The 55795-nt window shown below is 63.0% G+C and carries 51 protein-coding genes; 24 read left to right on the top strand and 27 right to left on the bottom strand.

Translation table 11 applies throughout. From position 1 onward, the window contains the following. Positions 1 to 90: 90 nt before the first annotated feature. Positions 91 to 1293, bottom strand: coding sequence for a cytochrome-c peroxidase (locus BQ8794_RS32785; RefSeq protein ID WP_077383844.1), 1203 nt, complete (start codon positions 1291 to 1293; stop codon positions 91 to 93). 13 nt (positions 1294 to 1306) lie between these two features. After that, positions 1307 to 1756: a FixH family protein gene (locus tag BQ8794_RS32780; RefSeq protein WP_077383842.1), complete on the bottom strand. Its 450-nt coding sequence runs from the start codon at positions 1754 to 1756 to the stop codon at positions 1307 to 1309. 209 nt (positions 1757 to 1965) lie between these two features. On the opposite strand from BQ8794_RS32780, the gene BQ8794_RS32775 reads away from it, so the two are divergent. Continuing rightward, positions 1966 to 2886: a sugar kinase gene (locus tag BQ8794_RS32775; protein WP_077383840.1), complete on the top strand. Its 921-nt coding sequence runs from the start codon at positions 1966 to 1968 to the stop codon at positions 2884 to 2886. 39 nt (positions 2887 to 2925) lie between these two features. Here the strand turns inward: BQ8794_RS32775 and BQ8794_RS32770 are convergent, their stop codons facing one another. Next, entirely contained in the window at positions 2926 to 3960 is a 1035-nt protein-coding gene (locus tag BQ8794_RS32770; protein ID WP_077383838.1) for a class I SAM-dependent methyltransferase, read from the bottom strand. A gap of 325 nt (positions 3961 to 4285) precedes the next feature. Between BQ8794_RS32770 and BQ8794_RS32765 the strand changes: the two genes are divergently transcribed. The 3 genes from BQ8794_RS32765 to BQ8794_RS32755 all read left to right on the top strand — a co-directional run bounded on the left by BQ8794_RS32765 (position 4286) and on the right by BQ8794_RS32755 (position 9020). Further along, entirely contained in the window at positions 4286 to 6268 is a 1983-nt protein-coding gene (locus BQ8794_RS32765; protein ID WP_425293610.1) for a putative bifunctional diguanylate cyclase/phosphodiesterase, read from the top strand. A gap of 419 nt (positions 6269 to 6687) precedes the next feature. Continuing rightward, the gene (locus tag BQ8794_RS32760) at positions 6688 to 7812 is read left to right on the top strand and encodes a multicopper oxidase domain-containing protein (protein ID WP_077383834.1); all 1125 of its coding nucleotides are present in this window, start codon (positions 6688 to 6690) and stop codon (positions 7810 to 7812) included. Beyond that, positions 7809 to 9020, top strand: a complete 1212-nt coding sequence (locus BQ8794_RS32755; protein ID WP_077383832.1) for a ZIP family metal transporter — start codon at positions 7809 to 7811, stop codon at positions 9018 to 9020. The genes BQ8794_RS32760 and BQ8794_RS32755 overlap by 4 nt, the downstream gene beginning before the upstream one ends. 69 nt (positions 9021 to 9089) lie before the next feature. Here the strand turns inward: BQ8794_RS32755 and BQ8794_RS32750 are convergent, their stop codons facing one another. Both BQ8794_RS32750 and BQ8794_RS32745 read right to left on the bottom strand, forming a co-directional pair. Further along, entirely contained in the window at positions 9090 to 11240 is a 2151-nt protein-coding gene (locus BQ8794_RS32750; protein WP_077383830.1) for a heavy metal translocating P-type ATPase, read from the bottom strand. 46 nt (positions 11241 to 11286) lie between these two features. After that, positions 11287 to 11769: a methyltransferase family protein gene (locus BQ8794_RS32745; RefSeq protein ID WP_077383875.1), complete on the bottom strand. Its 483-nt coding sequence runs from the start codon at positions 11767 to 11769 to the stop codon at positions 11287 to 11289. Positions 11770 to 11845: 76 nt separating this feature from the next. Between BQ8794_RS32745 and BQ8794_RS32740 the strand changes: the two genes are divergently transcribed. Next, positions 11846 to 12259, top strand: a complete 414-nt coding sequence (locus BQ8794_RS32740; RefSeq protein ID WP_077383828.1) for a MerR family transcriptional regulator — start codon at positions 11846 to 11848, stop codon at positions 12257 to 12259. 306 nt (positions 12260 to 12565) lie between these two features. Here BQ8794_RS32740 and BQ8794_RS32735 read toward each other — a convergent pair whose 3' ends face one another. The 13 genes from BQ8794_RS32735 to BQ8794_RS32675 all read right to left on the bottom strand — a co-directional run bounded on the left by BQ8794_RS32735 (position 12566) and on the right by BQ8794_RS32675 (position 27793). Beyond that, the gene (locus BQ8794_RS32735; RefSeq protein ID WP_077383826.1) at positions 12566 to 13354 is read right to left on the bottom strand and encodes a DUF899 domain-containing protein; all 789 of its coding nucleotides are present in this window, start codon (positions 13352 to 13354) and stop codon (positions 12566 to 12568) included. 459 nt (positions 13355 to 13813) lie between these two features. Next, on the bottom strand, positions 13814 to 15793 hold the full coding sequence (locus BQ8794_RS32730; RefSeq protein WP_077383824.1) for a D-apionate lactonase family protein: 1980 nt from the start codon (positions 15791 to 15793) through the stop codon (positions 13814 to 13816). Then, positions 15790 to 16884 carry an ABC transporter ATP-binding protein gene (locus tag BQ8794_RS32725; protein ID WP_077383822.1) on the bottom strand — a complete coding sequence of 365 codons (1095 nt, stop codon included), beginning with the start codon at positions 16882 to 16884 and terminating at the stop codon, positions 15790 to 15792. The genes BQ8794_RS32730 and BQ8794_RS32725 overlap by 4 nt, the downstream gene beginning before the upstream one ends. Before the next feature lie 11 nt (positions 16885 to 16895). Next, positions 16896 to 17744 (bottom strand): carbohydrate ABC transporter permease, encoded by an 849-nt coding sequence (locus BQ8794_RS32720; protein WP_077383820.1) that lies wholly within the window; start codon positions 17742 to 17744, stop codon positions 16896 to 16898. Next, the gene (locus BQ8794_RS32715; protein WP_077383818.1) at positions 17744 to 18685 is read right to left on the bottom strand and encodes a carbohydrate ABC transporter permease; all 942 of its coding nucleotides are present in this window, start codon (positions 18683 to 18685) and stop codon (positions 17744 to 17746) included. Before BQ8794_RS32715 ends, BQ8794_RS32720 begins: the two co-directional genes overlap by 1 nt. A gap of 111 nt (positions 18686 to 18796) precedes the next feature. Continuing rightward, entirely contained in the window at positions 18797 to 20452 is a 1656-nt protein-coding gene (locus BQ8794_RS32710; RefSeq protein WP_077383815.1) for an extracellular solute-binding protein, read from the bottom strand. 115 nt (positions 20453 to 20567) lie between these two features. Continuing rightward, entirely contained in the window at positions 20568 to 21620 is a 1053-nt protein-coding gene (locus BQ8794_RS32705; RefSeq protein WP_077383813.1) for an NAD(P)-dependent oxidoreductase, read from the bottom strand. Positions 21621 to 21633: 13 nt separating this feature from the next. Beyond that, positions 21634 to 22410 (bottom strand): HpcH/HpaI aldolase family protein, encoded by a 777-nt coding sequence (locus BQ8794_RS32700; RefSeq protein ID WP_077383811.1) that lies wholly within the window; start codon positions 22408 to 22410, stop codon positions 21634 to 21636. Positions 22411 to 22460: 50 nt separating this feature from the next. After that, entirely contained in the window at positions 22461 to 22766 is a 306-nt protein-coding gene (locus BQ8794_RS32695) for a putative quinol monooxygenase (protein WP_077383809.1), read from the bottom strand. After that, a complete protein-coding gene (nanR, locus tag BQ8794_RS32690) occupies positions 22766 to 23473 on the bottom strand; it encodes a transcriptional regulator NanR (RefSeq protein WP_077383807.1) in 708 nt (235 codons plus the stop codon). The genes BQ8794_RS32695 and nanR overlap by 1 nt, the downstream gene beginning before the upstream one ends. A gap of 483 nt (positions 23474 to 23956) precedes the next feature. Then, on the bottom strand, positions 23957 to 24988 hold the full coding sequence (locus BQ8794_RS32685; RefSeq protein WP_077383805.1) for an aldose epimerase family protein: 1032 nt from the start codon (positions 24986 to 24988) through the stop codon (positions 23957 to 23959). 86 nt (positions 24989 to 25074) lie between these two features. After that, complete coding sequence (locus BQ8794_RS32680) at positions 25075 to 26532, bottom strand: NAD-dependent succinate-semialdehyde dehydrogenase (RefSeq protein ID WP_077383803.1); 1458 nt, start codon at positions 26530 to 26532, stop codon at positions 25075 to 25077. A 313-nt stretch (positions 26533 to 26845) separates the two neighbouring features. After that, complete coding sequence (locus BQ8794_RS32675) at positions 26846 to 27793, bottom strand: AEC family transporter (RefSeq protein WP_077383801.1); 948 nt, start codon at positions 27791 to 27793, stop codon at positions 26846 to 26848. Between the two features lie 184 nt (positions 27794 to 27977). Between BQ8794_RS32675 and BQ8794_RS32670 the strand changes: the two genes are divergently transcribed. From BQ8794_RS32670 to BQ8794_RS32645, 6 genes are all read left to right on the top strand, one after another. Further along, positions 27978 to 28526, top strand: coding sequence for a histidine phosphatase family protein (locus BQ8794_RS32670; RefSeq protein ID WP_077383873.1), 549 nt, complete (start codon positions 27978 to 27980; stop codon positions 28524 to 28526). 165 nt (positions 28527 to 28691) lie between these two features. Beyond that, complete coding sequence (locus BQ8794_RS32665; protein WP_023802974.1) at positions 28692 to 28973, top strand: acyl carrier protein; 282 nt, start codon at positions 28692 to 28694, stop codon at positions 28971 to 28973. A gap of 52 nt (positions 28974 to 29025) precedes the next feature. Continuing rightward, the gene (locus BQ8794_RS32660; protein WP_077383799.1) at positions 29026 to 30216 is read left to right on the top strand and encodes a beta-ketoacyl-ACP synthase; all 1191 of its coding nucleotides are present in this window, start codon (positions 29026 to 29028) and stop codon (positions 30214 to 30216) included. A 16-nt stretch (positions 30217 to 30232) separates the two neighbouring features. Further along, positions 30233 to 31504 carry a beta-ketoacyl-ACP synthase gene (locus BQ8794_RS32655; protein WP_077383797.1) on the top strand — a complete coding sequence of 424 codons (1272 nt, stop codon included), beginning with the start codon at positions 30233 to 30235 and terminating at the stop codon, positions 31502 to 31504. Positions 31505 to 31539: 35 nt separating this feature from the next. Further along, the gene (locus BQ8794_RS32650) at positions 31540 to 32568 is read left to right on the top strand and encodes a zinc-binding dehydrogenase (protein ID WP_077383795.1); all 1029 of its coding nucleotides are present in this window, start codon (positions 31540 to 31542) and stop codon (positions 32566 to 32568) included. A gap of 37 nt (positions 32569 to 32605) precedes the next feature. Beyond that, positions 32606 to 33601, top strand: a complete 996-nt coding sequence (locus BQ8794_RS32645) for a lipid A biosynthesis lauroyl acyltransferase (RefSeq protein ID WP_077383794.1) — start codon at positions 32606 to 32608, stop codon at positions 33599 to 33601. A gap of 322 nt (positions 33602 to 33923) precedes the next feature. Here BQ8794_RS32645 and BQ8794_RS32640 read toward each other — a convergent pair whose 3' ends face one another. Next, entirely contained in the window at positions 33924 to 34556 is a 633-nt protein-coding gene (locus BQ8794_RS32640; protein ID WP_077383792.1) for a TetR/AcrR family transcriptional regulator, read from the bottom strand. A 120-nt stretch (positions 34557 to 34676) separates the two neighbouring features. On the opposite strand from BQ8794_RS32640, the gene BQ8794_RS32635 reads away from it, so the two are divergent. Then, positions 34677 to 35267: an SDR family NAD(P)-dependent oxidoreductase gene (locus BQ8794_RS32635; RefSeq protein ID WP_077383871.1), complete on the top strand. Its 591-nt coding sequence runs from the start codon at positions 34677 to 34679 to the stop codon at positions 35265 to 35267. Positions 35268 to 35418: 151 nt separating this feature from the next. On the opposite strand, the gene BQ8794_RS32630 is transcribed toward BQ8794_RS32635, so the two are convergent. Together BQ8794_RS32630 and BQ8794_RS32625 are read right to left on the bottom strand one after the other, a co-directional pair. Further along, complete coding sequence (locus tag BQ8794_RS32630; protein ID WP_077383790.1) at positions 35419 to 35712, bottom strand: DUF1330 domain-containing protein; 294 nt, start codon at positions 35710 to 35712, stop codon at positions 35419 to 35421. Between the two features lie 33 nt (positions 35713 to 35745). Further along, positions 35746 to 36738, bottom strand: coding sequence for a zinc-dependent alcohol dehydrogenase family protein (locus BQ8794_RS32625; RefSeq protein ID WP_077383788.1), 993 nt, complete (start codon positions 36736 to 36738; stop codon positions 35746 to 35748). Between the two features lie 99 nt (positions 36739 to 36837). On the opposite strand from BQ8794_RS32625, the gene BQ8794_RS32620 reads away from it, so the two are divergent. Continuing rightward, on the top strand, positions 36838 to 37803 hold the full coding sequence (locus BQ8794_RS32620; RefSeq protein WP_077383786.1) for an AraC family transcriptional regulator: 966 nt from the start codon (positions 36838 to 36840) through the stop codon (positions 37801 to 37803). Positions 37804 to 37826: 23 nt separating this feature from the next. Here BQ8794_RS32620 and BQ8794_RS32615 read toward each other — a convergent pair whose 3' ends face one another. Then, entirely contained in the window at positions 37827 to 38723 is an 897-nt protein-coding gene (locus BQ8794_RS32615; protein ID WP_077383784.1) for a LysR family transcriptional regulator, read from the bottom strand. 95 nt (positions 38724 to 38818) lie between these two features. Between BQ8794_RS32615 and BQ8794_RS32610 the strand changes: the two genes are divergently transcribed. The 3 genes from BQ8794_RS32610 to BQ8794_RS32600 all read left to right on the top strand — a co-directional run bounded on the left by BQ8794_RS32610 (position 38819) and on the right by BQ8794_RS32600 (position 41009). Beyond that, the gene (locus BQ8794_RS32610; protein ID WP_077383782.1) at positions 38819 to 40006 is read left to right on the top strand and encodes an MFS transporter; all 1188 of its coding nucleotides are present in this window, start codon (positions 38819 to 38821) and stop codon (positions 40004 to 40006) included. A 128-nt stretch (positions 40007 to 40134) separates the two neighbouring features. Then, positions 40135 to 40476, top strand: coding sequence for a lipocalin-like domain-containing protein (locus BQ8794_RS32605; RefSeq protein WP_244555184.1), 342 nt, complete (start codon positions 40135 to 40137; stop codon positions 40474 to 40476). Between the two features lie 335 nt (positions 40477 to 40811). Further along, positions 40812 to 41009, top strand: a complete 198-nt coding sequence (locus BQ8794_RS32600; RefSeq protein ID WP_077383780.1) for a LysR substrate-binding domain-containing protein — start codon at positions 40812 to 40814, stop codon at positions 41007 to 41009. A gap of 138 nt (positions 41010 to 41147) precedes the next feature. Here BQ8794_RS32600 and BQ8794_RS32595 read toward each other — a convergent pair whose 3' ends face one another. From BQ8794_RS32595 to BQ8794_RS32585, 3 genes are all read right to left on the bottom strand, one after another. Then, positions 41148 to 41930, bottom strand: coding sequence for an ATP-binding cassette domain-containing protein (locus BQ8794_RS32595; protein WP_077383778.1), 783 nt, complete (start codon positions 41928 to 41930; stop codon positions 41148 to 41150). Further along, complete coding sequence (locus BQ8794_RS32590) at positions 41923 to 44178, bottom strand: ABC transporter permease (RefSeq protein WP_077383776.1); 2256 nt, start codon at positions 44176 to 44178, stop codon at positions 41923 to 41925. The genes BQ8794_RS32595 and BQ8794_RS32590 overlap by 8 nt, the downstream gene beginning before the upstream one ends. Positions 44179 to 44257: 79 nt before the next feature. Then, a complete protein-coding gene (locus tag BQ8794_RS32585; protein WP_077383774.1) occupies positions 44258 to 45340 on the bottom strand; it encodes a substrate-binding domain-containing protein in 1083 nt (360 codons plus the stop codon). A gap of 246 nt (positions 45341 to 45586) precedes the next feature. On the opposite strand from BQ8794_RS32585, the gene BQ8794_RS32580 reads away from it, so the two are divergent. Both BQ8794_RS32580 and BQ8794_RS32575 read left to right on the top strand, forming a co-directional pair. Continuing rightward, positions 45587 to 46990: a selenium-binding protein SBP56-related protein gene (locus BQ8794_RS32580; RefSeq protein WP_077383772.1), complete on the top strand. Its 1404-nt coding sequence runs from the start codon at positions 45587 to 45589 to the stop codon at positions 46988 to 46990. Between the two features lie 84 nt (positions 46991 to 47074). After that, the gene (locus BQ8794_RS32575) at positions 47075 to 47656 is read left to right on the top strand and encodes a hypothetical protein (protein ID WP_342188989.1); all 582 of its coding nucleotides are present in this window, start codon (positions 47075 to 47077) and stop codon (positions 47654 to 47656) included. Here BQ8794_RS32575 and BQ8794_RS32570 read toward each other — a convergent pair. After that, on the bottom strand, positions 47653 to 48081 hold the full coding sequence (locus BQ8794_RS32570) for a L,D-transpeptidase (protein ID WP_077383767.1): 429 nt from the start codon (positions 48079 to 48081) through the stop codon (positions 47653 to 47655). The genes BQ8794_RS32575 and BQ8794_RS32570 overlap by 4 nt on opposite strands. Before the next feature lie 231 nt (positions 48082 to 48312). On the opposite strand from BQ8794_RS32570, the gene BQ8794_RS32565 reads away from it, so the two are divergent. From BQ8794_RS32565 to BQ8794_RS32540, 5 genes are all read left to right on the top strand, one after another. Next, positions 48313 to 49593 carry an acetylornithine deacetylase/succinyl-diaminopimelate desuccinylase family protein gene (locus BQ8794_RS32565; protein WP_077383765.1) on the top strand — a complete coding sequence of 427 codons (1281 nt, stop codon included), beginning with the start codon at positions 48313 to 48315 and terminating at the stop codon, positions 49591 to 49593. 130 nt (positions 49594 to 49723) lie between these two features. Beyond that, positions 49724 to 51202, top strand: coding sequence for an ABC transporter substrate-binding protein (locus tag BQ8794_RS32560; protein WP_077383763.1), 1479 nt, complete (start codon positions 49724 to 49726; stop codon positions 51200 to 51202). Between the two features lie 328 nt (positions 51203 to 51530). Beyond that, positions 51531 to 52478: an ABC transporter permease gene (locus BQ8794_RS32550; RefSeq protein ID WP_077383761.1), complete on the top strand. Its 948-nt coding sequence runs from the start codon at positions 51531 to 51533 to the stop codon at positions 52476 to 52478. After that, on the top strand, positions 52475 to 53344 hold the full coding sequence (locus BQ8794_RS32545) for an ABC transporter permease (protein ID WP_077383759.1): 870 nt from the start codon (positions 52475 to 52477) through the stop codon (positions 53342 to 53344). Before BQ8794_RS32550 ends, BQ8794_RS32545 begins: the two co-directional genes overlap by 4 nt. Continuing rightward, positions 53341 to 55005 carry an ABC transporter ATP-binding protein gene (locus BQ8794_RS32540; RefSeq protein ID WP_077383758.1) on the top strand — a complete coding sequence of 555 codons (1665 nt, stop codon included), beginning with the start codon at positions 53341 to 53343 and terminating at the stop codon, positions 55003 to 55005. The genes BQ8794_RS32545 and BQ8794_RS32540 overlap by 4 nt, the downstream gene beginning before the upstream one ends. 22 nt (positions 55006 to 55027) lie before the next feature. Here the strand turns inward: BQ8794_RS32540 and BQ8794_RS32535 are convergent, their stop codons facing one another. Next, positions 55028 to 55459, bottom strand: coding sequence for a TerB family tellurite resistance protein (locus BQ8794_RS32535; RefSeq protein WP_077383867.1), 432 nt, complete (start codon positions 55457 to 55459; stop codon positions 55028 to 55030). Positions 55460 to 55507: 48 nt separating this feature from the next. Here BQ8794_RS32535 and BQ8794_RS35905 point away from each other — a divergent pair, with 48 nt between their 5' ends. Beyond that, positions 55508 to 55645 carry a hypothetical protein gene (locus tag BQ8794_RS35905; RefSeq protein WP_167378927.1) on the top strand — a complete coding sequence of 46 codons (138 nt, stop codon included), beginning with the start codon at positions 55508 to 55510 and terminating at the stop codon, positions 55643 to 55645. Positions 55646 to 55795 lie beyond the last annotated feature (150 nt).

Below are 55795 nucleotides of genomic sequence, written 5' to 3'. Positions count from 1 at the left end.
AACTTTCCCCGGACAGCCCTGCACTTGTGGGGGAGATGTCCGGCAGGACAGAGGGGGGCGCGAAGGATCGCTACCGAGCAGCTGGGTCCCTCACTCCGCCAGCGTCTTCAAGAACGCCACCAGCGCCGCGCGCTCGCGGTCCGAAAGCTGCAGCGGGTGGATCTCGGATACACCCTCGACGCTTGCCAGCGCCTTCGAATAATGCGCCACCACCTCCTCGAGCGAGGAAAACTGCCCGGCATGCATGTAGGGCGCACGGGTGGCGGCGCCGCGCAGCGACGGCGTCTTGTAGGCGCGGACGAGTTCCGGCCCGGCCTTGACCATGAAGCGCAGCTCGCCGCAGGCGCTGGCGTCGCCATCGCGAAACGCGCCGAAACAGTTGAACGGATCGGCCTCGACCTGCGCCACCGCGTCTATGCGGCCGCGATCCGGGGGCAGATTCGCCACCGGCGGCACGCCGGTGTTGTGAAAACCGCTGTCGGTAAAACGCGGCCCGCTATGGCACGTCACGCAATTGGCCTTGCCGATGAACAGTTTTAGCCCGAGGATTTCTTCGGGCGACAAGGCGTCGTCGTCTTGCGGCGCCTGTATACCGGTATCCAAAGCGGCGGCGAACCGGTCGAAGCGCGTCTGCGGTGGTGCGATCGATCGCTCGAAGGCGGCGATCGCCTTGCCGATATTGGCGAAGACGTGGTTGACGTCCTCGGCTTGCGCACCGGACATGGCATTCCAGGCAGCCTTCTCGGCATCGCTGCCGAGCGGACTGGCATTGGCCGGCACATTTGAAAGGTCGGGCAGCGGCCCGAAGATGCGCTCGTAGCGCTCGCCGAATCGCGCCTTGATATAATGCGCGTAGGCGGCGCGGTTGCCGGCCTGCTCCAGCGGATTTTCCAGCGGCGCCAGCGCCTGCGCCCAGAGACTGTCGCGCCGCCCGTCCCAGAAGAACCAAACGTAATGCGCAACGCCGGCCAGCGGCATGGTGCGCCGGTTGGTGCGGCCGACACCGACCGCTCGCGGCAGGTCGTCCTGGAACTGCCGGTCGATCTTGTGGCAGGTCGAGCAGGAAACCTTGCCGTCGCCGCTCATCCCGGCGTCGAAAAATAGCGTCGCGCCGAGCGCGGCGGCGGCCGGCACGTCGGCGAAGCGGTTGGTGGTGTCGGCTTTCAGCGGCGGCAGGGCTGACAGCGCCAGCGAGGCGATGGTCTTCTTTTCGGCATCGGAAAACTCAGGCTTGCCGCAGCCGGCAAGCACAGCCATCGCCAGTAGCGCGAAAAGTCGCGAAAAGCGGTTCATCTTGCTCCAGCGCTCAGAGCAACACATTGAAGACCACCGTGTCGGATCCGGCCGCCGCCGAAATGGCGAAATGCAGTTGCCACAATCCGCTCATTGTGAATTTAACACCGCCGATGCGATAGCGGCCATCGCCCAGATAATCGGTCGCATGCGGGCTGGTCGGCAGACCGTGCCTGTGCTGCGGCATGCCGCCGGAAATCGTGATCGCAGCGCCCTCCACCGGGGTGCCGGCATTTGTCTTCAGGGTCAGCAGCCAGGATTGTAGCTCGCCCTGCCTGACAACGCCCCGCTCCGGCTCGAAACTGGCTACAAACAGGCCGTTCGCCGTCTCTTTCGAACGGGCAATCTCGGAGCCGGCGAGCCGAGGCGCTTGCGGCGCGGTCAGGTAGACGGCGGCGAGAATGCCGGCCAGCAAGGCAGCCAGACCAACACCTGCCAGAACGTAGCGCCATAACGATGCCAAACCGGTTCCTCTTCCAGAAATAACGTCTCACTGAGTGGATCGCGTCCCGCCGCGCAGCTGAGAAAACGCTGCCGGCGCAAAAATCCGCTGCCGCCAAGCATGGCGCTGCCGCACGCAAAAAGCTACAGCACCGGGTCTTTGGTTTTGTGCATGTCGTTATCGCAAAACCGCCACGCAAGCTGTGGGCGACTGCACTAGGAGAGAGATACATGACAGGAAACGGCGTCGCCTCGATCGGTGAATGCATGCTCGAGCTTTCAGGCCAAGCCGGGCCGAACTGGCGCATGGGCTTTGCCGGCGACACGTTCAATACGCTGTGGGCGCTGCATGCGCTGAACAGCGACCGGCCGGCGACCTATGTGTCGGCCTTCGGCGACGACCCGTTCTCGCGCGACCAGATCGATTTCTTCGCGCAAAACGGCATCGGCATCGGCGCCAGCCCGATTATACCAGGCGCCCGGCCCGGCCTCTATGCAATCACGCTGACCGGCGCCGAACGCTCCTTCACCTACTGGCGCGGCGATGCGGCCGCGAGGCAGCTTGCCTCCGACACAGCCGCTTTGGCGAAAAGCCTTGAAAATCAATCGCTTATTTACTTTTCCGGAATCACTTTGGCAATTCTGGACGACGCCGCGCGCAAGACACTTTTGGCGGCGGTGGCCAAGGCGCGCGCCGCCGGCTCGCTTGTCGCCTTCGATCCCAATTATCGGCCGCGGCTATGGCGCCGGCGCGAAGAGGCACAGACCGCGATCCTCGATGCGCTGGCAGTCACTGACATCGCGCTGCCGACCTTTCCCGACGAGCAGATGCTGTTCGGCGACGCAGCACCGCAAAAAACCGCGCAACGGCTGGGAAAGCTGGTCGGCGAAGTCGTCGTCAAGAACGGCGAGGAGCCGGCGCTGATCGCCGCAAGCGGGACCCTGCAACCCGTTCCGGCCGTGCATGTCGCCGCCCCGGTCGACACCACCGGCGCCGGCGATTCCTTCAATGGCGCCTATCTCGCAGCCCGGCTTGCCGGCCAGGCCCCGACCGAGGCGGTGCTGCGCGCGCATCGCGTCGCCGCGGCCGTCGTCCAAGTGCGCGGCGCGCTGGCGCCATTCGAGACGTTAAGGGCCGCGTTCGAGGATTAGAACCGGCAACCGCCGACAAGCTTGCAGCCCAGGCGGTCGCTATCCGCGCTTTTCGATGACGCCGTACAGGACGTTGCGGTTCTCGCCAAAGAACACCTGCGCCTCGACGGTGTTGCGGTCGACGCTGGCATTGATGATGTTCCACATATCGGCCTCCGACCGCAGCAGCAACACCCAGTTCATGAACGTCTCCCGGTAGCCGGCGTCGGGGTTGCCCTCTGCGTAGTTCGCGAAGAGGAATGTCCCGTTCGGCTTCAACATCTGCAGGCAGGTCTTCGTGAGCTTCACGGCGACGTTGTGCGCAAGGTAGTCGTAAAGGCCGGAGGCATAGATAAAGTCGAACTTGCCAAGCTTGTGGCCCCTCGTGAGCACGGTTCGCACCGAGCCGTCGATCGCCTCTACCGCAGAGCCCTGAAAGTCGCGCGTGATCAATTCAACGCTCTGAGGATCCTGATCGAGCGCAACCCAACGCTTGAGACGGCCCTCCTGTAAGGCGGCGGAGCGATTGGCCTCCCTTAAATGGCCGGCCGCAATCGCCAGGACCTCGGCTTGCGGTCCATTCCTGGTCGCAATCTCATCGACATATCGGGTCAAAAGATCGCGTCGTTCGCGTGCCGCGACGCACGACGGCACATCCTTGGTATGCCTATAGAGCGCCTTGCCGATCTCCGAGGCGTTTGCCACGCTCTCCGCCACGTGCGGATCACAATAGATGTAGTCGAGCAACTGCGCGTCGCCGGAATAACCTCTGGGCTTGTCGTGGGACCACCGCGTGAGCGGATCCTCAAGAAAGTACTCCAGGACCGGGTGGTTCCGCACCACCGGTATCAATGCTTGCCAAACGTCCGGATGAACCTTGGAACGCATTGCTTCGAGATACGACATCAGACGGCGAATGATCTCCGCGGGGTCCTTTTGCTGCTCGATCTGCTGGTGCGTGGTGTGGAGAATGAGGGCAAGCTCGACGCGAGCGGTTTCGAACGCTTCGCTATGAGGCTCGAGCTTTCTTCGAGGGAGACTGGCGGCGATCATCTCGGCAGTAATCAGACTTTTGCCATCGAGGATGGTTGCCACCGCAGAACTCCATAGTCACATTTAACTAGATATCGTTAGATATTGCGTAAAATTTTATCTTTGCCAAGACACATCCCCGGCATTTTAGCGGTGTCGTTAAATTCGCGCCAACCATGCTGGTTTTTTTGGACGCCTTGCGGGTCGGATTCCCGATACGAGTTAACGCAAACCTATTCGCGCGACTGCATATTGCTTGCGAGGCGCCGCAATCGCTGTCGCGCCTGAGGAGTCGGCCGGCGTGGGGGCAGAAACTAGAAATGAGTTCGGCATACAAAGCCCCGTTCAAATAGGGCTTAGGGTGACGAACGAATATGCGTCATCCGCATTGGCCGATATAGCCCATGCGGAACCGCTTGAGCTGCGCTACGAGCCGCGGTCCGACGAACTCCGCAACCTCTTCCGAGAGGAAGGTCAAGCGAAGCGAAGAATGGACGCCAGGCCAGGGCTTTGGATCGCCGTTGCCATCTATCTGCTGTTTTCGGCAACGGATCTGCTGCTGATTCCGGATGTCGCGCTCTACACGATCATGGCACGCGTCGCGGTCGGAGTGACGGCGCTGTTGACCCTGGAAGCACAACTTCGCCGGGGGGTCGCCACAGAATGGATTGACGTGACTTGCGCCGCGGCCATCATCTTTGGCTATGTCGGTTGGTTGTCCCCAGCGGTTATGAGTGCGGACAAGGAAAGCGTCTCTTATTATATGGTCTTCGGCACCATCTTTATGATGAGCGCAAATCTATTTTTTACGTTTAAATTCAGCCTGTCTATCGTGACTTCAAGTATAATCCTAATAATATTGTATATTGTAAACTACTTTGTGCCTTCCACATTAACATACAAAATGGTCTTTGGAACTTTCTACATTTCATGCTTTACATTTACATCTTACGTAAACTGGAAGCTGAACGAGGAACGTTACAACGTCTTCTTGAACGCCCTCGAAGCCAAAATTCAGCACAAGGAAGCCACCGAGCGCGGACAGGCGCTGTTGAGGCTGTCGAGAACCGATCCGCTTACGGGTCTGGAGAATCGGCGGGCGATTGACGAGAAGCTGCGCGACCACTGGAGCGATTGGCAAAGGCATGGCAGCGGTTTTGTGGCGATCCTCATCGACGTGGACTTCTTCAAAAGGTTCAACGACTACTACGGACATCAGGAAGGCGACCGCTGCCTGATACTTGTTGCCAATGCCCTTGCCGAAATGATCAAGCAGCACAATGGCTCAATCGGCCGCTACGGCGGGGAAGAATTCATCGTCCTGGCTCGCACGGAAAAAAGGGAACAGGTTGCAGGTCTTGCGGAAGCCATTCGAAGCACGGTGGAGAACCTCGCGCTTCCCCACCAGCAGCGCAGGGACGGCACCTCGGTGGTGACGGTGAGCGTTGGCGCTGCCTTCACCAGGCCGCAGACTGGCGCCAAGCTGGAGAAGATCATCCACGAGGCCGATCGTGCGCTATATCTGGCAAAAGCAGGCGGTCGCAATTGTACCTGGCTGTTCGATCCAAACGATCCCCAGAGCAGCGACGAGAGCGAGAATATTGCGGCTTTGCTGAAGATCGCGATCGGCCAGGATCTCGTTTCACTCGTCTATCAGCCCATCCAGAATGTGGTGTCTGGCCGGGTTGAAGCCGTCGAGGCTCTGATGCGCCTCAAAATGCTCGACGGCACATCGGTTCCGCCGAGCCTGTTCATTCCTGTTGCGGAACGAACTGGCGCGGTCCTCGAACTCGGGCGCTGGGCCATAAGGACAGTTTGCACTGAGCTCCTGGCGGACGATCACGTCGGTGTCGCCAGCGTCAACGTCTCTCCAACTCAGCTCAAGACGCCCGGCTTCGCAGCTTCGGTTGCGACGATTTTGAGCGAGACCGGCGTCGCCGGCAGCAGGCTGGCCCTCGAAATCACCGAAGGGCTGGAGATGGAGATGCACTCCGACATTCTGCGCTGCATCAGCGACCTGAAGCTGCTGGGGGTCAGGGTATGGCTTGATGACTTCGGGACGGGCTTCGCGGGCCTCTCATGGCTTCGTCTCATCGATTTCGATACGGTGAAGATCGACCGCTCGTTCCTGCATGACTGCGGCACCCCGAGGGGCAAGGCGATGCTGCAAGACATTATTGCCCTGGTCCGAAATCGCGGCCATAAAATCCTGGTCGAAGGGGTGGAGACCGACGAGCAGATGGCGCTTATCCGCGAATTCGACATCGATAAAATCCAGGGCTTTCACGTCGGCCGTCCTGCTCCCGCCGCGAGTTTCCGCACCAAACCGGCCACCTACAAACGCACATTGTCGATCGTTAAATCGGCATGAACAGCAGCGGAGCGATCTGAGCTCCTGCAAGCCGTCGCCCCGCGCTCCCTCTGCAGATGATCCAGCGGCTGGCCGAGAATCCTGCCGTTTGAAATCGGCCGGCGGGAACGAGCAAGGGCGCAACCGCATCTATTTGGGGAGGGGCCGTCGGCAAATTGATGTGGTGCGAATTTGCTCCTTACAAGGGAACCAACGGGAACAACGACTTCGCATCGCGATTCACATTCATGCTCCTGTTGGCGAAGTCGACCGCTGGCCACGTTGAGCAAAGCACTGAGACGGACCTGGAACGACGCTTCCCCACGAACTGCCGACATTGAATGAGAGGGTCAGCAACGACCGCTAATGGCGAATCGATTGCGAAACAATCAGTTTAATGCTAATGCAAATCATTCTCATTTGCATTTGTGGTGGCGATTATGTCCGAGGTCAGCGCTTGGTTCCGCGAAAAGGTCAGCAGGCGTGGGCTGCTGTGGGGCGGCCTGGCGGCCGGAGGCTCGGCGATAGCGGGAACGGCAGCTGGCCAATCGGTCCATTCCGGCCACGGGGCGGCGTCGGCCGCGGGCGCTGTACCGCCTCCAGCGCATTTGGCCGCCCACGGATCGATGATCACCGTCGGAGACGTGGACAACGAGCGCAACGGCTTCGATCCTTCCCGGATGGTGACGGACTGGGAAACGGGCTCGGTGTCGACGCTTCCCGACGGACGAATCCTTCGGACTTTCGAGATCGAGGCGGTCGACAAGGAAATCGAAATCGCGCCGGGGATCATGTTCCCGGCCTGGACCTACAACGGACGCGTTCCCGGGCCTGCGCTCAGGGCGACCGAAGGCGAGCACCTCCGGATCGTCTTCCGCAACTCCGGCTCGCATCCCCACTCCATGCACTTCCACGGCATCCACGCCGCAAGGATGGACGGCGTCCCCGGTGCAGGATTGATCAGTCCGGGAGAAGAATTCGTCTATGAGTTCGATGCCAGGCCGTTCGGCTGCCATCTCTATCACTGCCACGCGCTGCCCCTGAAGCGGCACATTCACAAAGGCATGTACGGACTGTTCGTCATCGATCCGGATCCGGTCCGCCATGTGGATTTGGCCGACGTCGCCCGTTCCCGCCTGCTCGGCACGCCGGAGAATGCCGAATGGCAGGAATTCGCCATGGTGATGAACGGCTTCGACACCAACTTCGACAACGAGAACGAAGTCTATGCGGTGAATACGGTCGCGCACGCCTACATGAAGCGTCCGATCCGGATCGTCCGCGGCCGCCCCGTCCGCATCTATCTGGCCAATGTAGTCGAGTTCGATCCTATCAACTCATTCCACCTTCACGCCAATTTCTTCGACTATTTCGAACAGGGAACGACGCTCACGCCGACCTTGAGGACGGTCGACCTGATCACTCAGGTGCAGGCGCAGCGCGGCATCCTCGAGTTTACCTACAAGGATCACGAGACCGGGCTCTACATGTTCCACCCGCACCAGTCGGAGTTCACCGAACTCGGCTGGACGGGCATGTTCGACGTGGTGGAGGCGGTCGCATGAACGAGGTCTCGCACATCGCCGCCGCCGACCCGACCGCTCCCGTCGGCTCCGGAAAATCGCGCGCCGCTTTGCTGTGGCTGATCCTGCCGCTGGCCGCCCTCGGCCTGGCGATCGCCTGGCTGCTGGTCTCTGACCCGCTCAGAAACTTCGGGAACGGCGCTCCGCCTGTGGAGAGCCTGACTTTCGAGCGGACGATCCTTTCGTCCGACGGCATCCGCGTCCTCGTCCGCGCCGGCGGCTCGGAGCCGATGACGATCGCCCAGGTCCAGGTTGACGACGCATACTGGCAGTTCACGCAGGAACCCGCAGGACCGCTCGCCCGCGGCGCTACGGCATGGATCCACCTGCCCTTCCCCTGGGTGCTGGGGGAGGCGCATGCCATCAACATCGTCACCAACACCGGAGCGACGTTTGGGCACGAGATCGCGGTCGCCGTGCCTACCCCGACGCGGGATGCAAGGAGCCTCGCCTCCCAGGCGCTGCTAGGCGTGTTTGTCGGCCTTGTTCCAGTCGCCATCGGTATGATGTTTTTTCCAGCGCTGCGCGGAGTCGGCCGCAATGGCATGAATTTCCTGCTCGCCCTGACTGTCGGCCTGCTGGCGTTCCTGTTAGTCGACGCCACAGCTGAAGCTTTCGAACTGGCGGCCGAGTCCGCCGCACTATTCCAGGGACAGGCCATGGTCGTCCTCGCAGCCGCTGCGAGTTTCCTCCTGCTGATGGCGGCCGGCCGCCGGGACGGAGTGCCGACCGGACTTGCGCTCGCCACCTTCATCGCGCTTGGAATCGGCCTGCACAATCTTGGCGAGGGGCTGGCCATCGGCGCTGCGTTCGCGGCAGGCGCGGCCGGATTGGGCACTTTCCTGGTGTTGGGCTTCATGCTGCACAACATTACCGAAGGCATCGGCATTTCCGCGCCGATGCTAAAGAAGCGCCCGCCTCTGTGGACCTTCGTCGGCTTGGCGCTCCTGGCGGGCGGTCCCGCCGTCATCGGACTTTGGATCGGAAGCCTGGCCTATGCGCCGCAGTGGTCGGCGCTGGCTCTCGCGGTCGGAGCGGGAGCCATTCTGCAGGTCATCGTCGAGGTCACTGCGTACCTGATGAGGTCGGACGGGAGAGGCCCTGCGGCGCTTACAGCGCCAGCCACGACGGCGGGATTGGCCGCAGGCGTTTCGTTCATGTATATGACCGCCATGCTCGTCAAAGTCTGATCTGCCGCGGCGACTACCCGCCGCACCCACAGTGAGATAACGCCGGATCTGGTCATTGTGCCTATCCTTTCACTGGCGGCCCCAACTGAGGAGCCGCATTGCGTTCGCCGTCACGAGCACGGTCGCGCCCGTGTCCGCGAGTATGGCGGGCCAGAGGCCAGTGACGCCGATCACCGTCGTCACAAGAAAAACCGCCTTCAGCCCGAGCGCGACCGCGATGTTCTGCTTGATGTTCGCCATCACGGCCCGCGAGAGGGTGACCATACGCGAAACGTCTTCGACACGCCCGTGAAGGATTGCCGCATCCGCGGTCTCCAGCGCGACGTCGGTGCCGCCGCCCATGGCGATGCCAATGTCGGCCGCGGCGAGCGCCGGAGCGTCGTTGATGCCGTCGCCGACCTTTGCGACTTTGAAGCCTTCCTTCTGCAACTCCCAGACGATCCGCTGCTTGTCCTGCGGCAGCAGTTCGGCCCGTGCTTCGACGCCAAGGCCGGCTGCAATGGGTTCAGCCGTCTTCCGGTTGTCCCCGGTCAGCATGACGGTCCGGATGCCCAGGTCCTTGAGGGCGGCCAGTCCGGCCTTCGCGTCTTCCCGCGGCTCGTCCCGCATGGCGACCAGCCCGGCGATGGAACCGCCCGCCAGCAGGACCGAGACCGTCTTTCCCTGGCCGTTCAAATCCTCGATCCGAGCAACCTGTTCCGGTGACAGCGAGGCGCGCTCGGCCGCCGCCTTGGCGGACGCCAGAAATACCGCCACGCCCCCGACATTGCCTTCCACGCCCTCGCCCGAGACTGCCTTCGCCCCGAAGGCCGGAGGGATCGGTGCCTTGTCCGCCTTCGCCTTCTCGAGGATGGCAACGGCAAGCGGATGGTTCGACCCCTGCTCGAGGGCGGCAGCCATCGACAGGACCTCGCGCTCGGTCCGCCCGTAGGCGACCACGTCCGTGACGACAGGCTTGCCTTTCGTCAGGGTGCCGGTCTTGTCGAAGGCGACGGCTGTGATCTTGCCGAAGCCTTCGAGGACGGTTCCGCCCTTCATCAGCATGCCGCGGCGCGCGCCCGCTGACAGTCCCGCAGCGACAGCGGCCGGAGTGGAGATGACCAGCGCACAGGGGCAGCCGATCAGCAGGATGGCTAGGCCCTTGTATGTCCATTCGTTCCATCCGGCACCGAACAGCAGCGGCGGCAGGACGGCCACGAGCGCGCCCACAAGCAAAACGCCCGGCGTGTAGTAGCGGGAGAAGCGGTCAATGAACCTCTCGGTGGGGGCCTTGCTCTCCTGCGCCTCCTCGACCAGCCTGACGACCCGGGCGATGGTGTTGTCCTCGGCCGCCGCCGTCACGCGGACCTTCAGTACGCCGTCCGTGTTGATCGTTCCGGCGAAAACCGCGTCGTTCTCTGACTTCCGCTTGGGCGTGCTCTCCCCCGTGACGGGGGACTCGTCGATCTCGCTCGACCCCTCGACGATCTCCCCGTCCGCCGGAATGCGGTCGCCGGGCCGGACGACGATGACGTCGCCGACTGCCAGCGTGGCGGCCGGCACCTCCGTCGTCCCACCAAACCTTTCCACGAGAGCTGTCTTCGGGACGAGGTCGGCAAGGCCCCGGATGCTCGCCCGGGCGCGGCTCGCCGCCACGCCTTCGAGCAGTTCGCCGACGAGGAAGAGCAGCAGCACCATCGCCGCTTCTTCCGTCGCCCCAATGAGTACCGCCCCGACGGCCGCGATCGTCATCAGCGTCTCGATCGAGAAGGGCGTGCCGGCGAAAGCGGCGGAGCCTGCGCGCCGCGCGATGGGAAAGAGGCCGACGAGCAAGGCTGCGAGGAACGGCCAGTGCCCGGCGGCCGGATAGACGAGCCCGGCCGCATAGGCGGCCACGAGGGCCACGCCGGAGGCAATGGTCAGCTTCGCCCGCCTGGAGCGCCACCAGGGCTGCCCGGCCGGGATTTGGCCGTCGAGCCGGCGGTCCCCATCCCCGTTTTCAACCTCGCGGTCTCCGCTGTCCCAAGGCGCGGCACCGTATCCGAGCCGGGAGACCTGCCGCGCGATGGCATCGCTGCCGAGGGATTCTGCGTGTGTGACTGTCACGCTGCCGTTGGTCACGGACACGGACACGTCCGCCACGCCGTCCATCCGCCGGACCGCCGTGTCGATCTTGGACGCGCAGGACGCGCAGTCCATGCCGCTGACGCGGTAACGGGTCTGTGTCGACATTCCAGGCATGGTGCATTCCTACGAGTTCAAGCAGCTAGAGGCGAAATTTCTCTGTCTAGAGCCAGCGCCGCACCCGAGCCTTGTAGGCGCGGTACTCGCCGCCGAACTTCCGCTCCAGATATTGCTCCTCCCGAAGAATGACGCCGCGGTAGATCACGAGGACGGCTGCGGAAAGGAGGGTGAGAGCGATAAGGCTGCCGAGAGCGAGGGCGAGAGCGACGTAGACAAGGGCCATGCCGACATACATCGGGTTGCGGGTCACCCGGTAAATTCCGCTCGTCACGATGGCGGTCGTCGGTTGCCATGGCTCCGGCCTGGTGCCCGCCTTCCGGAAGAGCCCGAGCGCGCCTGCCAGGAAGACGACGCCTGCTCCGCCCAGCAGGACTGCCAGCACCTTCGCCGGGAGTGCAGGCGGAAGCGGCCATCCGCTGGCGTACCTGTCGGCAAGCACGCCCGCGGCCCAGGAGCCTGCAAACACCAGGGGCGGAGGAGCGATCACTCCGGGATGGTCATGGGTTTCGCCGGAAGTCGCAGTCATGATCTCACCTGTTGCCATTCTCTGCCAGACAACCTAATTGCTCTAGTGACTAGAGGTTCAAGAGGGAAAATGACGGATGTATTCGATTGGAGACCTGTCGCGGCGGACGGGAGTGAAAGCTCCTACCATCCGCTACTACGAGCAGATGGGGCTGCTGGAAGCGCCGGAGCGCTCAGAAGGCAATCAGCGGCGCTTCGCGAAGGCCGAGCTAGAGCGATTGGCATTCATCCGTCACGCCCGCGACCTTGGCCTAACGATCAACTCGATCCGGCAGCTCATCGGTCTCAGCGGACATGCCGACAGGCCGTGCGCCGATGCAGACAGGATCGCCAAAGAGCAGCTCGCCTCCGTCCGGGACCGAATTGCAAAGCTGCAGAAGTTGGAGGAGGAACTCGAACGTATCGCTACCTGCTGCACGGGCGAAACCGTCGGGGACTGCTATGTCATCCGCGCCTTGTCCGACCACTCCCTTTGCGGGCACGAGCACTGAGGTCAGAGGGCGCATCTCCAGCAAGGCTTGCTGTCGGCTTTGGGTCCATCAGCGATAATTGCCGCGAATGTCGGCTATTGGGTAGCAAAATGGGTTGAAAAAGGTCGCCTTGTGTCCAACGTGCGTCGCCCCGGCTACCCGGCGTCAAACGACCGACAACCTTGCCGTTTGAATCGGCCGGCGAGCACAGAGCGCCGGTTCCGGACATTCGCGACCGCTTTTCGTCGCGGCGCTTCGCGCCACGGTCGATCGGCGGTCCTCAGACCGACCGTAGCCGTCCGTCGGACCCACCGGACCAGGCCTGGCTCATGGCTTCGTGCTCGCCTCCCGGAACGCCGCCTCTCCGGCGTCCGACACCTCGGCCCACTTCTTGTCGGCCGCTGGATCCGCCGCGTAGCTGTCGTGCCAGTTCCACCACTTGTAGGTCGGGGTCTGGGGATAGCCCTCGGGCGAGTCCTCCCAGACCTCCTGCCGGCCCAGCGGCGTGATGTCGAGGTAGTTCCAGGTGCCTCCCATCTGCTCGTCGCCGCGGTTGTTGATGAAGTAGGTACGGAACACGCGGTCGCCGTCGCGGATGAACACGTTGTGGCCGTGCCACTCGTCCACGCCGAAATCGGCGTCGAAGCTGTCGGTGAGAGTGAACCACGGCATCTCCCAGCCCATCCGCGCCTTCAGCCGCGCGATATCAGCCTGGGGCGCACGCGAGACGAAGACGAGGGTGGTGTCACGGGCGTTCAGGTGGGCGACGTGGGCGACCTGGTCGGCCACCAGGGAGCAGCCGCGGCAGGCATGGTCGGGCCAGCCGAACACTCCCGGCTCGAAAAAGGCGCGGTAGACGATCAGCTGACGCCGACCGTCGAACAGGTCGAGCAGGCTGGCCTTTCCGTCAGGCCCCTCGAACGCATAGGTCTTCTCCACCGCCATCCACGGCATCCGCCGCCGCTCGGCGGCCAGCGCGTCACGGGCGCGGGTCTGGGCCTTTTCCTTCACGAGCAGCTGCTCGTGGGCCGCTTCCCACTCCTGCGGCGACACCACCGGTGGTGTGCGCATGGCAGTCTGTCCGCTTTTCCGTCCGCTCTCGGCTGCTGAAGTCATGGCTTCCTCCTGATCTGGGCGAGTTCCCGCGCCTCACGGCTGAAGCGCGGCTCATTCGCTGCTCATCGCTCGTTATTGGGCTTGAAATAGTTTGGCACCGGAAAATGACCAGTGGGAGTAACAAGTGTGACGCTATTCCGGAAGCCGCCGATCAAAACCGCGGGTGCGCCGGAAGCGGGTGACCCCCTCGGCGCGTTGAACCGCGTGGCGTTCCGCGACGGTGCTCCCGCCGCATGCCCCGGTGCGCTGGCGCCATTCAAAATGTTGAGGGCAGCGTTTCGAAGATTGGGCTCAAACTCAATCAGACTGGCTGCCGCCAATGGCCGAGAACCTTGCTGCTTGAACTGGTCGGCGGGAACTAGCAAAGAGCGCCATAACGGGCATCCGACACTGAACGCCAGAGCGGACGTTGACTCTGTTCTCCGCTACATCAACCCCACCAATCTACCGTCCACCGGGCTATGTCGAAGACGAACGGTGGAGATCGACTCGCGCCACGGCGTAGGCGTCAAGAGAGATGAATTGGTCATCCAGCCGTCTTCCGGGACTTTCCATGAAGTTCGGATCGGCTGCCGCCCGCTCGAACTGGTTGGCAGCAAGAAGAGCAATGCGGGCGCTGATCGGCGTATCCGAAAGCTGCACTGATTGCTCTTTGGCAATGAGATTCGAGAGCCACAGCGTCGTGCGCCCGTCTTTTTCAGCCGCGATCGCCGCGATGCCGTCAGCTCCGGAAGTTCCCACGGACAGCAGGGCGGCCCCGCTGAGTTTTGAGAGGCCTGCCATGACATGGAATGCGGGATACACCATTCGGCCATCCTGTTGGTCAAACCACGGCTGCACGAAATCGGCCTTCCTGTAGACGTATCCGAACGGGCCGGTGAAGTCGCCGAATGCGACGGCCTCGATTCCCTCGCGCGCGCAGGCCGCGAAATAGCCGACTGTCCAAGCCGCATTGAACAGGCCGCGCTGCCGAGGGTCGATACGGCTCAGACAGACGCGACCGTTCTCTTCATTCGGCGCAGTGGACTTTCCGTAGGGGTTCTCGCGGCAGCCGAGCTGACTGGGACCAATGCGCAGGGGCAAGCGGTCGCCCATGAAAGCACGGGTAGAGCGGATCAGATGAGGGATAGCCTGAAGCGTCTCCATCACGGAGACATCATCTGCTGCGTGCACGTTTGGACAGGTGGTGAAGGTTGCGTAGTCGAGCGCTCCGGTTGGCGGACGCTTGCGGTTGAGCTCGGTGAAATATGCGGCCATACCGCTGCCCAGCGGCACCCCGGGGAAAGCCCGGCGAGCGGCGGAGTAGTTTTGCTCGAAGGTGGGCATCGCCGGCCACGGTGCTCCCGGCTGCACCGACTTCATGTCCTGCGCCGGAAAGACGGAAACAGCTTCCAGGTCGAGGCCAATGGTGTGGACAGCCGCCCCAATCGGCTCCAATTCGCCGAAGGGATCGAGCGTGCCCTTGGTGATGATCTCAAGTACGACGCCAGCACCGGTCAACTGTGCCAGGGCGGCGTAACTTTCGAGTTCAACCTGGCCGTGCCCGAACCGGAGATCGACCTGGCAGACCATCCACTGCGGAGCCAATCGTCGAGTGAGCTCGGGGACGTCGAGCGCGTGCTTCGCCTCGTCGGCAGCGACGCCGACGCCAATGCGGGGCACTCGGCCGATGGCTCCGCCGATCGTCAGATTGATGGATGGATTGGGGTCTTTAGACGTCCCGGCAGGGAGCGTTCCCAATACCTGAAGTCGGACGGCCTGCGTGAATTTCTCGCCTTTCGGCAATCTGTAGGGCCACGGGCGACGCAGGGGACGGACATAGGTTTTGTAGGAGGCGTCGGACCAGTTGCGCTGATCCTCCATCTCAAAGGCGTCTCCTTCCAGGGTGCATGTGGCCCAGATTCCAGGTACGATCTCGTGCGAAAGCGCGCGAATGTCGGTGAACGGACATCTAGGATCGATGTAGTCCGGAAAAAGCGAGAGTTTTTCGCGACCGTCTTCGTGCAGCACCTTTACCGGCTTGCCGGCCAAACCCTCGATCGGATGCAGCACGACGAAGCCGGTTCTGTTGGTCAACACGTCAGTTTCGGGCTCTGCCTCCACCACGAACGACAGCGCACTGTCGCTCCCGCCTGCGATCTGCGCCTGGTAGACCAGCCGACCGCACGCACCGGCGCATGTTCCACGGTAGGCGACGCTGAACGCATCCGGCTTTTCATCGATCTGGAGGTCATCGAGAACGGGCGTCTCGGTTCCCCAGTTCTCGTCCCGTACGAGAAATGAGATCCCGCGCAGAACCTCGACCCCGCCGATACGCACATAGCGTATCGCCCCATTGTCAAACTCGACCGACAAGGGTCCCGCGCGCAGTGTCCGCAACTGCGGATCGACCTGTTCGGTCCCACACAAGCGGATTGCTCGAGATGCTGCCGTGGTCAAATCGCTCTCTCGGTCTTGGCGTCGAAAATCGAGGCCCGGTTCATGTTGATGTCGATCGGCAGCCTCTCGCCGGGACGACTGACGTCGTGCGCCTGCAGTTCCGCCATCACCGGCGCGCCGGCCAAGCGGAAGGTCGCATAGCTGCGCGAGCCGGTTGGCTGCAGCAGGTCGATCGTTGCGTCGTAGCGAAACGTGCCCTGCGCAGGTGTCGCAGCATGAGCGCGCGTCAGATGTTCTGGCCGCAGTCCAAGCAGCACCGCCTGTCCGTCAATGGCGCCATTCAGGCTCCGGCCGGGGGCGACCGGAAGCAGCGCTTCGGAAAGCCGGATGGCGGCAGCGCTGCCGTCCAATGTCAGCGTGCCCGGCAGGAAGCTCATGCGCGGCGAACCGAGAAAGCCAGCGACGAAGGTCGAGGCGGGGCGCTCGAACAGGTCGAGCGGTGCGCCCTGCTGCTCGATCATCCCGTCGCGCATCAGCACGATGCGGTCAGCCAGAGTCATCGCTTCGATCTGGTCATGGGTGACGTAGATCATCGTTGTGGCAATGTCCTGGTGAAGGCGCTTGATCTCGCCGCGCATCTCGTCGCGAAGCTGCGCGTCGAGGTTGGACAGCGGCTCGTCGAACAGGAAAATGCGCGGGTTACGGACGATGGCGCGGCCGATGGCGACGCGCTGGCGCTGCCCGCCGGACAATTGGCGCGGAAAGCGCCCGAGCAGCGGGGTGATGCCAAGCATGCGCGCCGCCTCGGCAACGCGCGCATCCACCTCTGGCTTCGGCATCTTGCGGGCCTTCAGGCCGAAGCCGATGTTCTTCGCCACGTTCATGTGCGGATAAAGCGCATAGTCTTGAAACACCATCGCCACGTCGCGGTCGCGCGGTCGGAAATCGTTGACCACTTCGCCGCCGATCTCGATCGTGCCTTCCGAACTCTCCTCCAGCCCTGCGATGGTCCTCAGTAGTGTACTCTTGCCACAACCGGACGGGCCGACCAGCACGGTGAACTCGCCGTCGCGAATGTCGAGGTCTATGCCACGCACGGCATGGAAGGCGCCGTAGCGCTTGTGCAAGCCGGTGATCCTGACTTCGGCCATGCCGACCCTTTCTATCCGCGAACAGCGCCGAGCGTGAGCCCGCGCACGAGATGTCGTTGGGCAAGTACTCCCAGCGCGATCGACGGCACGAGGGAGACGATGGCCAGGGCTGCCGCCTCGCCATATTGCGCGCCCTGGAAACCGATGAAGGCGCGAAACACCGTTGGCAGCGTGAAAGCACTGCGGCTGGTCAGAATCAGCGCGAAGAAGAACTCCGTCCAACAGGCGATGAAGGCGAAGACCGCCGCCGCGACGATGCCTGGCGCGGCGAGCGGCACGGCGACGCGCCAGAACGCCTCCCAGCGCGTGCAGCCGTCGACAAGGGCCGCCTCCTCCATCGATTTCGGCATGCCGCGGAAATAAGCGAACATCATCCACACCGACACCGGCAGCGTGAACACTGTATAGGCGATGATCAGGCCGATATGCGTGTCGTAGAGGCCGACGCCGCGGTAGATCAGGAACACCGGCAGCACGATGCCGATGGGCGGCAGGAAGCGCTGCGACAGCACCCAGAACGACAGATGCTGGCCGCCGGTGTTGTAGCGCGCCAGGCTGTAGGCCATCAGCGTGCCGAACAGGGCCGAGAGCACCGTTGCCGACAGCGAGATGATCAGGCTGTTGATCAGCCCGTCGAGGCCGCGATAGGCGAACAGCGCAGCTTCATAGTGGACAAGGGTGGGTGCGGTTGGGAACCAGACGGGCGGCACGGTGAGATAGTCGTCGCTCGGCTTGATCGAGGTGTTGAACATCCAGTAGAGCGGCCACAACACGAAGACCAGGAAGAAGCCGAGCAGCAGGATGCGGCCGACCGGTATCGACCGGCGTTTCGGGCGACGGACAGGCGCGACGGCCGCCATCAGACCGGCTCCGTCTTCAAAAGCCGTCGCACCAGCAGCATTACCACGAGCGCGGTGAAGATCAGGAACAACCAGCTTCCGGCGGTCGCCTGCGACAGATGGAACTGGGTGAAGCCGACGGTGTAGAGATAGTAGGAAGCGGTGTAGGTCCGCGTGCCTGGCCCGCCGCCGGTCATGATGAAAATAGTATCGAACATGCGGATTGCATCGAGCAGCCGAAAGGTCAGCGCCAGCAGCATCATTGGCGCGAGGTGCGGCAGGGTTATCGCCCAGAACGCCTGCCAGGCATTGACCCCGTCGAGTTCCGCCGCCTCGTAAAGGTTCGGGGGAATGGCGGTAAGCCCGGCGAGCAGGATGACGAACATGAACGGTGTCCACTGCCAGACATCGGCGATAATCAGCGAAAAATAGAGCCATGGCGATTCGGTCATCCAGCCGATTGTCACCTCCTGCCCCAGAAGTTGCGTCAAAATGTAGTTGGTCGGCCCGAAAGGCCGCTGCAGCAGCAGCGTCCAGGCCTGGCCGACGATAACCGGGCTGATGAACAGCGGCACGATCAGGATCGACATGATCACGCCGCGGCCCGGAAAGCTGCGAACCATGGTCAGCGCCACCAGAAGGCCGAGAACGAATTCGATAGCGACGCTAATCCCCGAGAGCCACGCTGTCAGCCAAAGCGACCAGCGCGCGACGGGATCGAACACGACGCGCTCGAAATTCTTCAATCCGACAAAGGCGTGGCCCGGCACCTGGAAATCATAGTTGATGAAAGACACGACCAGCGAGAACAGCAGCGGATAGACCGACAGCGCCAGGATCAGCAGTACTGCTGGCGCCACCAGCAGCCATTTGAAGTGGCGGTCCGCCCATTGTGCGAAGCCCGACAGTCGTGGCGGGGCGCCAGCGGCCTTCAAGCGACTGATGGTTGCGGTAGGCTGCATCGATTACATCCCAAAACCTGCCTGACGGTTGCGACAGGTGTTGCGGACCAAGCGCCCGCAACACCGATTTTGGTCAAGAATGCCGGCCGGCGTCCCCGACGCACGCCGAGCTCAGAGGGTGACCGCCATGCCGAGCTTCTCCACCGTGTTGTCGGCAGTAGCGCCCGGCAGTTTCAGGAACTCGGTGTAGAATGCCTTCTGCGAATCGACGCCGAGCCGGTCGGTCGTCTCATTCCACTCGGCCGCCGCTGTTTCTAGCGACGCCTTCGGATCCGCACCGGCCCACACAGCCGTGCACATGCGGTCGATGCTCAGGAAATAGTCCTGCGCGCCGGGCATGATCGGGTCGAGGAGACCGACATTGGCCGAGCTGTTAAGATTGCTCAGGTACTCCTTGGCGCTCGGGAACAGCGCGCCGTAAAGCTCGGATTTGAAGTGGGAGATGCGGTAGGGATCGCGCAGGGCGTAGGGCAGCATGCAGCGCGCAAGCGAGACGGGCGGTGAGCAGACCCACTGCATGAACAGGTAGGCCGCTTCGGGGTTAGCCGAATCCGCCGACAGCGCCTTGTTGAAGCCGGTCGCATGTTCAGGATTGCCGGGCACGACAGCATAGCCGACCTTGCCGGCGATCTGTGATTGCGGGATGAAGTTGATTGCAGTAGCCGACTGCGAATAGTTCGCGGCCATGCGGCCAGACGGCGGCCAGGAGTAGATCATCGCTACCTTGCCGGTCAGGAACGCCGCCCACAGCGAGACGGCGTCGAGTTCATTGTTGCCGGGGATAGACGCCGCATTGGCTGCAATCATGTTTTGCAGCGTCTTCACGCCAGCATCTGAAACCAAGCCGGCTTTCATGTCATCGCCGAACAGTTTTCCACCGTTGGCGCGGTACTGTTGCAGAAAGTCGAACTGATTGCCGGGACTGCCCGCCTTGCGGAAATGGCCTGCGCCATAAACGTTCGGCGCCATCTGGTCGGTGATGAACTGGGCGATCTGGGCATATTCCTCCCAGGTCTTCGGCGGCGCGAGCTTGGCGTTGAACTTGGCCTGGTAGGCCTCCACCATCTTCGGATCCTCGAAGATGTCCTTGCGGTAGTAGAGGGCGAACATGTCGCCGTCATCGAAGAAGCCCCAGATCTTGCCCTTGTAGGTCGGCAGCGCCTTGTAGAGCGGATGATAGTCCTCGAGGTCGGCCGGGTTCATGTATTTGGCGATGTAATCGTCGAGGGGTGCGATGACGCCGCCATCGGCTAGCGAGGGCGTCCAGGCTGGCGAGATGTCGAGGACGTCATAGGCGCCTGAGCCGGCAATGTGCTCGGCAACGGCCTTGGAGTACTGGTCCGGGTTCGACAGTTCGACCACGTTCGACTTCATGCCCGTAAGCTGCTCCCACATCGGTCCACTGAAATTGCGCGGATCGAGAGCCTGCAGGCCGACCTCGTAGGTCATGTTCAGCGTGACACCCGAATGCGTCTTGGCGGCCTCGACGGCGCGGAAGGCGGAACCATCCGCCGGGCCTTCCATCGACGCCTTCATGGCCGCCGCCTGTGCCTGGCCGAGCGGCGAACCGGCGTCTGCCAGTTCGAGCTTCTGCTGCGCCAGCGCCCAATCCGTCATCAAGCCGAGGATCGGTCCGGACGCCGCCAGCATGCCGGTCATCTGGCCGAAGCGGGTTATGAAGGTTCGGCGGGTGGTTTCGCCGCGCATCAAGGCGTCGACCTCTGCTTCGAGGCCTGCCAGAAAGTCACGTTTGTCATGATCGTTCATAGTGCTTGGTCCTCCCATTTTCGTCTGCCTTCACTCGTCCGCGGGCGCGGCGATCGAGTGTTTCTCCCGTGAAGCCGCCGCGAAGCCTGTGGCGGCGCGCCGAATGCTCGTACTCCTACGTCCCGAAGCGGGCAGCGAAACCGGCCAGCCGATTCTTCCATGCCTCGCTTGAAAGCACCTCGCGATTGACCACGCCGCGCGGCTCGCGGCCGTGCTGGACCTCGATGACCGCCTTGACGTCGGCGGCACCGTTGCCGGCAAAACACTGGTCGGTCCAACAAAGCGCGTGCGGCGTCAGGATAACGTTGTCGAGCCTGAGGATCGGGTCGTCGGCTTCCGGCGGCTCCTGCTCCAGCACGTCGAGCCCCGCGCCGGCGATGCGGCGCTCCCGCAGCACTTTCGTCAACGCCTTCTGGTCGACGATCGGACCGCGCGCGGTGTTGATCAGGTAAGCCGTCGGCTTCATCAGGGCGAGCCGCTCGGCATTCACGATGTGGTGGGTCTGAGGCGTTAGCGGACAGCTCACCGACAACACATCGGCGCGGCGGAATAGATCTTCCAGTCCGACCAGTTCGATGCCTAGTTCGGCAGCGACCTTGCTGTCGGCGAATGGGTCATGGGCGATGAATTTCATGTCGAAGGGCTTGGCCAAGCGAAAGACCTCGGCGCCGATGTTGCCGATGCCGAGCGATCCCAGCGTCCGCCCGACGAGGCCGACGCCCATATGCTCCGAACGCTTGTCGAACCCCTCACGTGCCTTGCGGGTCAGCGCATCCTTGGCCAGCAGTTTGCCGGTCATTGCGAGCATGAAAGTGATGACGGATACGGCGACAGGCCGTCGCACGCCGTCGGGCGTAATGACAAGGGCGATGCCAGCGGCGGTGCAAGCCTCGACGTCGACGGTATCGTAGCCGACCCCGAAACGGGCAACGACGGCCAGGCGGCCGCCCTTCGGGACACTGGTCGCATCAAAGCGATGGGCGAGCAGGATCAGCGCATCGAAGTCCTCAAGCTGTTCGGCGCGCAGCGGATTGTTTGATTCCAGAAACGCCATCTCGACGCCGGGCGCATTGCGCAGCGGCGTCAGGTCGAAATCGGGAAAGGTCGGCGAACCGTCCGGCTTGCGGAAATCACTGGAGAGCGCCACCCTGAACATTGCGTTGGCCATCGTCTCCTCCGCCTCACTCGCACCCGGCCCGGATCTTTGAGACCGCGTCGGCCATCGCATCGTGCAGAACCCAGACGTCGCCCGAATAGCAGATAAAATCGAAGCCTTGCGCGTAGAAGTCGTGACCCTGCTGGACACTGGGTACCAAGCGTCCAAGCGATTTGTTGTGCTTCTTGGCGGCCGCAACAATCTTGTCCATTGCGGTGGTGAAGGTGGGATGGGCGAAGTCGCCGGGAACGCCGAGTGAGACCGACAGATCGAAATGTCCGACCCACAGACAATCGACCCCGTCCAGTCCCGCGATGCCGTCGATGTTCTTGACGCCGTCGGCCGTCTCGATCAGGCAGATGAACACCGAGCGCTGGTTGGCCGCTTCGAACTTTTCTTTAACCGAGCCTGGGCGGTAGCGGTCATGCGCGATCTGCAGCGCCACGCCGCGGGCGCCAGCAGGATGGTACTTCATCGAATTGATGATGTGCTGCGCCTGTTCGACCGTACTCACCATCGGCGCGATCAGGCCTTCAGCGCCCATGTCCATGGCGCGGGCGAGGAAATGGTAGTCCTGCGACGGCACACGCACCATAACCGGCAGATCGGCCGCCTCGAAATAGCGGATCGCGCTCTTCACCGTTTCCAAGCTGAAGCCCGAATGCTCCATATCAAAGAAGACGAAGTCGCAGCCGGCGGATTTCAGAATGTGCCCGATTCCCGGCGTCGCGAATTCGGCGACGAGCGTGCCGAGCTTGACCCGTCGGTGCGCAGCCAACTCCTTGAGACCAGGCTCTGACATGAACTTCCCTCCCTTCGCCCCGAAGGGCGCGCAATCCGATTATCCTTCATTCAAGTCGTAGCCTCGAGAACGAGGTCGCAGATCGTCACCCACTTGGTGTCGACGAGCGGCGCGCTATGCGTGTTGAATTCATCGAAATGCGCCGTCCGGCAGTGTTCGTCGAAGGCGGCCTCGCTATCGTAAATCTCGTAGAGCACGACCCGGTCCGGTTCGCCGCGCGCCTCCGTCACGTCAAAGCGGCGGCAGCCGACCTCGTTGCGCACCGACGCGGTCGCATTGGCGTCGACGAGCTTTCGGAAGCTGTCTCGGGCGCCTGGCTTGAGGCGGAAATCGACCCAGACAACGTAGCCGGTCATCACTTGGGCCTCGCGATTTCCAGATAGCGCCTCGACACATATTCCAGATGCCTGCGCATCGCCGCTTCGGACCCGTCCGGATCGCGCGCGGCGATCGCCTCGAATATTTCGCGATGGGCATCGTAGGCCTTGCGGTCTTCACCTTCGGCCAAAGTCGTCCGCCGCTGTTCGAGCAGCCATTCGGCCAACGCCGCATGGATAGCCGTGAAGATCCGATTGCGGGTGATCACTGCCAGCACGTAGTGGAAGTCCACGTCGGTGCGTTCGAAGCGCGTGAGGTCGCCGATCGACTGCCGGTTCATCTCGAGCGCCTCCCTGAGGCTTTCAATGTCCTCTGGCGTGGCATTCACAGCGGCGTTGCGGGCAAGCCCGACCTCGAAAAACAAACGTGCGCTCTGGAAGTCCTGAACCCCGCCCGGGGCCGAAATCATGTGCCGCGCCGGCCCTGAGAGGGCGTCGAGTACGAATTGGGGTGTGGGGCGGGTGACGCGGGCACGCTCACCGGACCTCACCTCGACAAGGCCCATCTTGCTCAGATGCAGCAGCGCCTCACGGATTGAGGGGCGCCCGACCCCGAATTGCCGCATGAGTTCCCGTTCCGACGGCAGCCGCTCGGCTTCGGCCAGTTCTCCCTTGCGGATCATCCGCTCGAGGTGTTCTGCAACCTCGTCCGAAAGCTTCCGCTGCTTGATCAGAACACCAATCACTTGGCATACCTTTGATACCAGTTAAGCATGCTATTGCCATAGTGCCCCCGTGTCAAACACAACTCAAATCGACAGACGCCCGCCTTCAAGCGCAAACAAGGAGCGAGGCTTTGGCTCGTTTCCTACAAGCAACATGCTCACCAGCTGAGCGATCAGCCACAGCGCAGGGTGCCAACGCTGTCAGTTCGCGTCAGCGATCATTTCCGGTCGAACGAGATTGGGGCGCGGTCAGAAGTCTACTCCCTTGAATGCCCTCTTTCGAGCGGCAGGATAGGGAGTAACTGCTTCGGTTCAACCTGCCTCATTCCCGGCTATCGGCTACAAACGTCCGAGAACGTCCGAACTCGATAGCTGAGAATATTCGGGTTCCGATCCGAGAGCGTCGCGCGTCTAATGGAAGCGCAAAGGACGCTCTTTGAACTTTGCGCATGATCCTTTCCGGACCGAAGGCCAGCGCAGCAAAGGCCGTTGCAGCTCCGTGCGTCAGGCGTCAGCCAGTCGGAACCGGTATTCCGTCACATGATGGTAGATCTGGCCCGGCCATAGCGTGGCCTGCGGGAAATACGGCCGGTTCGGCGCATCCGGCCAGACCTGCGGCTCCAGGCAGAAGCCCGAATAAGCCATGTAATGAACTCCCCCGAGCCCCGGCGAAGCTGGCGCCAGATACTGGCCGGTATAGAGCTGGACGCCCGATTCCGTGGTCCACAGCTCCATCTCGACGCCGGAATTCGCGCCTTGCGCCCATGACGCCAGCTTGAGCGGCCCGCGCGTCGAGGCAAGGCAGAAATTCTGGTCGTAGGGGAGCTGCTTGCCCTCGCTCTCCATGCGCAGCGGCCGCGCCTGACGGAAATCGAACGGCGTGCCGTCGACCGGCTTCACGACGCCGGTCGGGATCAGGTCGCCATCGACCGGAAGATAGGCGCCGGCGTTCAGCATCAGCCGGTGATCGAGGACATCGCCGGCGCCGCCGTCATCCAGGTTGAAATAGGAATGCTGGGTGAGATTGCACAGCGTCGGCTCCTCGCAGGTGGCGGTCAGCTCGACGCTGAGCGTGCCGGGGATCTTCAACCTGTAGGTGCAGGTCACGTCGAGCGCGCCGGGAAAGCCCATCGTGCCGTCGGGATCATGCAGCGTCAGGGTGACAAAATCCCTGCCATGCAGCGAAACCTCCCATGGCCGGTGCGAAAAACCTTGCGAGCCGCCATGCAGCGTGTGCTTGTCGAGGAAGTTGCGCTCGGTCTGGTAGCGCTGGCCGGCGATGGTGAAGCGGCCATCGCGGATACGGTTGGCATAGCGTCCGACGACGGCGCCGAAGAAGGCCGTATCCGTTTCATAGGGCTCAAAACTGTCATAGCCGAGCACCAGCGGCGCATCGTGGCCGGCCAGGCGCAGATCCTGGACAATGGCGCCCAGCCCGATGATGTTGGCGGTGAGGCCGCCGCCGCGGATGCTGAAGCGGCGGATGGCCTCGCCCGCTTGCGTCGTGCCGAAAACCTCGCCGTCCTTCATCGCCATGCCCGAAACGCCAGTTGGTTGATCGATCCCCGCCTGGCCTCTCGGGCCGGCTTGGGTCCATTGGCAGTCAACAGACCCCTGCCCGATCAGAGGCCGAGGCCGCCGATGCAGACATATTTGGTGTCGAGATAATCCTCGATGCCCTGATGTCCGCCTTCCTTGCCGAGGCCCGATTCCTTGACGCCGCCGAACGGCGCCTCAGGCGTGGTGATGAGGCCTTCATTGACGCCGACCATGCCGTATTTCAGCCCTTCCATGACCCGGAAGGCGCGGCCGAGATCGCCGGTGTAGAAATAGCAGGCGAGGCCGAACTCGGTATCGTTGGCGAGCGCGATCGCCTCCTCTTCGGTTTCGAACTTGAACACGGGTGCTACCGGGCCAAAGATCTCTTCCTTCATAAAACGCATCTTCGGCGTGGCATTGGCGATCACCGTCGGCTGGAAGAACGAACCGCCGAGCGCATGGCGCTTGCCGCCGGCGACGACCTTGCCGCCCTTGGCGGTGGCGTCGGCGATCAGTTCCTCGACCTTTTCCACCGCCTTCTCGTCGATCAGCGGCCCCTGCTGCACGCCGTCATCGAGGCCGGAACCGACCTTCAGCCCGTCGCTGGCGGCGGCGAGCTTTTCGACGAACTTGTCGTAGACACCAGCCTGAACCAGGAAGCGATTGGTGCAGACGCAGGTCTGGCCGGAATTGCGGTATTTGGCGGTGATCGCGCCGGCGACGGCGCGCTCGATATCGGCGTCGTCGAAGACCAGGAACGGCGCGTTGCCGCCGAGTTCCATCGACACCTTCTTGACGGTGACGGACGACTTCTGGATCAGGATCTTGCCGACCTCGGTCGAGCCGGTGAAGGTGATCTTCTTGACCAGCGGGTTGGCGCAGATCTCGTCGCCGATCTCGCCGGCGGCGCCGGTCAGGATGTTGATGACGCCTTTGGGGAAGCCGACCTCCTCGGCGAGCGCGCCCCAGGCAAGGCCGGAATAAGGCGTCTGCGACGCCGGTTTGACGACCGCGGTGCAGCCGGCGGCAAGTGCCGGGCCGAGCTTGCGGGCCAGCATCGAGGACGGGAAATTCCACGGCGTGATGGCGGCGATCACGCCGACCGGCTCCTTGGTCACCAGGATGCGGCGGTCCGCCCAGGGCGACGGCACGACATCGCCATAGGTGCGGCGGCCTTCTTCGGCGAACCACAATATGTAGGACGCGGCCGAACCGATCTCGCCCTTCGATTCGAACAGCGACTTGCCCTGCTCGATGGTCAGCAGCTCGGCCAGCACGTCCTGGTTGTCCATCATGGCATCATGCAGCTTGCGCAACAGCTTCGAACGCTCGAGCGCGGTGGTCTTGCGCCATGACTGGAACGCGGCGTCGGCAGCTTCGATGGCGCGGCGCGTCTCGACCTTGCCCGACTTCGGCACCGTGCCGATCTTGAGGCCGGTGGCCGGATTGTTGACGTCGACCGTCTGGCCGCTGTCGGCCTGCACCCACTCGCCATTGATGAGATTGGCCTGGCGCATGAAATGGCTGGTTTTCTGAAGCATGGTCTAGCCTCCGTTCGGCGCGCTGACGGGCCGCTATCTGGATTTCTTTGGTGGGCGTGCGCATCGATGCCGGCACGCCTGGAGCCACTGCTCTTTACCTAGGGCAAGCCCCGCAATCAATCGCAAGATGGCATATAGGGTTTGGGCCAGCACAAGGCGAGGCCGATTTGCGCTCCCGTTGTTGCTTGAGGGTGTGTGAGGAAACGACCGGACCAGTGGCTCCCGAGAACCGGAACGGAGCGTAACGTTTGGGTATGAGTACCGGAAGTATCAAGAAACCGCCGTTTGCAGGCCGGCTGAATATCGACATACCCTATCCAAACACCTGGACCACCACCGTCAGCCAAAAGGCCGTGGTGACGACTGCACAGGCGGTGGCGATGGTCATCTGGTTCGATGCCAACGCCTGGCCGGTGTTGAACTGCGTCGCAATCAGGTAGGAATTCACCCCGGATGGCAGCGCGGCCGCCACGACCGCGACTTTCGCCGACAGCGGCGGCAGGCCAAGCAGCCAGACCAGGCCGAGCGCGACGGCCGGCATCAGCATCAGCTTCAGCGCCGACAGCGCCAGCGCCGGCCGCACATTGCCGGAGATGCCGAAACGGCACAGGCCCAGCCCCATGGCAAACAGCGCGACCGGTCCGGCGATGTTGGCCAGCGCGTCGACCAGCCGGACGGCCAGCGCCGGCAATGGCAGGCCGGTCATACGCCACACCCACCCCGCCAGGATGCCGACGATCAGCGGATTGGAGAGCATCTTGTGGAGGAAGCGCCGGATGATGCGCAGCGGATGCACATGCTCGTCACCGCGGCCAAAGATCTCAAACAGGATGATCGATGCCATGATCATCGTCGGCAGATGCACGGAAATCAGCAGCGACAGCACTTCGAACCCACTTGCCCCGAACGTGCCGAGGAAGAACGGGATGCCGAGCAGGACGAGGTTGGAAAAAGCCGACGACACGCCGCCGACGACCCCGGCACGCGCGTCGCGCCCGAACACCCGGGTGATGACCAGGTGGCCAGCGGCCCACGTCACTGCGGCGGCCGTAAAATAGGCTCCCCAGAACAACCAGGGCGCAGTGCCATGGAAATCGGCGTTGACCATGGTGCGGAACAGAAGCAGCGGCATCGCCACCCCGACGGCGAATTCGGCGATGGCCTCGCCAGCCTCGGCCTTCAGATAGCCGGTGAGCCCGGCCAGATAGCCGAGCGCGACAAGACCGAAGAGAAAAAGGACGGTTTCGATGAGTGGGGACATTTTCCCCTGATAGGCGAGCCGGGATTTGAGCGCAATCGCCCCGCCTTGCGAAACGGCCTGCCCTCGCCAACAGCCGGGCCTGGTCATGCCCCTGTCTTTCAGCTGGCCTTGTTTTTCAGCCGGCTTTGCCGTCCCTATATGCGGTCACCGGAACCCACCTCCGGTGACCGGAAAAGGACGCCTGATGCTTCGATCTGTGCTGGCTCTATTGCTGCTCGTCATTCCCGCCGCGGCCCATGCGACCGAAGCCGGCTGGGCGCTGTTGCGCGACGGCGGACATGTCGTGCTGCTTCGCCATGCCATGGTCACCGGCACTACCGATCCGGCGAATTTCGACATCGAGAAATGCGCCACCCAGGTCAATCTCTCGGTGCGCGGCAAGCAGCAGGCACGCAAGATCGGCGCGCTTTTCGACGCCCGCGCGGCGCCGGTCGAGCGCGTGCTGTCCAGCCGCTATTGCCGCGCCCTCGACACGGCCCGCACCGCTTTCAGAGAAGAGCCCGAACCCTTCGCCCCGCTTGACCTGCTGAAGACCGACGCGAGCGGGAAAGCCGCCCAGCTCGAGACGGTCATGAACGAGATCCGCGCCTATTCCGGCTCCGACAATGTGGTCATGGTCACCCATCTGGAGAACATCATGGCGCTCACCGGCATCTCGCCGCGCGAAGGTGAAGCCGTGATCGTCGAGCCGCAAGGCGACGGCCTGCGCGTGCTCGGCCGCGTCACCTTCTGACCGATTCATTGCCTGATAAGAGGCCAGCCAACGGCTCTTCTTGCGTTTACCGAGTGGGTATCCCATCTGCGCCCGGCGTTCAGGCCTTTTCCTGCCCGGAAAAACCGATTAGACAGCGCGCAAACACAAGCGGACAGATTCCGCCCGCAACCGAAGGAAAAGCCCTTGTCCACCACGTTCGACAAAGTCGCCAAGATCATCGCCGACACCAGTGAGATCGATATCGACACGATCACCCCCGAAAGCCACACCATCGACGATCTCGGCATCGACAGCCTCGACTTCCTCGACATCGTCTTTGCCATCGACAAGGAATTCGGCATCAAGGTGCCGCTGGAAAAGTGGACGCAGGAGGTCAATGACGGCAAGGCCTCGACCGACGATTACTTCGTCATGAAGAACCTGTGCGCCAAGATCGACGCGCTGGTCATGGCGAAGAACGCCTGAAATGGCTTGTTTTCCAGCCTGACCGCAACAGCCGCCCGATGAACCCTCGCCCATGAGCCGCCACGACGTCGTCATCTCAGGCATCGGCCTTGTCTCTTCGCTGGGAGAAGGCCCCGATGCGCATTGGCGCAAGCTCGTCCAGCCCGGCCTGGAGCCGGTGCTCGAAGCCACGCGCTTCTCGCCCTACACCGTCCACCCGCTGCCGGAGATCGACTGGAACCTGCAGATCGCCAAGCGCGGCGACCAGCGACAGATGGAAACCTGGCAGCGGCTCGGCACCTACGCCGCCGGCATGGCGCTGGACGATGCCGGCATCAAGGGTAATGACGAGCTCTGCACGACCATGGACATGGTGGTGGCTGCCGGCGGCGGCGAGCGCGACGAGGCGGTCGACGCCGACATTCTCGCATCGTCCGAAAGCCGCAACGACCGCGACGTGCTGCTCAACGAGAAACTGACCACCGAATTGCGGCCGACGCTGTTTCTGGCGCAGCTTTCCAACCTGCTCGCCGGCAACATCTCGATCGTCCACAAGGTGACCGGCTCGTCGCGCACCTTCATGGGCGAGGAAGGTGCCGGCGTCGCCGCTGTCGAGACAGCCGCCGCGCGCATCCGCTCCGGCCAATCGACGCATATCCTGGTCGGCGGCGCGTTCCAGACCGAACATTCCGACATGCTGCTTGGCTATGAGCTGGCCGGCTACCTGCATCGCGGCCCCTGGAGACCGGTCTGGCAGAGACAGGGCCTGGACGGCGGCGGCGTGGTGACTGGATCAGGCGGTGCGTTTCTCGTCCTGGAACAGCGCGAGCACGCGATCAGCCGCGGGCGAAAGATCTATGCCGAACTCGGCCCGGTCGTATCCGGACGCGCCATACGCCGGCAGGGCGAGCTCGATGCCGAGATTGCCGCGCTGCTCAGCCAGGCGGCATTGCCGAACGGCGAGCTACTGGCGATTTCAGGCGCTTCGGGTGCCCATGCCGCGACTGCTGCCGAGAAATCGGCGCTCGACGCCAATCCGGCGATTGCCGCACGCGGTTTTTCGACGCTGACCGGCCACATGAAGGAAGCGCAGTTTCCCTTCGCCGTGGCGCTTGCAGCACTGGCTGTCGAACGCAAGGCCGCCTACCCGGCTTTTGACCCCGCCAGCGAGAAGCCGTTCAACGGCATTCCCACGACCGTGCTTGCAACGGCGATCGGCTATCACCAATTCGAGGGCATGGCGTTGGTCAACGCCGCCGATTAAAGGTCCAGGACAAGTCATGGCCAATCTGAACGACCACATGGGCAGGCCGATCGTCGCCGTCACCGGCATCGGCGTGGTGACGTCGCTGGGCGTCGGCAAGGCCGACAATTGGGCAGCGCTCACCGCGGGCACGTCCGGCATCCATCCGATCACCCGCTTTCCGGTCGACCATCTGAACACCCGCATCTCCGGCACGGTCGATTTCCTGCCGTCGAGCTCCAAGGGCGCTTCCCTTCTTACCTACGACCTCGCCGAGATCGCCGCGCAGGAAGCCGTGGCCGAAGCCGGCCTTGATTGGGGCGATTTCGGCGGACCGCTTTTCCTTGCCTCGCCGCCGGTCGAGCTCGACTGGAGCGAGCGCTTTTCGCTCTACAATTCCGACAAGCACGACGTCGGCGCCGAACGGCTGCTTCGCGTGGCGCGCGGCTTGAAGGGGCTCGATGTTTTCGAGACCACCCAATTCGGTTCGATCGCCGACCGGCTCGCCGACCGTTTTGGCACGCGCGGCCTGCCGATCACGCTGTCGACGGCCTGCGCCTCGGGCGCCACCTCGATCCAGCTCGGCGTCGAGGCGATCCGCCGCGGCGAATGCGACCGGGCGCTGTCGATCGGCGCCGACGGCTCGGCGACCGCCGAGGCGCTGATCCGTTTTTCGCTGCTTTCCGCACTCTCCACCCATAACGACATCCCCGAAAAGGCGTCAAAACCGTTCTCCAGGGATCGCGACGGTTTTGTCCTCGCTGAGGGTTCTGGCGCGCTTGTGCTGGAATCGCTGGAGGCCGCATTGGCCCGCGGCGCGACCGTCCTCGGCATCCTGCGCGGCTGCGGCGAGAAGGCTGACGATTTCCACCGCACCCGCTCGAAGCCGGACGGTTCGCCGGCGATCGCGGCGGTTCGCGCCGCCCTCACCGATGCCGGCTTGGGCGAGGACGAGATCGATTATGTCAACGCGCACGGCACCTCGACGCCGGAAAACGACAAGATGGAGCATTTGTCGCTGTCGACCGTGTTCGGCGAGCGGATCGGCTCGATGCCGATCTCGTCGAACAAGTCGATGATCGGCCACACGCTGTCGGCCGCCGGCGCCGTCGAGGCGGCGTTTTCGCTGATGACCATGCGCGAAAGCGTCATCCCGCCGACCATCAATTACGACAATCCCGATCCGGCGATCGTGCTCGACGTGGTGCCGAACCAGAAGCGCAACGCCGAGGTCGGCACGGTACTGTCGAACTCCTTCGGCTTCGGCGGCCAGAATACCTGCCTTGTCATGGCGCGGGAACCAGTCTAAGCGACCGTTCTTCGCCAACAGAACCGACAGGCCCAATGCGCGCATTGCAACTTATCGAGGACCGCCGCCTTGAAACGGTGGATCTGCCGCTTCCGCCGCAGCCTGCGCTGGGCGAAGTGACGTTGCGCATCAAGGCCGTGGCGCTCAACCATATCGATGTCTGGGGCTGGCGCGGCATGGCCTTCGCCAAGCGCAAGCTGCCGCTGGTCGTCGGCGCCGAAGCTTCGGGCGAGGTCGAGGCGGTCGGCCCCGGCGTCTCCAGCCTTGTGCCCGGGCAGCTTGTGTCGATCTACGGCGCGCGCACCTGCGGGCTTTGCCGCGCCTGCCGCGAAGGCCGCGACAACCTCTGCGAGCATGTCTCGGGCGTACACGGCTTCCATCTCGACGGCTTTGCGCAAGAGAAGATAAACCTGCCGGCGCGCCTGCTGGTCCCTGCCCCGCCCGGCGTGACCGACGTCGGCGCCGCCGTCGCGCCCGTAACCTTCGGTACGGTCGAGCACATGCTGTTCGACAATGCCATGCTGCAGCCCGGCGAGACCATCCTGATCCATGCCGGCGGCTCGGGCATCGGCTCCGCCGCGATCCAGCTGGCGAAGAAAATGGGCTGCACCGTGATCACCACGGTTGGCTCGAACGACAAGATCGACAAGGCGAAGGCGCTTGGCGCCGATCATGTCATCAACTACCGCGACGACCGTTTCGAAGGCGTCGTGCGCAAGCTGACGAAGAAGAAGGGTGTCGACGTCGTCTTCGAGCATGTCGGCGCCGACACCTTTGCCGCCTCGATGCTGTGCCTGAAACGCGGCGGCCGCCTGGTGACCTGCGGCTCGACCTCGGGCGTGTCGACGCAGATCAACCTGATGCAATTGTTCCAGCAGCAACTGAAGCTGCTCGGCTCGTTCGGCTGTCGCATGCAAAACATGGCCGACGCCATGCAGAAAATGGCGGCGGGACTGGTTTCTCCGGTTATCGACACCGAAGTCGGCTTCGACGGCATCGACGCCGCGCTGAAGCGCATGGAAGGCCGCGACGTGTTCGGCAAGATCATCCTGCGCGTCGGCTGACGATGATGCTGCTGTCTGAAAACACCATGGTCTAGGAATGGTCGGCAACGCCTTCAAGAAGCTCCGCCGGGACTTGGCGTTCCGCTACGGCAGGCGGCTGCGCCAGTTCAACTACTGGCTGCTGGCGCGCCTCGTCATGACGATGATTTGGCTGCTGCGTCTGCTGCCGGTCGACAGCGCGCTCAATTTCGCCGACCGCGCCGCCCGCCGCATTGGTCCGTGGGTGGGGCGACACAACGTCGCCATCGCCAATCTGCGCAAGGCTTATCCGGAAAAGAGCGACAAGGAGATCCAGGCCATCGCCTCCGACATGTGGGGCAACATGGCTCGCCTTGCCGCGGAATACATCTTTCTCGACGCCCTGTTCGACTACGATCCCGCCGCGACGAAACCGGGCCGCATCGAGGTCAAGGGGATCGAGCACTTCGTGCAAATCGCCGGCGAGCAAAAACCGCATATCATCTTCACCGGACATCTCGGCAATTTCGAGCTGCTTCCGGTGGCGGCAGCCACTTTCGGCATGAACATCACGGCGCTGTTTCGCCCGCCCAACAACCCCTACCTTGCCGACTACATCCTCTCGACTCGCCGCTCGACCATGGGCTCGCTTCTGCCTTCCGCGACCGGCGCTTCGTTCGCGCTGGCGGCCATCCTGGAGAAAGGCGGCAATATCGGCGTGCTCATCGACCAGAAATTCTCGAGCGGGCTCGAAACGACATTCTTCGGCCGCCCATGCGAGAGCAACCGGGTCCTGGGCACCCTGGCGCGGCACTATGATTGCGATGTCTATCCGGCGCGCTGCGTGCGCCTGCCGGGCAACCGCTTCCGGCTCGAGATCGAGGACAAACTGACCTTGCCGCGCACCGCCGGCGGCAGTGTCGACGTCCAGGGCACCACCCAGCTGCTCAACGACGTGGTCGAGCGCTGGGTGCGCGAGGATCCCGGCCAGTGGATGTGGTTCCACAAAAGATGGGAAATCAGCGGCCCGCGCGGGAAGCACAAGCGGGCGAGGAACCGCGGCGAAGCCGCCTGAGCAGAAGTGAGTGACAGCAATTATGCTATTGTTGGCAATGTGCTAATTGCGCCACCGACCCGCCCGGTTGCCGAAGTGGGTTTTTGTTTGGTCACCGATCGCTCGGTGGCCTGTCCTGGCAAGACCAATCCCCCTCACTCTCAGGAGTTCATGCAGGCATTGGAGCGAGACTAACAACTTGCCTAATGCATGTCGCGCAAAAGCATGCCCTCGGGCTTGAACCGAGGGTGGGCAGCGGCTTTGCGATAACGACATGCATAAAAACAAGACCCTAAAGCGCGTCGCATTTATCCATTCAAACGCGCCGCGCTTTAGACGCGCTTTAAATGTCGGAGCCAACCGAAGGGGCGCCATAGCGAAGCCCATCCACCAGCAAGCCAACCATGCGTCGTGCCTGGTCGGGGCCTCCGCCATAGCGGTCTGGTGAGCAGAGCCTGGCAATCGCGAACAACAATTCCCGGGCATCAACGTCCGAGCGAACATCGCCCGCTTCGGTCGCGGCATCCAGCAAGCTCTGCAGCGCGGGCCGAAGTTTCTCAAGAAAATACAGCGGCAAGGACTCATATGCCGGATCGCCTGAGGAGAAGGCCGCGGCGAGTCCACGCTTGGCAGCGATAAAGTCGACGTAACGCTGCATCCATCGGGCGAGCGCTTCGCCGGGTTCATATTCGGCCGCGATGGCAGATGCAGCATTCGCGCAGGCATCCACTTCGTTACGGAAGACCGCCACGATCAGGTCCGAACGCTGCGGAAAGTGCCGATAGAGCGTACCCACGCCAACGCCGGCCTTATCGGCGATCTCTCGCACCGGAGCATCGACCCCCGAAGCTGCAAACACTGCCATTGCTGCTTCGAGCAGCGCCTTGGAGTTGCGTTGCGCGTCCGCACGCACGCGCCGATCCGTCGAGTTTACGGGCTCCAAGCCACCACCCCGCTCCTCCGATTTGTCGTCCATGATTTTTCCACTTGATAAACGGAACAATGTTCCGTATAAAACGGAATGCAGTTCCGATTGGGAAAATTAGCACAGCATGGCGCCGGTGCCTACACGTCAATGCAAAAAGAGGAGATCACCATGCGGGTCAAACCTATTGCCCTGGTCACTGCGGCCAACAAGGGAATCGGTCTCCAAATCGCCAGGGATCTGGCGACGCACGGCCTCACCGTGCTCGTAGGGTCGCGTAAGCTCGAGCATGCGGAGACGGCTGCAAAGAGCGTCGGCGCGGATGCCCGCGCCCTCCAACTCGATGTCACGAACCAGGCCTCGATCGCCGCCGCGGCAAAGCGCATCCATAACGAGTTCGGTCGCCTCGACGTCCTGGTGAACAATGCAGGCATTTCCGATGCGGGAAAGCAGGGCATCTCGCATGCGGCGTCCCTCGACGAGCAACGCGCAGTGTTCGAGACCAACGTGTTCGGCGTCGTCGCCGTCACGCAGGCGATGTTGCGGCTGCTTGGTGAAGCGCCAGCGGCACGCATCGCCAGCGTCGCCCCGTCCAGTCCACAGCGCGCATTGTTCGGCCCTGTCTACAGCCCCTCGAAGACTGCCCTCGATGCGACGACGCTCGCCTTCGCCATCGAATTTGACGACACTGCCTGCCCCGGCTTCACTTCGACGAACTTCAACAAATTCGAGGGCACCCGTACGGCCGAACGGGCCGCGTGAGCCCTTCGCCTCGCGCTCCTCGACGCGAACGGTCCGATGGGCACGTTCCCAAGCCAGGACGGGCCGTTCCCCCGGCGGTCTCGTGCCGATCGCGTGAAGTTTGACCCGGCAGCGCACTGACCGCATTCAAGGGCCAAAGGGACAGCCTGCCTCAGCCGTCAATCCCCTGAACGAGGATCGACCGATAGTCCGCGCCCAGGAATCGATGTCGGACGGCGGCTTGGTATTCGGCGCCGTCATAGAAGGCGCGTGCGGCCTGCATGGTCGGGAATCTGACGATCACCACGCCTTCCGGCGAGGCGCCCTCAAGAACGTCCTGAGGGCCGTAGGCTGCGAGAACTTTTGCATCGATGCCGCCCAGGATGGGGGTCACCATTTCGGCATAGGTCTGCAGTTCACCCGCGTTGCGGGTGCGTTCGCGAATGAAGATGGCGTAGGCGCTCATAGGTGAGAAGCTCCTTGGGAGTTCAAGGTGAAATCAGTGCTGGACTATGACCTTGCCGAACACCTGGCGCTGACCGAGATGCTCGATGGCGGATCGCGCGTCCTCAAATGAGAAGTTGCTGTCGATGACGGGTTTCAGACCGGTTCGTGCGACGAAGCGCGTGAGTTCCTCAAGGTCGCGGCGGCTGCCGGTCGTGATCGTCTGGAAGCGTGCATGACTAAGGAACATCGCCATGTAATCGACGCTGCCTGCAAAGCCCCCGAGCGCGCCGACCAGCGATATCTGTCCGCCGGGTGCAATCGCCTTGATCGATTGCGCGAGCGAGGTCGCGCCGCCCGTTTCCACGACTCGATCAACGCCCCGATCGGTCAGCGCGTGTGCCGTGGAGCCCCAGTCCTGATCGACGCGATAGTCGATGACATCGTCGGCGCCCAGCGCCCGCAGCCGATCGGCCTTTTCCGCGCTGGAGGTCGTCGCTATGACCCGCGCGCCCAACGCCTTGGCCAATTGGACCGCGAAAATCGAAACGCCACCCGTACCTTGCGTCAGAACGATATCGCCCGCCCTGACGCCGGCAAGGGCTGACCAGGCGGTGACGCCCGCGCAGGTCAGGGTGGCAGCCTCCTCGAAAGACAGACCATCGGGCGAGGCGACCAGAGCCTCCGCATCGACGACCTTATACTCGGTCAGCCAGCCGTCCCGTTCGAGCGAATATTGCTCGCCAGCGGCCTCGAACGGGCCGCCGAACCAGGTCGGGAAGAAGCTGCTGATGACCCGGTCGCCGATGACGAAGCGGGTTACATCCGGTCCCACCGCATCGACATCGCCGGCCGCATCGGACAGGGGAACGACGTCCGCCTTGACGGGGGCGGGGAACATCCCGGTGAGAAGCGCAAGGTCGCGGAAGTTGAGCGCGCTGGCGCGGACCCTGACGCGCACCTGCCCCGGTCCGGGAACGGGAAGGGTCTCCTCGATAATCTTCAGGTTGTCGAGAGATCCAACCTGGCTGACTCTGTAACTTTGCATGTGTGTCTCCAATCGATGAGATGGAATAGACTGGTTAGATCGTATGAGTAATGGCCAAAGCGCGTTGATTCCTGACCGATCGTCCGATATTGGGGTGGGATGGATCCTTTCGACGATGTTGTGAGCGCGATGAGCGTGGCGAGCTCGCTCTATGTGCGGTTCCGCTTTGCCGCGCCTTGGGGCGTGGCGTTCGACACCGGCTATCAGGCCCGGCTGGTGATGATCGCGGAGGGTGTGGGCTGGCTGCTGTCCGAGGGTGAGGCTCCCGTACGCGTGGCCAAGGGCGATTGCCTCATCATCAAGGAAGGCACGCGATTCGCGATGGCGGATCGGCCTGACAGTCCCTTGGTGGATTGCGCGGACCTGTTTGCGGACCTGCCCGGCTTCTCGGAAGCCACCGGCTTCACCACCATCCCCGACCGCACAGTCAACCATGGCGGTGACGGCCCGTTGATGGAAATGGTGTCGGCGCGTCTTTCCTTCGACCCGATCGCGGCCGAGCCCCTGCTCGCCTTGTTGCCCGATTTGCTCCACGTTCGGCTAGTGCATGGTGACCTCGACCTGCTCGAGACCACGCTGCGCCTCATTGGCCTGGAAAGCCGCGCAGACGGGCTCGGCGCGGACCTGGTGGTGGAGCGGCTGACGGACGTGTTGTTCATTCAAACGATCCGCGCGTGGGTTGCGGCGGACGGGACACGGGCCAGCGGGTGGCTTGCTGCGCTGAGGCACAGACCCCTGGCCAGGGTTATTCGCACCGTTCACGCGGACATCGCACACGACTGGACGGTCGAGGAGATGGCGCGTGTCGCCGGCGTCTCGCGCTCCACCTTTGCCCAGAAATTTCGTTCGGTTCTCGGAGAGACGCCGCTGAACTATGTGACACGGTGGCGGATGTATCGCGCCAAAACCCTGATGCGGAAGGGCGCGGCGTTGGCGGAAGTGGCGGTCAGGGTCGGGTATGACTCCGATACCGCGCTAATCCGCGCCTTCCGGCGCGTTGAGGGACTGGCGCCGGGAGAGTGGCGGCGCACCCTGGCTCCGGTGCCGATCGAGCCCGCATCCTGATCTGCGATCTTGGGTCGAGAGGTCTATCGAGTTTGGTACCGGAAAGCCGCGACAAAGGCCGCAAAGGCGGGCGATTGATTGCGTCGGCTGGGGTAGTAAAGGTGATAGCCCTGGAAGGTCGGGCACCAGTCGGCAAGGACTTCCTCGAACTGACCACTCTCAACATAGGGTTGAACAAGATCCTTCGGCGCATAGGCCAAACCAATGCCGTCGAGGGCCGCGTCAAGCGCCGGCGCGATATTGTTCAGGGTCAACTGGCCGTCCACACGGACGCTGAACTCGCGTCCGTTCTTCCTGAATTCCCAGGCATATAACGCGCCTGAGGTGGGAAGCCGCAGGTTGATGCAGTTGTGGTCGGTCAAGTCCTGAGGGCTTTTCGGCGCAGCCCGACGAGCGAAATAATCGGGTGAGCCGACGACGGCATAGCCGACATCGGGACCAATGCGAACGGCCACCATGTCGCGGGCGATTGCCTCGCCAAGTCGAACACCGGCATCGAACTGACGCTCGACGATGTTGGTGAAGCCGTTGTCGACAATGAGCTCCACGTTGATGTCCGGGTAGTCTCGCAGGAAGGCTGGCAGCCTGGGGCGAAAGACGAGATTGACGGCATCATCGGGGCACACGATGCGGACCTGGCCCGAGGGCTTGCCGCGCAGCGCGCTGATCGCGCTGATCCCGGCGGCAATGCTCTCGAAATGCGGCTCGATGCTTTCGACGAGGCGTTCCCCGGTCGCCGTGGGCGCCACATCGCGGGTCGTGCGAGAGAGGAGACGGACGCCAAGCCGTTCCTCCATTGCCCTGATCGTATGGCTGAGGGCCGATCGGGTAACACCCAATTTGGCCGCCGCTCGCGTAAAACTGCGCTCCCGAGCGACCTCAAGGAACGCTCGCATCTCACTGAACTCGTCACGCGGCATTGGTGAGCTCCGTTCACTACGACATGCAGATTATAGCTGCTAGTCTGACAAGACCAGCCCGGCTACCTAGTCTGTCAACGGACAGGAGCGCACGAATGGCCATCGACCTGACACTGGATGACACGCTGGCGGCTGAAGGGGCGGTAACGCCATGGGCCGCCGTCACCTGCCTCTCGCTTTTGACCTTTCTCCTGGTCGGCCTGGAGTTCATGCCGGTGAGCCTGTTGACTCCGATTGCGCAGGACCTGGCCATCTCGGAAGGCCAAGCCGGACAGGCGATCGCCGTGTCGGGGCTCTTTGCCGTGATCGCCAGCCTGTTCGGCAACGCGCTCCTGGCCAGGTTCGACCGGAGAACGGTCGTCCTGCTCTACACGGCAGTGCTGGTCGCATCGAGTTTGGCTGTTGCCCTCGCTCCCAACTTCCTGGTTTTTCTGGCCGGACGGGCCCTGGTCGGGATCGCGATCGGCGGCTTCTGGTCGCTCTCCACGGCCATTTTGGCGCGCCTGGCCTCAGGCTCCGACCTGCCCAAGGCGATCGCCCTGCTGCAGGGCGGAACTGCACTGGCGATCGTCATCGCCGCACCGCTCGGCAGCTTCCTCGGCGAACTGATCGGGTGGCGGGGCACCTTCTTCGTCACAGTCCCAGTCGGCCTCGCGGCGCTCATCTGGCAGTTCGCCGTTCTGCCGAAGATGCCGCCGATGGAGGCCGTTTCGGTATCCGGCATGTTCCGTCTGCTGCGCAATCGGACATTCACCATCGGCATGGCCGCAACTGGGCTCGCATTCATGGGAATGAACTCGCTGTCGATCTACCTGCGCCCATTCCTTGAAAGCGTCACCGGCCTCGACGTGAACGTCCTGTCGCTAGTGCTGCTGGGCCTGGGCCTGGGAGGCCTGGCGGGACTGTCCATCGCCGGCTTCGTTCTCCGGCGCAACCTCACCGCCGTGCTGATCGGGCTGCCGAGCGCGCTTGCGCTCCTCGCCCTGCTCCTGATCGCAGTGGGACCGGTGCTTTGGGCAACGGCTGCGCTGCTGGTTCTTTGGGGGCTGTTCAACACCCCGATTCCGGCGGCGTGGGGTACATGGATGGCTCAGGTCATTCCCGACGACCTTGAAGCTGGAGGCGGGCTGCAGGTCGCATTGATTCAGTTAGCCATCGCCGGCGGCGCTTTTGCGGGCGGCATGCTGTTCGACACTGCCGGCTGGTGGAGCGCCTTCCTGCTCGCCGCCGCCCTGCTGGCGGGCTCAGCCCTGCTCGCCGCTGCCGCCAGCCCTCGCGCTTAGTTCGGACTTCACCCCAATTGCAAGAAAGGAATGCAGATGATGACCAAGCTCAAGTTCGCGATGTCTGCTTTAGCCCTCGCTGGCTCCCCGCTCTCGCTCAGGAGGGCCCCATCATCGGCGCGTGGCGCATGACGTCGCTGCAGATCACCGATTCGAAGGGCAAGAAGGCCGACGTGCCTTACTCCGGCCAAGTCATCTTCTCGCAAAGCGGCACGCTCTCGGTGCAGGCGATGGACCCGGACCCGGCTGCAAAGCCGACTACCTACACCGCGAACGGCTATGAAGCCTATTTTGGTCCGGTCGCGATCGATGAGGAGAAAAGCACCTTCACCATCACTGTTGAGTCGTCCCTGGTGCGCGATCTCATCGGACAGGAATTGCAGCGGGTGTTCGAGGTCGCCGGAGATCAACTGGTGATCACCCCGGTCGATCCCAAGGAAGGCTGGCGCGTCACCTACGAGCGCTTGTGATCGCATCGCCCCGCGAACGCGGAGCCACCGCTTCGAAGGAGCGGACGCAGACCCTGGGATCCACGCCGTGACATCGGAGCGCTGTTGCAGTGCAGAACCTTTGATCGCGGAGGGACAGCGCCCCCATCTGTCCTGCCGGACATCTCCCCCACTTGGGGGGAGATCGGCAGCTTCGCGGACAGCGTCCTTTTTGCAAGGCTGGTGGTTGGCGAAATCAGTGATGAAGGCCAATCTCCCTCCTTGTGGGGGAGATGTCGAGTCTTGGCAAAGAGGGCAGGACAGAGGGGGGCGCGAAGGATCGCTACAGAGCGCTTTTATTCTGAACCGCCGCATTCTTGGCTGGGCTGGGCATTGCTGCGCTGCCCGACTTCCTTACCGACCTGCCGATCGCGGAGGGTACATTGAGACAAGTGATGGCGGATTATCCCTCGCCCGAGGCGGGGATCTATGTGGTGCGGCCACCTGGCGGGATTGCACCCAGAAAGGTGCGTGCGCTGATTGACATCCTCATCGAATGGTTCGGCGCTCGTTGAGCGCAATCATTGCGACCTTCGGGTGGTGATCACGGCGCAACGGCGAGAAAGCGCATTTCAAGCCAACACCGGTCCCTTCGCCATCTCGGGCCACAATCTCGATGGACTTAGAGCGGGTGGAAAAGTGGTCCTGATCGGTCAACGCATTGCCTCATCGGCCGTAAGTGCGTGTTCTCGCGTGCCGGAGACGATGATCTCCAGGACCTCATGCTCGTCGGTGTTTTTGATGTAGCGATCGCCGACGTTCTCGCCGCGCTTAAGCACCATCACGCGGTCGCCCACAGCGAAGATGTCAACGAGGCGGTGGGAGATGATGATCTGGGCAACGCCCTGCTTCTTCAGTTCCAGCATGGTTTCGAGCAGCCGCTCGGTCGCCATCACCGAGAGATTGGCAGTCGGCTCGTCGAGGATCACCACGCGCGGCTGAAAGGAGATAGCGCGGGCAATCGCCACAGATTGCTGGCGGCCGCCCGAAAGGCTCTCGACCTTTTGATAGACGGAGTTCACGTCGACCTTGAGCCGCTTCAGCACACTGTCGGCTTCCGCGTACATTTTCCGCCGATTGACGAAAAGGCCCCTGCGCGGCCAACGGCCAAGAAAGATATTCTGACCGACATCCATATTCCCGCAAAGAGCGAAATCCTGGTAGATCATCTCGATGCCGGCGTCGCGGCTTTCGTGCGGGCTCTTGAAGTGCACCGGCTGCCCGGCGACGAAGATCTCGCCGCCGGCGTCGCGCTGGTAGGCGCCGGTCAGGATCTTCATCAGCGTCGACTTGCCGGCCGAGTTGTCGCCGACGAGGCCCAGGATCTCGCCGGGATAGAGCACGAGGTCGACGTTGCGGAGCGCCTGCACCGCACCGAAGGCTTTTTCGATGCCCCGCATTTCTACGATCGGTGCGGGCCTGGTCGCGTCACGCATGGGTCGTTTCCGCCGTTCTTGTGCGCCGCGCGAGGCGCGCCCGCAGGCGGCCGAAGATGTTGGCCTGGCGCACCCAGATGTCGATCAGCACCGCCACGATCAGGATGCCACCGATGAAGACGTTGATCCAGTGCTGCGGCATGGTAAAGCCCTGGACGTTGAGCTGCAGCAGCGCCCGGATCAGGGTGATCACCGCCGCCCCGGCGAGCGCCCCGATCACTGTGCCGTAGCCGCCGAAGATCGAACCGCCGCCGATGATCACCGAAGCGATGGCGTCGAGCTCGCGGAACTGGCCGGCTACCGGGTTGAAGCTGCGGAAGTAGGCGACGTTGATGATCCCGGCCATTGTCGCGCAGAGCGCCGCCAGCATGAGCGCGAAGAACCGCACCCGGTTGGTGTTGATCCCGGCATAAGCGGCGGCGCGAATGTTGCCGCCGGTCGCATAGACCTTCTGCCCGAACGGCATGTAGGCGAGCACGACGCCGGCAATGAGGGCGACCAACAGCATCCAGATGGTCTGGACGCTCACCACCTCGGCGATCGAGCGCAGCAGCCCGTCCGGCAGCGAGATGCGGTAGTGCAGCAGGATGTCGTTCACCTTGCGGCCAAGCAGGTTGTAGCCCTCGGGCCAGCCGGTGAGCTGCTGCCCGGCGACGAACCAGGCGGCGAGGCCGCGGGCGATGTAGAACATGCCGAGCGTGGCGATGAAGGCCGGCAGCTTGAAGCCGACGGTGACGATCGCGTTGACGAAGCCGGCGCACATGCCCGCCAGCAGGCCCATCGCCACGGCGGTCACGGGGTCGGCGCCGAGGACCTTGAGGAAATAGGCGGCAGTGCTGCCAGCGAGGGCAAGCACCGCCCCGACGGAGAGGTCGATATCGCCGGCGGCGATGACGTAGGTGAGCCCGATGGTGATCAGCGCAAGCTCGGTGTAGTTGAGCAGGATAGCGAAGCTGTTGGACAGGTTCCACCAGTAGTCCGGCCGGAGCGCGAGGCCGGTCAGCCACAGGAGCGCGGTCAGGATGACGGCGAGCGCGTCGCGCCGGGCGAGGAACTTGCCGAACCCGGTGGCCGACAGCGCCATGTCGGTCGCCATCGCCCCCTTGGTCTGCACCCCCTCGATCGCAATGCCGCCGATCTCGTAGGCCGGTGGCGGCGGCCGGCCGCGGAGCCAGGCCCAGAGGCGCCCTGCCACCTGGCGGCGGATGAGATAGGGCTCGATGAGCACCGCGACGACGAGCAGCAGCCCGAGGAACACCGGCACCGCGCCGACCGGCAGCGAGAAAACGGCGTTGACCGTGATCTCCTCGTCGCCGATCTTGATGGTGCGTGTGATCGGCCAGCCCTCGCGCAACACCTTGTCGAGCAGCACCACCAGCAGGGCGCCAAGGCAGGATCCGGCGACCCGGCCGCGGCCGCCGAGGATCGAGGCGCCGCCGATGATCACGGCGGCAATGGCGGTCAGCTCACCGCTGACGCCGTAGAGGGGCGTCACGCCCTTGTCCTGGGCAGCTGACATCAAGCCGGCCAGCGCCGCGCAGAGCGAGGAGATCAGAAAGGCTCGGATACGCACCCAGTTGGTCGGGATGCCGGCATAGGACGCCGCCTGCTCGTTGCCGCCGGTGGCGAAGGTCTCGTAGCCCCAGCGCGTCTTGGCGAGCACATAGGCGCCGATCACGGCGACAACGACGAAGATCACGATCTGGTTGTTGAAGCCGAGGAGGTTAGTCTCGCCGAGGTGAAAAAAAAGCGGATAGCCGGTCGCCTTGGCAGGATAGTAGATCGCCTGGCCGTGAGTGAGCGCCAGCACGAAGCCGCGGCCGATGAAAAGTATCGTCAGCGTGGCGATGAACGCCGGCACCTTCAGGATGGTGACGAGCACGCCGTTGATCAGCCCGATAAGCGTGCCGAGCAGCAGGCAGAGGATCACCGACGTGACGACGCCGAGGTCAAGGAAGTTCGGCGCGAACAGCCTGGCGAAGACGACGGCGACTAGGCCGTAAGTTGAACCGACCGAAAGATCGAGGTCCTTGTTGACGATGACGAAGGTCACTCCGACCGCGATGATGGCAACCCGCGAGGTGTCGCGGAGCAGCGAGTGAAACGCTCCTGTTGAGCCGAAGAACGCGGGATTGACGAGAGCGCCGCCGAGATAGAGCAGCAAAAGCAAGGCAACGAGCCCCACCTCCCAGCCGCCGACAATCTGGGACGGCGCACGGCCGAGCGATGTGGTCGCGGTAAGCGCCATGGTCTCTTCTGGTCGATTTCCCTGCTGCCGCATTGCGGGAGAGCTTGCGCCCTCCCGCAGTGATTTCAGACGAGCGGACTCAGTTCTCGAAGCGCTTGCCGACGTCCTCGACGGTCTCCTTCGTCACCAGTTGGGCGCGTGTGTCGAGGTTGGCCGCCGCGATGCCACGATCGATCTCCAGATAGAGCTGCATGACCGGCCAGAAGCCCTGCAAGAAGGGCTGCTGCCCGAGCGCGCCGGTCAGATCGCCGCTCTTCATCGCATCCTGCTGGGCCGGGCCCAGGTCGAAACCGTAGGCGCAGATCTTGCCGGTCAGTCCGGTCTGAGCGACGGCCTTGGCAAGCGCCGGCGTGAACACGTTGTTGCCGGCGAACGCGCCAACGACGTCGCCTCGCGATTCAAACAGCGTCACGATGCCGTTCACCGGATCATTCGGATTGGTGTCGATACCGGTGTTCTCCGGACCCGCGTCGACCTTGAAGGCATCAAGCTTGCCGGCATCCTTCAAGCCCTTGACGATGGCGTTGAAAGCCGAAGTGACGCGATTGTTCACCTCGATGTTGCCCATTGCGGTCGACGACGGCAGGACGATCGAACCCTTCTCGATACCCTTGTCCGCGAGGCACTTGACGAGCGCCTCGCCGGCGATTGCGGCAGCGGAGGCGTCCTGGCCGGTGTGGCCGATGCCGCTGCGGTTGAGGATCGTGCCGTCAAAGGAATTGGTCGTGGCGACTGGTATGCCCTTCGCCTCGGCGGCCTTGACGATGTCGTTATAGGCGCCGACCTGGGGCGTTGTCATGATCAGCCCGTCGATCGTCGGATCCTGCACGATCTGGTTCAGGATTTCGATCTCCCGGGCAGGGTCGTCGGTCGGCGATTCCGAGCCGAGCAGCAGGATCTTGGCGCCGATCAGGTTGCCGGCGACGGTCGCACCGACGTAGACCGGATCGAAGAAGCCATTGCCGGCAGTGTGTGTCACGATAGCGAAAGTGAGGTGACCATCGGCCGAATGGAAGTCCTTGGTACCGGGGGCCTCCTTTGCGGCTTCTTCGAAGCTGTAGCCGCCGACCGCCTTGTCGACGCCGCCCGATTGTGCGTAGGCGTTCGATACGCCGAGCGATAACGCCGCGGCACACGCCGCGACCGAGAAAATACGTTTCATGATTATCCTCCCTTGCAACCAACGGTCGGAAGCCGTTCGGGCGCATTTATTCAGGATTCCGAATGCTTCCTCCCACCCCTATATTCTGCCCAAAGCCCGCCCACGTAAATAGTGTTAGAGCGACGCGGTGTCAGACAGACGAGGAGACTTGGTGTATTATGATCCTACCTGGGCCACATTTCAAAAGGGAGCGACACAGAGAGCACCAAAAATAAAGTTTCACAAACGCGTAGGGAGGATACCGCGATGAATCTGCGACCAGACCCCACATTCTATCCGTCACCGAAGCTGGCTATGGAAGGGCCGCCGGAAACTCTGGCCTACACGTTGATGCTTAGCCCGGACTTCTCGCAACCCGACGGCCTGGCTGTGGTGAATGTCGATCCAAATTCGCCGGATTTCGGCAAGATCGTCCACACTGTGATCATGCCAAACAAGGGCGATGAGTTTCATCACTTCGGCTGGAATGCGTGTTCTTCGGCGCTATCACCACTGACTGGCCACGCCTTTTTGGAGCGTCGTTATCTGATCATTCCGGGCATGCGTTCGTCGCGCATCTACATAATTGATGTGAAGGGCGGGCCGACAGCCGCCAAGATTCACAAGATCATCGAACCCGCAGAAGTCTTTGCCAAGACGGGCTATTCCCGCCCGCATACGATCCACTGCGGACCCGAGGGCATCTATGTCTCGACCCTCGGCGGCGGCGGCAAGGACGGTACCGACGGTCCTCCGGGCATTTTCATCATGGATTGCCAGACCTTCGATGTCATTGGCCGCTATGAGATAGATCGTGGCGCCCAGGACAAGCACTACGATTTCTGGTGGAACCTGCCGCGCGACTACATGGTCAGTTCCGAATGGGCCCTGCCGCCGCAGTTCGAAAACGGCATCGTCCCTGAGGATCTACTGTCCAACAAGTACGGCCACCGCATGCATTTCTGGGATCTGCGTGCGCGTAAGAACATTCAGACGATCGATCTGGGCGCCAATCACCAAATGGCGCTCGAAATCCGCCCGGCGCATGATCCAGTCCGGCAATACGGCTTCTGCGGCGTTGTGGTCGATACCACCAATCTCGAAGGCTCGATCTGGACTTGGTGGCGCGACGCAGATGGCAAGTTCCAAGCCAAGAAGACAGCGATCATCCCGCCTCAACCGGCCAATGCCGACGATCTGCCGGATCTTCTGAAGGGTTTCTCGGCGGTGCCCCCGCTGGTCACCGACATCGACCTCAGCCTCGACGACAAATATCTCTATGTGGCTTGTTGGGGTACGGGTGAAATGCATCAATACGATGTCAGCGACCCGATGAAGCCGGTTCTGGCGGGCAAGGTCGAACTGGGTGGGATCGTCAAGAAGACCAAGCACCCCTGTGGCAAGGTCTTCGGCTATGGGCCACAGATGGTCGAGATTAGCCGCGACGGCAAGCGTGTCTATTGGACCAATTCGCTCTATTCGACCTGGGACGATCAGTTCTATCCCGGTGAGCGCGGCGGGGCGATGGTGAAGGCCGATGTTGGCGCCAATGGTGGCCTGACGCTCGACACCAACTTCTTCGTCGAGTTCCCCAAAGGCTATCGAACGCACCAGATCCGACTTGAAGGCGGCGACTGCTCTACCGACAGTTTCTGCTACCCATCGGTCTAGGTGTCGCCCGAACTCCTTTCGACCACAGCCGGCCTCTGGTTTGCTGTGGTCGCCAGCGGGATTTACCATGGCGTAAACCCGGGTATGGGCTGGCCGCTTGCTGTTTCGGCCGCCCTGATGGAACGGCGAGCCTGTGCGCTGCCGGGCGCACTCCTGGCGCTGGCGTTCGGGCATCTTGTCGCCATGACGGTGGTCCTCTTGCCCTTCGCGCTGATGACCGTGCTGGTTGATTGGCAAACCGAGATCCGCGTTGGCGCAGGTCTAATTGTCGTTGCGCTCGGAGTCTGGCTGCTCTTCAACCGGCGGCATCCTAGATTTCTGGCGCGCGTGCCGCCGTCGCGACTGGCGCTCTGGTCCTTTCTGGTCGCCGTCGCGCATGGCGCCGGCCTGATGCTGGTGCCGATCTACCTCGGCCTGTGCGGCGTCGTTGAAACGGATGCCGGGCACCGTGCCGCGACCGCCCTCATTGCACGAACTGCAGCGCTCTCGATCGGCGTGGCAGCGGTCCACACCGGCGCGATGATCACTGCCGGCGGCGCTTTGGCCTTCGGCGTCTATCGGTGGCTGGGATTAAGGTTTCTTTCGAAAAGCTGGTTTGATCTAGATGCGATCTGGGCGCTAAGCCTGGTTCTGGTCGGGGCGATCGGCGTGTTTTCCGCGCTCTAGTTGGTCACCACGATCCGCGTGTTGCGGAAGCCGGCCCGCCGCACCATGGAATAGAAGGCGGCGGCATTGGCCGGATGCAGCCGCACGCAGCCATGCGACGCCGGGCGCCCGAGAGATTTTACCGCGCCGGTGCCATGGATGGCGTAGCCGCCGCGGTAGAATACCGAATGAGGCATCGGCGACATGTCGTATTTGCGCGAATACCACATCCGCGCCGTTCGTTGCGGCCGGTAGCTGCCGCGCGGCGTGATATAGCCTTTGCGCGCCGTGGATACGCGCCATCGGTAAACCGCCTGACCGTATCTTACAGTCATCGTCTGCGATGACACGTCGATCCTTGCAACCAGCTTAGCTGCCCAGCCCTCGACCGATGAACCGAGCAGCATCGTTGCCAGTGCCGCTGCCATGAAGACGGTTTTTTTCATGCGATCAAACCCCTTTGATTGCCCTTGCCCGCTTGCCTTCACGCAATTCTTCATCTTTTTAATCGCAAGTGAATGAGGTAACGACACACCTCTGACGAATTCACCAATCCAAAGCAGCGAATTTGAACGATTTCCCGCGATAGTTGCCGTGACGACACGTAAACCAGGTAACTAGGGCGCGACCCGCCAACAGGCTTGCCAAAACGCATCGTTGGCTGCTCAATTCGTCGAATGAACGAACTCCTGCTGAAAGCGGTCGATGATCGGGTCGACGACCTGGTCACACTGACCGCGGAGCTGATCCGCTTTCCGACCATCAACCCGCCCGGCGAGGCCTATCGGCCATGCGCCGAATACGTCGGGGCGCGGCTGAAGAAGCGCGGTTTCGAAGTCGAATTCATCCGCGCCGAGGGCACGCCCGGCGACACCGACCGCTACCCGCGCGTCAACGTCGTCGCCCGCTTCGCTGGCCGCTCGCCCGGCGCCTGCGTGCATTTCAACTCGCATATCGACGTGGTCGAAGCCGGCGACGGCTGGAGCCTCGATCCCTTCGCCGGCATCGTCAGGGGTGGCAAGGTCTATGGCCGCGGCGCCTGCGACATGAAGGGCGGCCTGGCCTCCTCGATCATCGCCACCGAAGCCTTCATGGAGGTGTTCCCCGATTTTCCCGGCGCCATCGAGATTTCGGGCACGGTCGACGAGGAGTCGGGCGGCTTCGGCGGCGTCGCGCATCTGGCCAAGCTCGGCTATTTCTCCAAGCCGAAGGTCGACCACGTCATCATTCCCGAGCCGTTGAACAAGGACCGCATCTGCCTTGGCCATCGCGGCGTCTGGTGGGCGGAGATCGAGACCAAGGGCGAGATCGCGCACGGCTCGATGCCGTTCCTCGGCGACAATGCGGTGCGCCATATGGGCGCCGTGCTAAGGGCTTTCGAGGACGAGCTGTTCCCGGCGCTCGACCGCAAGGTCACGCGCATGCCGGTCGTGCCCGACGGGGCAAAGCGCTCGACCATGAACATCAACTCGGTCCATGGCGGCCAGACCGAGGATTTCAGGCCCGGCCTGCCCTCGCCCAACGTCCCCGATTCCTGCCGGCTGACCATCGACCGCCGCTTCCTGCTCGAAGAGGATCTTGGCACGGTCAAGAGCGAGGTGACCGATATCCTCGACCGGCTGAAGCGCGAGCGCAAGAAATTCGACTACGAGATCCGCGATCTCATGGAGGTGCTGCCGCTGATGACCGAGCGCGATGCGCCGGTGGTCAAGGCGGTGGCGCAGGGCATCATGGAGATATTCGACCGCGAGCCCGACTACGTGATCTCGCCCGGCACCTACGACCAGAAGCATATTGCCCGCATCGGTCACATCTACGACTGCATCGCCTATGGCCCGGGCATTCTCGACCTCGCCCACAGGCCCGACGAATGGGTGGGGATTTCAGACATGGTCGAGTCGGCCAAGGTGATGGCGATCGGGCTCAACGTGCTGCTGAGGGGCACGGGCGCTCGGTAGTCGGTGATGGGCGAAAAAAACATTCCTGCCGGCGCTGCCGGAAAGCACGAAACGCAATTTACTCCTCGGTGAAATCACGCTTCTATCCACCGGTTTTGAGCATGTTTTTGAGCATATCGGGAGTTGCACGATGAAATTGTGGAAAACCATTCTCACCGCTGCGGCCCTGGTGCTGTCTGCCGGAACATCGGCATTTGCGGCGCGGACCGATCTGGTCATCGGTATTACGCTCGAGCCTCCGCATCTCGATCCGACCGCCGGCGCTGCGGCGGCGATCGACGAGGTGCTTTATGCCAATGTGTTCGAGGGGCTGACCCGCATCGGTGCGAACGGCGAGGTGCTGCCGGCTCTCGCCGAAAGCTGGACCGTTTCCGACGACGGCAAGGTCTACACCTTCAAGCTGCATAGCGGCGTGAAATTCCATGACGGCACCGACTTCAATGCCGACGACGTCAAATTCTCGCTCGACCGCGCCCGTGCCGACAACTCCGTCAACGCACAAAAGGGCCTGTTCGCCGCCATCGATACGGTCGAAATGGTCGATCCGGCGACGGTCAGGATCACGCTGAAGAACCCGCAAAGTTCGTTCCTCTACAATATGGGCTGGGGCGACGCGGTCATCGTCGCGCCGGAGACAGCCGACATCAACAAGGAAAAGCCTGTCGGCACCGGCCCGTTCAAATTCCAGAACTGGGCCAAGGGTTCGTCGATCACGCTGGTCAAGTCCGACACTTACTGGGGCGCCCCGGTGTCCCTCGACAAGGCCGAGTTCCGCATCGTCACGGATGCCGCAGCCGCCGTGCCGGCGCTGCTTTCCGGCGATGTTCAGGCCTTCCCTTTCTTCGACCCCGACAGCGTCGCCCAGATCCAGGGCGACCCGCGCTTCAAGGTGATGATCGGCGCGACCGAGGGTGAGACCATCCTTTCGATGAACAACAAGAAGCCGCCTTTCGACAGGCTGCAGGTCAGGCAGGCGATTTCGTTTGCGCTCGACCGCAAGGCGATCATCGACGGCGCTTCGGCCGGTTTGGGCGTGCCGATCGGCTCGCATATGTCACCCGCCAACAAGGCCTATGTCGACCTCACCGGCCTCTATCCGCACAATGTCGAGAAGGCCAGGGAACTCTTGAAGGAATCCGGCCTGGAGAACGGCTTCAAGGCGACGCTGAAATTGCCGCCACCCCCCTATGCGCGACTTGGCGGCGAGATCATCGCGTCGCAGCTTCGCGATGTCGGCATCGACCTGCAGATCGTGCCGGTGGAATGGGCGCAGTGGCTGGACCAGGTCTTCACCAGGAAGGACTACGACCTGACCATCGTTTCCCACACCGAGCCCAACGACATCGATATCTATTCGCGCAAGGATTATTACTTCAACTACGACAACCCGACCTTCGACAAGATCATCGCCGATCTGAACCTCACCTCCGATGAGGCCAAGCGCATGACGCTGCTCGGCGAGGCGCAGAAGATACTGGCCGACGATGCCGTGGTCGGCTTCCTCTACGAACTGCCGAAAGTCGGCGTCTGGGACGCCAAGCTCGAGGGTTTTTGGAAAAATGCGCCGATCCAGGCCAATGATTTGACCAAGGTGAAGTGGACGGAGTGAGGGACTGCTGGCCAAAAGGGCGAAGCTTGCAGCCGGTGGCACCCCGCTCTGTCCTGCCGGGATGCCTGGCCCGAGCCGCAGGGCAATCGCTTCAGTTCTGCGCTGCCCCTCATCGCCCTGCCGGGCACTTCTCCCCGTATAGTGACGGGGAGAAGGACGCCTTCGCAAAGGATTTCGCCAATCTCCAGCGTTGCAGAAGAGGTGCCAAGGTTGCGGCCAGCCCCCTTCTCCCCGTCACTATACGGGGAGAAGGTGCCGGCAGGCGGATGAGGGGCGGCGCCGGCATTAACAGTTGGCCGGTCGATGGCAACACTGCGGTCCTCCCGCCATGACCGCCTATCTCCTCAAGCGTCTTGCCATCGCCCTCATCACGCTGGTCCTGGCCTCGATGGTGGTCTTTGCCGTGCTGGAGATCATTCCCGGCGACCCGGCGCGGCTGATGCTGGGCATGAACGCCAGCGCCGACCAGGTCGAGTTGCTGCGCAACCAGATGGGTCTCAACGCGCCGCTTGCCGCGCGCTATCTGCACTGGGCCGGCGGCTTGCTGAGCCTCGATTTCGGCCGTTCCTACACCTATTCGGTGCCGGTCATCGACCTGATCCGCGAGCGCATCGTGGTCTCGCTGCCGCTGGCGCTGATCGCGTTGGCGCTGTCCACCATCATCGCCATTCCGGTCGGGCTGTTTTCCGCCGGCCGGCACGGACAGGCCGGCGACACGATCGCAATGGGCGCCGCCCAGCTTGGTGTCGCCGTGCCGAACTTCTGGTTTGCGCTGATGCTGATCTACCTGTTTGCCGTCTGGCTGCGGCTGGTGCCGGCCGGCGGCTTTCCGGGATGGAGCGCCGGCGTCTGGCCGGCGCTGAAATCGCTGGTCCTGCCGGCGATCGCGCTCGCTCTGCCGCAAGCGGCGATCCTCGCCCGCGTCACCCGCTCGGCGATGATCGACGTGCTGAGCGAGGACTATATCCGCACTGCCCGCGCCAAGGGCCTGCCCTATCGCGCGGTGCTGTGGCGGCACGCGCTGCGCAACGCGATGATCCCGGTGCTGACCATTCTCGGCCTGCAGTTCGCCTTCCTGCTCGCCGGCACCATCATCATCGAGAACGTCTTTTATCTCCCCGGCCTCGGCCGGCTGGTGTTCCAGGCGATCACCCAGCGCGACCTGATCGTCGTCGAAAGCGTCGTCATGCTGCTGGTCGCCGCCGTCATCGCCGTCAACCTGCTTGTCGATCTCTCCTATGCGGTCGTCGATCCGCGGCTGAGAAGCCGCCAATGACGTTGCGCTTCGACCTCCCTGAGGATAATTTTGCCGACATCCTCGTCAGGGCTTTCACCAACCGATCGTTCCTCACCGGCTTCGTCATCACTGCACTGGTGGCAGCGGTCGCCATCGTCTCGTTCTTCTGGACGCCTTTTGACGTCACCAGGCTGATCATCGCCGACAAGACCCAGGCACCCTCGCCGGCGCACTGGTTCGGCACCGATCATTTCGGCCGCGACATTTTTTCCATGATCATGGTCGGGGCCCGCAATTCGATCGCCGTGGCGCTGGTGGCGGTCGGTATCGGCATGGGCGTTGGCGTGCCGCTCGGCGCCCTTGCCGCGGCGCGCGGCGGCATCGTCGACGAAGCGGTAATGCGGCTGAACGATCTCGTCTTCGCCTTCCCTGCCCTGCTGTCGGCGATCATGATCACCGCCATCTTCGGCCCGGGCGCGCTCAACGCCATCATCGCCATCGGCATTTTCAACATCCCGGTCTTCGCCCGCGTCGCCCGGGCCGGCGCGCTGGCGATCTGGCCGCGCGAATTCATCCTCGCCGCGCGCGCCGCCGGAAAAGGCAAAGCACTGATCACCGTGGAACACGTGCTGCCCAACATCGTCACTTTGCTCCTCGTGCAAGGCACGATCCAGTTCGCGCTCGGCATCCTGGCCGAAGCTGGGCTTTCCTATGTCGGGCTCGGCACACAGCCGCCAATGCCGAGCTGGGGCCGGATGCTGTTCGATGCGCAGACGCGCATGGGGGTGGCGCCGTGGATGGCGATCTTTCCCGGCATGGCGATCGTCGTCACCGTGCTTGGACTGAACCTACTCGGCGACGGTATTGCCGACATCCTCGACCCCAAATCGCGGCGGCAGCGATGAGCCTGCTCGAAATCGAGAAATTGTCGCTGACGATCGGCGACACGCCGATCCTGAGGGATGTCGAGCTCTCCGTCGCGCCCGGCGAGGTGACGGGGCTGGTCGGCGAATCCGGCTCGGGCAAATCGATCACGGCATTGACGGTGATGCGGCTTCTGCCCTGGGCGGCGCGCGCCAGCGGGCGCGTCGCCTTCGACGGCATCGACATCCTTGCGGCCAGCGAAGACCAGATGTGCGCGCTGCGCGGCGATGATATCGGCATGGTTTTCCAGGAACCGATGACGGCGCTGAACCCGGTCAAGACGATTGGCGAGCAGGTCGCCGAAGGCATCCGCTGGCACACCAGGGCAAGCCGCGCCGACGCCGAGGACCGCGCCCGAAAAATGCTCGACCGGGTTGGCCTGCCCCCAGCGCAAGTCCCGCTGTCGCGCTATCCGCACGAGCTTTCCGGCGGCCAGCGCCAGCGCGTCGTCATCGCCATCGCCTGCGCGCTGAAACCAAAACTGCTGATCGCCGACGAGCCGACGACGGCGCTCGACGTCGTGCTGCAGGCGCAGATCCTCGACCTGTTGCGCGACCTGGTCGCAGAAAACCGCATGGGTCTGCTGTTGATCTCGCATGACCTGGCGGTTGTGACCGAAATGGCGGAGCGCATCACCATCCTGCGGCACGGCGAAGTGATGGAGGCCGGCGACACGGCGCGCACCTTGTCCGAGCAGCTTCATCCCTACACGCGGCAGCTGGCGCAGGCCTCGATGCATGTGCCGGCGCGTGCCACGACGCACGAGGTCGGCCAAGACAACCCCCAGCTCCAGGTTGCCAAACCTCTTCTTCAGGGAGCCAGACCTCTTCTTCAGGTAGAGAGCGTGACGCGGGACTATCCGGGACGCCGCAAATCGCTGCTGAAGCGCGCGGCCCCGACCCGCGCCGTCGACGACGTCTCGTTCTCGATCGATCCCGGCCAGTCGGTGGCGCTGGTCGGGCGTTCCGGTTGCGGCAAGTCCACGCTTGCCCGCATGGTCCTGGCGCTGGACGGGCCGACATCGGGAACGATCCGGTTTCGCGGCGAAGTCATCACCGGCAAGAGCGAGGCGGAGCTCAAGCCGGCGCGCCGCGACATGCAGGTGGTGTTCCAGGACCCTTACGGCTCCTTCGATCCGCGCCAGAAGGTCGAAAAACTGGTCGCCGAGCCACTGCATGTCCTGGAGAAGAAGCCGACGGATGCGGAACGGCGCGAGATGGTGGCAAAGGCCCTGCACGATGTCGGCCTTGGTCCACGCGACATGGACAAATATCCGCACGAATTTTCAGGTGGCCAGCGCCAGCGCCTGTCGATCGCCCGCGCCATCATCACCCGCCCCAAGCTGGTCGTCGCCGACGAGCCGGTCTCGGCGCTCGACGTCTCGATCCGCGCCCAGATTCTCGACCTGTTCGCCGAGCTCAACCAGACGCTCGGCGTTGCCTATCTGTTTATCACCCACGATCTGACCGTTGCCCGCGCCATCACCGACCAGGTGATGATCATGCATGCCGGCAAGATCGTCGAGCGCGGCAGGACGAGCGAGGTTCTCGACCATCCGCAGTCCGAAGCGGCGAAGTCGCTGGTCGCTGCGGCCCCGGACCTGCACCGCGCGATTGCCCGGCGGTTACAGGAACAGGGGTGAACAGCCGACCGTTCAGAGAGGCTTACTCTTCGGCCTTCACCACATCGGCTGGGCTGATGTCGAGCAAGTCGAGGGTGCGGCGCAAGAGCTGCATCTCTGTCCCGGCAAGTTGCGAATCGGCCTTGGCAATCTCGGCCATATGGCGGGCAAGCAGGCTGCGCCTCTCGACGTCGAGGTCACGGAACTGCGCGATGGCTTGCGAGCCGTTGGTCTCGTAGCCGAACTCGTTGAGATATTCGATGACGCTGTCGATGCTGGCTTCCGGAATACCGAAGGCTTCCCGGCAGATGCGCCTGAACGCGACCATTTCACTCTCGCTGACCGTGCCGTCGGCCAAAATCATGCGAAACAGCATCAGCAGTTCCGCCGACAGCACAGGATCGTCCGCGACCTTGCGCACGCCGGGGTCGCCGTCGAAGATCGAACGTATCTGGTCCAGCAATGCGAATGCCATCAGCATCCCCTTTCCGATTCGTTGCAAATAGGTAGCGCGGAATCGGCCTTGCGCAAATGGTCGGCTGTGGTCGAGCGCGCCATATTTTCCCTCTGGCCGGAAGCCCCTTCCCGCAACCATCCCATGTTCGATCTCGCCATCCAGACCGTCGTCATCCTCGGCGCCTACTTCAACATTCCGGAGTAGGCGCTGTCGGTGAAGCTGCCGATCTCCCCCCTTGCGGGGGAGATGCCCGGCAGGGCAGAGGGGGGTGCTGTCCCTCCGACCTGTCAACCAATTTTTACCAACCCTCAGGCTGTTTCCGGTTGGGATGGTCAAAGCCGAAAGTTGGCGATC

Origin of the sequence: Mesorhizobium prunaredense (assembly GCF_900156895.1) — a bacterium.
Taxonomy (GTDB): Bacteria; Pseudomonadota; Alphaproteobacteria; order Rhizobiales; family Rhizobiaceae; genus Mesorhizobium; species Mesorhizobium prunaredense.
Note: the sequence above shows the minus strand (reverse complement) of the source record. Positions and strands in the feature narration are given on the sequence as shown.

What these genes read in the sequence shown, in the direction of transcription:
- BQ8794_RS32785 (WP_077383844.1), bottom strand. Translation starts at nt 1,293, where the DNA reads ATGAACCGCTTTTCGCGACTTTTCGCGCTACTGGCGATGGCTGTGCTT.
- BQ8794_RS32775 (WP_077383840.1), top strand. Translation starts at nt 1,966, where the DNA reads ATGACAGGAAACGGCGTCGCCTCGATCGGTGAATGCATGCTCGAGCTT.
- BQ8794_RS32760 (WP_077383834.1), top strand. Translation starts at nt 6,688, where the DNA reads ATGTCCGAGGTCAGCGCTTGGTTCCGCGAAAAGGTCAGCAGGCGTGGG.
- BQ8794_RS32755 (WP_077383832.1), top strand. Translation starts at nt 7,809, where the DNA reads ATGAACGAGGTCTCGCACATCGCCGCCGCCGACCCGACCGCTCCCGTC.
- BQ8794_RS32750 (WP_077383830.1), bottom strand. Translation starts at nt 11,240, where the DNA reads ATGCCTGGAATGTCGACACAGACCCGTTACCGCGTCAGCGGCATGGAC.
- BQ8794_RS32745 (WP_077383875.1), bottom strand. Translation starts at nt 11,769, where the DNA reads ATGACTGCGACTTCCGGCGAAACCCATGACCATCCCGGAGTGATCGCT.
- BQ8794_RS32740 (WP_077383828.1), top strand. Translation starts at nt 11,846, where the DNA reads ATGTATTCGATTGGAGACCTGTCGCGGCGGACGGGAGTGAAAGCTCCT.
- BQ8794_RS32735 (WP_077383826.1), bottom strand. Translation starts at nt 13,354, where the DNA reads ATGACTTCAGCAGCCGAGAGCGGACGGAAAAGCGGACAGACTGCCATG.
- BQ8794_RS32725 (WP_077383822.1), bottom strand. Translation starts at nt 16,884, where the DNA reads ATGGCCGAAGTCAGGATCACCGGCTTGCACAAGCGCTACGGCGCCTTC.
- BQ8794_RS32720 (WP_077383820.1), bottom strand. Translation starts at nt 17,744, where the DNA reads ATGGCGGCCGTCGCGCCTGTCCGTCGCCCGAAACGCCGGTCGATACCG.
- BQ8794_RS32715 (WP_077383818.1), bottom strand. Translation starts at nt 18,685, where the DNA reads ATGCAGCCTACCGCAACCATCAGTCGCTTGAAGGCCGCTGGCGCCCCG.
- BQ8794_RS32710 (WP_077383815.1), bottom strand. Translation starts at nt 20,452, where the DNA reads ATGAACGATCATGACAAACGTGACTTTCTGGCAGGCCTCGAAGCAGAG.
- BQ8794_RS32705 (WP_077383813.1), bottom strand. Translation starts at nt 21,620, where the DNA reads ATGGCCAACGCAATGTTCAGGGTGGCGCTCTCCAGTGATTTCCGCAAG.
- BQ8794_RS32700 (WP_077383811.1), bottom strand. Translation starts at nt 22,410, where the DNA reads ATGTCAGAGCCTGGTCTCAAGGAGTTGGCTGCGCACCGACGGGTCAAG.
- BQ8794_RS32695 (WP_077383809.1), bottom strand. Translation starts at nt 22,766, where the DNA reads ATGACCGGCTACGTTGTCTGGGTCGATTTCCGCCTCAAGCCAGGCGCC.
- BQ8794_RS32685 (WP_077383805.1), bottom strand. Translation starts at nt 24,988, where the DNA reads ATGGCGATGAAGGACGGCGAGGTTTTCGGCACGACGCAAGCGGGCGAG.
- BQ8794_RS32680 (WP_077383803.1), bottom strand. Translation starts at nt 26,532, where the DNA reads ATGCTTCAGAAAACCAGCCATTTCATGCGCCAGGCCAATCTCATCAAT.
- BQ8794_RS32675 (WP_077383801.1), bottom strand. Translation starts at nt 27,793, where the DNA reads ATGTCCCCACTCATCGAAACCGTCCTTTTTCTCTTCGGTCTTGTCGCG.
- BQ8794_RS32670 (WP_077383873.1), top strand. Translation starts at nt 27,978, where the DNA reads ATGCTTCGATCTGTGCTGGCTCTATTGCTGCTCGTCATTCCCGCCGCG.
- BQ8794_RS32660 (WP_077383799.1), top strand. Translation starts at nt 29,026, where the DNA reads ATGAGCCGCCACGACGTCGTCATCTCAGGCATCGGCCTTGTCTCTTCG.
- BQ8794_RS32655 (WP_077383797.1), top strand. Translation starts at nt 30,233, where the DNA reads ATGGCCAATCTGAACGACCACATGGGCAGGCCGATCGTCGCCGTCACC.
- BQ8794_RS32650 (WP_077383795.1), top strand. Translation starts at nt 31,540, where the DNA reads ATGCGCGCATTGCAACTTATCGAGGACCGCCGCCTTGAAACGGTGGAT.
- BQ8794_RS32645 (WP_077383794.1), top strand. Translation starts at nt 32,606, where the DNA reads ATGGTCGGCAACGCCTTCAAGAAGCTCCGCCGGGACTTGGCGTTCCGC.
- BQ8794_RS32640 (WP_077383792.1), bottom strand. Translation starts at nt 34,556, where the DNA reads ATGGACGACAAATCGGAGGAGCGGGGTGGTGGCTTGGAGCCCGTAAAC.
- BQ8794_RS32635 (WP_077383871.1), top strand. Translation starts at nt 34,677, where the DNA reads ATGCGGGTCAAACCTATTGCCCTGGTCACTGCGGCCAACAAGGGAATC.
- BQ8794_RS32630 (WP_077383790.1), bottom strand. Translation starts at nt 35,712, where the DNA reads ATGAGCGCCTACGCCATCTTCATTCGCGAACGCACCCGCAACGCGGGT.
- BQ8794_RS32625 (WP_077383788.1), bottom strand. Translation starts at nt 36,738, where the DNA reads ATGCAAAGTTACAGAGTCAGCCAGGTTGGATCTCTCGACAACCTGAAG.
- BQ8794_RS32620 (WP_077383786.1), top strand. Translation starts at nt 36,838, where the DNA reads ATGGATCCTTTCGACGATGTTGTGAGCGCGATGAGCGTGGCGAGCTCG.
- BQ8794_RS32615 (WP_077383784.1), bottom strand. Translation starts at nt 38,723, where the DNA reads ATGCCGCGTGACGAGTTCAGTGAGATGCGAGCGTTCCTTGAGGTCGCT.
- BQ8794_RS32610 (WP_077383782.1), top strand. Translation starts at nt 38,819, where the DNA reads ATGGCCATCGACCTGACACTGGATGACACGCTGGCGGCTGAAGGGGCG.
- BQ8794_RS32605 (WP_244555184.1), top strand. Translation starts at nt 40,135, where the DNA reads ATGACGTCGCTGCAGATCACCGATTCGAAGGGCAAGAAGGCCGACGTG.
- BQ8794_RS32595 (WP_077383778.1), bottom strand. Translation starts at nt 41,930, where the DNA reads ATGCGTGACGCGACCAGGCCCGCACCGATCGTAGAAATGCGGGGCATC.
- BQ8794_RS32590 (WP_077383776.1), bottom strand. Translation starts at nt 44,178, where the DNA reads ATGGCGCTTACCGCGACCACATCGCTCGGCCGTGCGCCGTCCCAGATT.
- BQ8794_RS32585 (WP_077383774.1), bottom strand. Translation starts at nt 45,340, where the DNA reads ATGAAACGTATTTTCTCGGTCGCGGCGTGTGCCGCGGCGTTATCGCTC.
- BQ8794_RS32580 (WP_077383772.1), top strand. Translation starts at nt 45,587, where the DNA reads ATGAATCTGCGACCAGACCCCACATTCTATCCGTCACCGAAGCTGGCT.
- BQ8794_RS32575 (WP_342188989.1), top strand. Translation starts at nt 47,075, where the DNA reads ATGGGCTGGCCGCTTGCTGTTTCGGCCGCCCTGATGGAACGGCGAGCC.
- BQ8794_RS32570 (WP_077383767.1), bottom strand. Translation starts at nt 48,081, where the DNA reads ATGAAAAAAACCGTCTTCATGGCAGCGGCACTGGCAACGATGCTGCTC.
- BQ8794_RS32565 (WP_077383765.1), top strand. Translation starts at nt 48,313, where the DNA reads ATGAACGAACTCCTGCTGAAAGCGGTCGATGATCGGGTCGACGACCTG.
- BQ8794_RS32560 (WP_077383763.1), top strand. Translation starts at nt 49,724, where the DNA reads ATGAAATTGTGGAAAACCATTCTCACCGCTGCGGCCCTGGTGCTGTCT.
- BQ8794_RS32550 (WP_077383761.1), top strand. Translation starts at nt 51,531, where the DNA reads ATGACCGCCTATCTCCTCAAGCGTCTTGCCATCGCCCTCATCACGCTG.
- BQ8794_RS32545 (WP_077383759.1), top strand. Translation starts at nt 52,475, where the DNA reads ATGACGTTGCGCTTCGACCTCCCTGAGGATAATTTTGCCGACATCCTC.
- BQ8794_RS32540 (WP_077383758.1), top strand. Translation starts at nt 53,341, where the DNA reads ATGAGCCTGCTCGAAATCGAGAAATTGTCGCTGACGATCGGCGACACG.
- BQ8794_RS32535 (WP_077383867.1), bottom strand. Translation starts at nt 55,459, where the DNA reads ATGGCATTCGCATTGCTGGACCAGATACGTTCGATCTTCGACGGCGAC.